This is a genomic window from Mycobacterium sp. (assembly GCF_032159775.1).
In the GTDB taxonomy this organism is placed as follows: Bacteria; Actinomycetota; Actinomycetes; order Mycobacteriales; family Mycobacteriaceae; genus Mycobacterium.
On sequence record NZ_JAVHWK010000087.1, the window covers coordinates 1 to 50,265 of the forward strand.

The window sequence follows — 50,265 nt, forward strand, 5'->3', positions numbered from 1 at the left end:
CCCATGGACACGTCGTCCTCGCGTACGTCGACGTACGGGTAGGTGTCGGACCGGCTGATCGAGTCGACGAGCAGCGCGTCGCAGCGCACCGTGGACGCCGAGTGGTGCGCGCCCTCCAGCACCTGGACGAGCCCGCGGTACGACGTCCGGCCGCCGCCGCGCGCCACCGACTTGCTGATGATGGACGACGAGGTGTGCGGCGCCGCGTGCACCATCTTGGCGCCGGCGTCCTGGTGCTGGCCCTCGCCGGAGAACGCGATCGACAGCGTCTCGCCCTTGGCGTGCTCGCCGAGCAGGAAGATCGCCGGGTACTTCATGGTGACCTTGGAGCCGATGTTGCCGTCGACCCACTCCATGGTGGCGCCCTCGGCGGCGGTGGCCCGCTTGGTGACCAGGTTGTACACGTTGTTCGACCAGTTCTGGATCGTCGTGTACCGCACGCGGGCGTTCTTCTTGACGACGATCTCGACGACCGCGCTGTGCAGCGAGTCGCTCTTGTAGATCGGCGCTGTGCAGCCCTCGACGTAGTGCACATAGGCGTCCTCGTCGACGATGATCAGCGTCCGCTCGAACTGGCCCATGTTCTCGGTGTTGATCCGGAAGTAGGCCTGCAGCGGAATGTCGACGTGAACGCCCTTGGGCACGTAGATGAACGAACCACCCGACCACACCGCGGTGTTCAGCGCGGAGAACTTGTTGTCACCGGCCGGGATGACCGTGCCGAAGTACTGCTTGAAGATCTCCGGGTGTTCCTTCAGCGCGGTATCGGTGTCGAGGAAGATGACGCCCAGCGCCTCTAGATCCTCTCGGATCGAGTGGTACACCACCTCAGACTCGTACTGCGCGGCGACACCCGACACCAGCCGCTGCTTTTCCGCCTCGGGGATGCCGAGCTTGTCGTAGGTGTTCTTGATGTCGGCGGGAAGGTCATCCCACGTCGCAGCCTGCTTCTCGCTCGAGCGCACGAAATACTTGATGTTGTCGAAATGGATGCCCTCGAGGTTGCTGCCCCAATTCGGCATCGGCTTCTTGTCGAAGACGCGCAGCGCCTTGAGCCGAACGTCGAGCATCCAGTCGGGCTCGCTCTTCTTGCTCGAGATGTCGCGCACCACCGCTTCAGACAGTCCGCGCTGCGCGCTGGCGCCCGCAACGTCGGAGTCGGCCCAGCCATAGCCGTAGCGACCCAGCGACTCGATGGTCTGTTCCTGGGTCAAGGCCTCGGGCGTGGTCGTCATGTCGACGCTCCTTGCTTGGTTTTGGTGGCTCCGGCGTGGGCTGTGTGCCGAAGGCCTGGTTGCTGTTGCTGTTCTTGGTTCAGTGGCACGTGCGTGGTGCAGGCGCAGTCTCCGTTGACGATCGTGGCCAACCGCTGCACATGAGTACCCAGCACCTCGGCGAACGCTTCCCGCTCCGTCTCGCACAACTCCGGGAACTCCTTGGCGACGTGCGACACCGGACAGTGGTGCTGGCAGAGTTCTATCCCGTGAAGGGGTCCGCTCACCTGGGTGGCGGTAGCGGCGTACCCGGCCTTGGTCAGTGCAGCTGCCACACGATCGACAGTGGATTCAACATCATCGGATCCCTCGGTTACTCCCGACAGGATCGTGTCGATGCGGCGCCGCGCGAAGGTGCGGACCGCGTCGTCGCCTCCGATTTCGCGGAGCTGGCGCATGGCCGCAGCCGCCAGGTCGTCGTAGGCGTGACCGAGCTTGGCGCGGCCCGCGGCGGTCAGGCGGTACCGCCGGGCTGGCCTGCCACGGCCGTGGTGCTGCCAGACAGCGGCAGCGCTGGACTGTGCTTCGCCGGCCTCCAGCAGCGCATCGAGGTGCCTGCGAACGCCTGCCGCAGAGATGCCGAGGTTCTCGCCGATCTCACCTGCGGTTATGGGTCCGGACTCCAATAGGAGCTGGATGATCTCGCCACGGGTGTGGCGGTCAACCTCCGGACGTATTTTCACAACACCATTGTGACGGAATTCCCGGTGGCGGTAAAGCAAGGCCACCCTTATGTGGGCAACGTCGCCCGATTATGTGGTCGACATTGCCCGAATCCTCGCGAGACGGAACCCACGGACGGTCCTACTCGCACTTTCGGTGCTGGAATTCCGTTTCGCGGGATATTGGCCGAATGGACGCGGCGAGCCAGCGATAGCGCCGCACCTACGATCACCGTATGAGCGAGCAGAACCGACGCCTAGTCCTGGCCCAACGCCCGTCCGGCCTGGTCGATGAGCACACGACACGGTTGGAAACCGAGACCGTGCCCGAGCTGCAGGACGGCGAGGCGCTGGTCAAGGTCCGTTTCCTGTCGATCGACCCGACGATTCGCACGTGGATGGACGACGTTCCCAGCTATCTACCGCCGATTCAGATCGGCGAGGTCGTCCGCAGCGGCGGCGTCGGCGAGGTGATCGAAAGCCGCACCGATGCTTATGCACCCGGCCAACTGTTGTTCGGCATGACCGGCTGGCAGGACTATGTGATCACCGATGCGGGTGAGCGGGCGATGCAGGTGCTGCCCGACGGCATCTCCCCCGGCATCGCCATCGGCATCCTCGGCGTCACCGGCATGACGGCCTACTTCGGCATCACCGACGTCGGGCAGATCGCCGCCGGCGACGTGGTCGTCATCTCTGGAGCGGCTGGCGCCACCGGTTCGGCCGCGGGCCAGGTCGCCAAGATCAAGGGCGCGAAGAAGGTCGTCGGCATCGCGGGCGGCGCCGAGAAGTGCGCGTACATCGTCGACGAACTCGGCTTCGACGAGGCGATCGACTACAAGAACGAGAACGTCGCCGCCCGGCTTCGTCAAACCTGTCCAGACGGCATCGATCTGTACTTCGACAACGTCGGCGGGTCGATCCTCAACGACTGCCTCGGGAATCTCGCGCTGCGCGGCCGTGTCGTGCTGTGCGGCGCGATCTCGACCTACAACAGCGACGGACCTCCGCCGGGTCCGAGCAACTACCTGAACCTGCTGGTGCGGCGCGGGCGCATGGAGGGCTTCATCATCATCGACTACCTCGACCGCTTCCCAGCCGCGCAGATGGAAATGGCCGGCTGGATCGCCGAGGGCAAAATCAAGGCTGCCGAGCACATCGTCGAGGGGCTGGAGGCAGCACCCGACGCGCTCAACCTGTTGTTCAGCGGCGGCAACACCGGCAAGGTGATCGTCGCGCTCTGACCGCTACGCTGCAGTGATGGCGTTGCGCCTATGGTCCCTTTCCACCTCGATTGCCGGCTGGCACGGTGATGAACGGACCGTCGGCTCGCCGCTCAACGATGCCGAGCTGATCGCGCTGCGCCGGACCCGGTTGTTCGGCGCGACCGGCACAGTGTTGATGGCCATCGGCGCTCTCGGCGTCGGCGCCCGTCCCGTCGTGCAGGATCCAACGTTCGGCGTCCGACTGCTCAACCTTCCATCGCGCATCCAGACCGTCTCGCTGACGATGACGACCACCGGTGCGGTGATGATGACGCTGGCGTGGTTGATGCTCGGCCGCTTCGCCCTCGGAGAGCGCCGGATGACCCGCAGCCAACTCGACCGCACGCTGCTGCTGTGGGTGCTCCCACTGCTCATCGCACCGCCGATGTACAGCAGGGACGTTTACTCGTATCTGGCGCAGAGTGAGATCGCGATCAACGGCCTCGACCCGTACAAGGTCGGGCCGGCGACCGGGTTGGGGCTCGACCACGTCTTCACGCTGTCGGTGCCGACGATGTGGCGCGAGACCCCGGCACCCTACGGCCCGTTGTTTTTATGGATAGGCCAAGGCATTTCGGCCGTGACGGGCGAGAACATCGTCTTCGCCGTGCTGTTTCACCGGCTTGTGGTGCTGTTGGGCGTCGGCCTCATCGTGTGGGCGGTGCCGCGGCTGGCGCGGCGCTGCGGCGTCGCCGAGGTCAGCGCGCTGTGGCTGGGGGCTGCCAACCCGCTGCTGATCATGCATCTGGTGGCGGGCATCCACAACGAGGCGCTGATGCTGGGGCTGATGCTGGCGGGCACCGAGTTCGCGCTGCGCGGTGTGTACGCCGACACCCCGTTGTTGCCCAAACCGTGGGCCTGGCCGCAGTCTCGCGACCAATGGGTTCGATGGCGACCGATGGCGATGCTGATCACCGGCGTCGTGCTGATCACGCTGTCGTCTCAGGTGAAGCTGCCGGGACTGCTGGCCGTCGGCTTCGTCGCGATGGCCTTGGCGTGTCGATGGGGCGGCACACTCAAGGCGTTCGTCATCTCGGGCGGATCGCTCACGGCGGTGACGGTTGCGGTGATGGCCGTGATCGGTTGGGCAAGCGGGCTGGGATTCGGTTGGCTCTTCACGCTCGGCACCGCCAACGTGGTTCGCAGTTGGATGTCGCTGCCGACGTTGTTGGCGCTCGGCACCGGACAGGTGGGCATCCTGCTCGGGTTGGGCGATCACACCACCGCGGTCCTCGGGCTGACCCGTGGCATCGGCGTGTTCATCATCGCGATCCTGGTGACCTGGCTGCTGTTGGCGGTGCTTCGAGGCCGCCTGCATCCCGTCGGCGGCCTCGGCGTCGCGCTCGGCATGACCGTCCTGCTCTTCCCCGTGGTGCAGCCCTGGTACGTGTTGTGGGCCGTCATCCCGCTTGCGGCTTGGGCGACGCGGCGCTCATTCCGCACCACCGCCATCGTCGTGACCCTGATGGTGGGAATCTTCGGCCCGACGGCCAACGGGGATCGCTTCACCGTCTTTCAGATCCTGCTGGCGACCGCTGCCAGCACCGTGATCGTGAGCCTGTTGATCATGGTGACCTACTACCGACTGCCGTGGCGGAAGCTGCCGGACCCCGGCCCGGAGCTCGACGTCGCGCCGGTTGCAGAGCCCGTGCCCGTCGAGCCTTCGTTACCGCGCCCGCAGGCGGCGAAGGCTGACGCCTACGCTGAATCTCCGTGACCTCCGGCTCCACTGCCGCTGACTCCTCGCGCAAGCGCTCGTCGGTCGCCCCCGTGCGCCTGCGCGGGGTGTGCAAACGCTACGGGTCAACGACCGCGGTGTCCGATCTCGACCTCGAAGTGCAATACGCCGAAGTGCTGGCGCTGCTCGGGCCCAACGGTGCGGGCAAGACGACCACTGTCGAGATGTGCGAGGGCTTCATCAAACCGGACGCGGGCAGCATCGAAATTCTCGGCCTCAATCCGGTCACCGACAACGCGAAAGTGCGTGAACGCATCGGCGTCATGCTTCAGGGCGGCGGCGCGTACCCGGCGGCGCAGGCCGGCGAGATGCTCAACCTTGTCGCGTCCTACAGCGCCGACCCACTGGATCCGCAATGGTTGATGGAGACGCTCGGCCTGACCGAAGCGACGAAGACGACATATCGCCGTCTGTCCGGCGGACAGCAGCAGCGGTTGGCGCTGGCGTGCGCGGTTGTCGGCCGCCCCGAGCTGGTGTTCCTCGACGAGCCGACCGCGGGCATGGACGCTCATGCGCGAATTGTGGTGTGGGAGTTGATCGATGCGTTGCGCCGCGACGGTGTGACGGTCGTGTTGACCACCCATCAGCTGACCGAAGCCGAGGAGCTGGCCGATCGGCTGGTGATCATCGACCGCGGTGTCGCGGTGGCGAGCGGCACTCCGGCCGAGCTGATGAACCGCGGCGCGGAGAACCAGCTGAGGTTCAGGGCCCCACGGATGCTGGACCTGTCTCTGCTGATCTCGGCGCTTCCCGAGGGATATAAGGCCTCCGAGCCCTCGCCGGGCGAATACCTAGTGGAAGGGCACATCGACCCGCAGGTGCTGGCGACGGTGACCGCGTGGTGCGCGAGGCTGGATGTGCTGGCCAACGACATGCGGGTGGAGCAGCGCAGCCTCGAGGATGTGTTCCTCGATTTGACGGGGCGGGAGTTGCGATCGTGACGAATCGCTTCGCGTCCGGGACGTTCACACCAGACCCGCGTCCGGCGACCGTGCCGAGGATGCTGGCCGCACAGTTCGCGCTCGAATTGAAGCTGCTGCTGCGCAACGGCGAACAACTCCTGCTCACTCTCTTCATTCCGATAACGCTGTTGGTCGGGTTGACGCTGCTCCCGCTCGGCTCGTTCGGACCGAACCGGGCGGCGACGTTCGTCCCGGCAATCATGTCGCTGGCGGTGATCTCGACGGCGTTCACGGGGCAAGCCATCGCCGTCGCGTTCGACCGCCGCTACGGTGCGCTCAAACGGATCGGCGCCACCGCACTTCCCGTGTGGGGCATCATTGCCGGCAAGTCGCTTGCCGTGGTCACCGTCGTCTTCCTGCAGTCAATCGTGTTGGGCAGCATCGGCTTTGCGCTGGGCTGGCGACCGCACATCGTGGGCCTGATTCTGGGGGCCGTCATCATCGCGCTCGGCACCGCGGGTTTTGCGGCAATGGGACTGCTGGTCGGCGGCACGCTGCGCGCCGAGATCGTGCTGGCCATCGCCAATCTGCTGTGGTTCGTCTTCGCCGGGCTCGGCGCGCTCACCCTCGAAGGCCAGGCCGTGCCTGAAGCAGGGCGGTGGGCGGCCCGCCTCACCCCTTCGGGCGCTCTGACCGAGGCGTTGACGCAGGCGATGTCGCTGTCGGTGGACTGGTTCGGCATCGCCGTGCTGGCCGCGTGGGGCGGTGTGTCCGCCCTGTGCGCTCTGCGCTGGTTCCGTTTCACCTGAGGAACACCCCGTCCTACTACGGTCTGTAGTTGCGATCCTCTACGATCAGGGCCGTGGCCATCGGACGACTTCTCATGCGCGCGGTGGACGTCCTACCGATGCCAAGCCTGCGCACGCAGCGACTCATCGCCGCAGCCGTCGTGCTGACCCAGGGCGGCATCGCCGTCACGGGTGCCATCGTGCGGGTCACCGCATCGGGACTGGGCTGCCCGACCTGGCCGCAATGCTTCCCCGGCAGTTTCACCCCTGTGCCACATGCCGAAGTGCCAGGAATCCATCAGGCCGTGGAGTTCGGCAACCGGATGATCACCTTCCTCGTCGTACTGACCGCCGTGGTGGCGGTACTGGCCGTCACGCGAGCCCGTCGTCGTCGTGAGGTCCTGGTGTACGCCTGGCTGATGCCGGCCTCGACGGTGATGCAGGCAGTCATCGGCGGAATCACCGTGCTCACCGGCCTTCTGTGGTGGACCGTCGCCATCCACCTTCTGGTATCAATGGCGATGGTGTGGCTTGCCGTGCAGCTCTACGTGAAAATCGGTGAGCCGGACGACGGTGTTCCTACGTCGCGCGCGCCAAAACCTTTGCGGCAGCTGACCATTGTCACCGCTGTCGTTTTGGCGGCGCAGCTGGTCTCCGGCACGCTGGTGACGGCGGCGGGTCCGCACGCCGGAGACAAAAGCATCGACGCCCCGGTTCCGCGGCTACAGGTCGAAATCGTCACGTTGGTGCAACTGCACGCGGTAGTGCTGATGGTCTATCTGGCACTGCTGCTGGTACTGGGCTTCGCGCTTCGCAGGGCAGGCGCTGGCCGCCGCGTCATCAGGCGGCTGGTCGTTCTACTGATCCTCGTTGCGGCGCAGGCGTTGGTGGGCCGTGTCCAGTATGCGATCGGTGTGCCCGCCGCGCTGGTGGCGATCCACGTGGCGGGAGCGGCCGCATGTACGGCGGCCACCTCGGCCCTATGGGCGTCGATGCGGGAGCGGACCAAGCCCGAGCCGGTCGAGCGCTGACTCGACGCCGACCGCGAACTTCCGTTGTTGAAGGTCCCGCGTGGCCCGGTCGAGCTGACGCCACCCCAGTGACGGCTCGACGAGCTCCAACTCCAGTAGCATTGGATTGTCCGGCCCGCCGATCACGTCGACGCGGGCGTACAGCAGGTCGGTGGCGCTGATTCTCAATCGCGCGGCCGCCGCATCCAGGGCGGCATGGCCGACATCCCACACTTCGAAGTCGGGATCGGCGGCGGTCAGCGACTCCTCGGCGTAGGTGCCGGACGGATCGAACAGCGGACGCTGCCCGGCGGGCGGCAGCATCGGCCCCTTGGTGAAGGCATGCGACTGTTCCCCGCCAAGGAAAACCAACGCCGTCTCGCCGCTTTCCACCCTGGGGTCATAGGGCTGGACGAGAACGGTACTGCCCGCATCGTGCAGGACGGCGGCATGCTGGCGAGCGGAGCGGGCGTCGGTAAAACGCTGTGCACCAACCGATCCCGCCCCGATGGCAGGCTTGACCACCACCTCGCCCTTCGGCACCCGCACCTTCTCGCCGGGTGCGAAGAAGCTGCTCGGCAAGGTCGGCACCCCGGCATCTATGAGGTCGCTCAGGTAACGCTTGTCGGTGTTCCATGCGACCACGTCCGGCGGGTTCAACAGGTTGGCGACGCGGGTGCTCCAGCGCAGGAAGTCGTCAAGGCGGTCGATGTAGTCCCAGGTCGCGCGGAGGATGACAAGGTCGGCGTTCAACGCCTGCGGGTCGTCCCAGGACAGCCAGCGGGCAGCCAGTCCGCGCCGACGCAGGACGTCGACGAGTTCGGCGTCGTCACCGTCGCCCTCCGGCAGCGCGGGGCAGCCGGCCAACACGATCCGGGGATGACGGATGTCGGGGCGAGCGAGTTTCATGACGTAGGCATGATAGACACCATGCAAGCCATTGAGATCACCGAAACCGGCGGACCCGAGGTCCTGCAGTACGTCGACAAGCCCACCCCCTCCCCCGGACCCGGCGAGGTGCTGATCAAAGCCGAGGCCATCGGCATCAACTTCATCGACACCTATTTCCGATCGGGCCTCTATAAGCGGGAGTTGCCGTTCATCGTCGGCGTCGAAGTCTGCGGGACGATCGAGGCCGTCGGTGAGGATGTGGCCGCGCTGGGGGTTGGCAATCGGGTGGTTACCGCGCAGGCCAACGGCTCCTACGCCGAATACTGCACGGCGCCAGCCGATTTCTGTGCATACGTACCCGACGGCGTGGCATCGGATGTGGCGGCGGCGTCGCTTCTGAAGGGGATGACGGCGCACTACCTGCTCAAGTCGGTCTATCCGGTGCAGCAGGGCGACAACGTCCTGGTGCACGCCGGTGCTGGCGGCGTCGGTCTCATCCTCACGCAGTGGGCCACCAGTCTGGCGGTTCGGGTCATCAGCACCGTGTCGACACCGGAGAAGGCTGAGTTGAGCAGGCAGGCGGGCGCGACGGAGGTGCTCGATTACCCCGAGGATCCCGCAGACTTCGGCGCCAAGGTCAAGGACCTGACCGACGGCGGGGTGGCAGCGGTGTACGACGGCGTCGGCGCGGCGACGTTCGAAGCGAGCCTCGCCAGCCTGGCGGTGCGTGGCACGCTCGCCCTCTTCGGAGCATCCAGCGGGCCGGTCCCGGCTTTCGACCCGCAGCGGCTCAATGCCGCAGGATCGCTGTTCCTGACCCGCCCGAGCTTGGCCCACTACACCCGCAGTGCTGATGAATTCTCCTGGCGTGCAGGAGAACTGCTCGACGCGATCGCCTCGGACACCATCAATGTAACGGTCAGCGAGCGCTATCGACTCGAAGATGCCGAGCGGGCTCACCGCGACCTTCAGAGCCGTAAGACCGTCGGCTCCATCGTGCTCGTCCCCTAGACCGGGTGGCCTCCGGGAATCGGCTCGCGCGCCTAAGTAGTGAACACCGACGGCGGAACGATATCGGTGATCGCGTTACTCACGCCCGCGTGAGCTACCGGCTGAACAGCGTCGGTAGGTCGAGCGCCGAGTCGACGGCCAGCGCGCAGAACACGACGGCCAGATAGTTGTTCGACTGCAGGAACAGTCGCAGCGGCTTGATCGCCTCGCCGCGGCGCACCCCGGCATACAACTGGTGGGCCATTGCCAGGAACCAGGTGCCCGCGACCAACGCCACGGAGGCGTAGAGCCAACCGGTTGCCAGCGAAAGTGACAACGTGGCCAGCACGGTCAGCCACGTGTAGATGAGTATCTGCTTGGTGACCTGTCGCTCGGTGGCGACCACGGGCAGCATCGGCACGCCTGCTGCTCGGTAGTCCTCCTTGTAGCGCATCGCCAGCGCCCAGGTGTGCGGCGGCGTCCAGAAGAAGATGATCGCGAACATCACCAGCGCAGGCCATTGAATCGTGCCCGTCACCGCCGACCAGCCGATCATCACCGGCATGCAGCCGGCCGCGCCGCCCCACACCACGTTCTGCGACGTGCGGCGCTTCAGCAGCAGCGTGTAGACGAGAACGTAGAACGCGATCGTCGCCCCGGCCAGGTGCGCGGACAGCATGTTCGTCGTCCACCACAGCCAGAAGAAGGAGGCCACCGACAACAGCAGACCGAAGATCAGCGCGTGGCTGCGTGGAACGCTGTCGCGGGCCAACGGGCGCCGCTCCGTGCGCTTCATCATCTTGTCGATGTCGGCGTCGGCCACGCAGTTCAGCGTGTTCGCTCCCGCCGCGGCCAGCAGTCCGCCCACCAGCGTGTTGAGGATCAGCAGCGGATCCACAGTGCCGCGGTTGGCCAGCAGCATCGCGGGGATGGTGGTGACCAGCAGCAGCTCGATCACCCGCGGCTTCGTCAGTGACAGGTAGCCGAGGAGGGTGGCGCGAACTCGGCTAGGCGATCCCTCAAGCAGGGGGCCTTCGCGAATATCCACGCAAATAACTCCTCAAAGGGCGCCAACCGCGCCGCGTCTACTACAGGCGATGGTAGACCGCGGGGGCGCCCGGAACCTAGCTGGGTCGAATGGGTGAATGAACAGCCAATGATGCGCGACGCGGCCTGCAACGATTGCGCCGGCGGCACTAGGGTATGTGGTGGACCAGGGTTGTCGATTTGAGGAGTCAACTGGTGACAACAGTCGAAGATATCTCGGCTCTTACTCGTCCGAACCATCCGGACGACTGGACCGACGTGGACTCGGAGGCCGTCGACACCGTCCGGGTGCTGGCGGCCGATGCGGTTCAGAAGGTCGGCAACGGTCACCCCGGCACGGCGATGAGCCTCGCGCCCCTCGCCTACTCGCTGTTTCAGCGCCAGATGCGCCACGACCCCAGCGATGTGCACTGGCTCGGACGTGACCGATTCGTGCTGTCTTGCGGACATTCAAGCCTGACCCTGTACATCCAGCTTTATCTGGGCGGCTTCGGTCTCGAACTCTCCGACATCGAGTCCCTGCGCACGTGGAAGAGCAAGACGCCGGGACATCCCGAGTTCCGGCACACCAAGGGTGTCGAGATCACCACCGGCCCGTTGGGCCAGGGACTGGCCTCAGCGGTCGGAATGGCGATGGCCTCGCGCTACGAGCGCGGCCTCTTCGACCCGGACGCGGCGCCCGGCGACAGCCCGTTCGACCACTTCATATATGTCATCGCCTCCGACGGCGACATGGAAGAGGGCATTACCAGCGAGGCCTCGTCGCTGGCGGGCACCCAGCAGCTCGGCAATCTCATCGTGTTCTACGACCACAACCAGATCTCCATCGAGCACGACACGAACATCGCGCTGTCGGAGGACGTGCCCGCTCGCTATCGCGCCTACGGGTGGCACGTTCAGGAAGTCGAGGGCGGTGAGAACGTCGTCGGCATCGAGGCCGCCATCGCCGAGGCGAAGAAGGTCACCGACAAGCCGTCGTTCATCTCGCTGAGAACGATCATCGGGTATCCCGCACCGACAAAGATGAACACCGGCGGCGTGCACGGCTCGGCGCTCGGTGACGAGGAAGTGGCCGCCACCAAGCGCGTCCTCGGCTTCGACCCCGACAAGACCTTCGAGGTGCGCGACGAGGTCATCGAGCACACCCGCAAGCTGGTCGACCGCGGCAAGGAAGCCCACGAGAAATGGCAGCCGCAATTCGACGCGTGGGCCGAACGCGAACCCGAGCGCAAGAAGCTGCTCGACCGGCTGGTAGCCGAGGAGCTGCCCGACGGGTGGGACGCCGACGTGACCTACTGGGAACCCGGCTCCAAGCCGCTGGCCACCCGGGCGGCCTTCGGTCAGGTTCTCAACGACGTCGCGCCGAAACTCCCCGAATTGTGGGGCGGCTCAGCCGATCTGGCCGGTAGCAACAACACGACGATCAAGGACGTCAAGTCGTTCGGACCGCCGTCGATCTCGACCGACGACTTCAAGGCCGACTGGTACGGCCGGGTCCTGCACTTCGGCATTCGAGAGCACGCGATGGGGTCGATTCTGTCCGGCATTGTGCTGCACGGTCCGACCCGCGCGTTCGGCGGAACGTTTCTGCAGTTCTCCGACTACATGCGGCCCGCGGTGCGATTGGCGTCGCTGATGGACATCGATACCATTTACATCTGGACCCACGATTCGATTGGGCTCGGCGAGGACGGTCCCACGCACCAGCCCATCGAGCACCTCGCGGCGCTTCGGGCGATTCCAAACCTATCGGTGGTTCGTCCGGGTGACCCGAACGAAACCGCCTATGCGTGGAAGAGCATTCTTGCGCGCGGCAATGGGAGCGGCCCGGTCGGGTTCATTCTCACGCGCCAAGGCGTTCCAGTGCTCGAGGGAACCGACAGCGACGGTGTGGCCAAGGGCGGCTACGTGCTCGGTGGGGCGCCTGACGAAAACCCCGATGTGGTGTTGATCGGCACGGGGTCTGAGCTCCAGCTCGCGGTCGAGGCGCAGAAGTTGTTGGCGGAGAAGGACATCACGGCCACTGTGGTGTCGATGCCGTGCGTCGAATGGTTCGAATCCCAGCCCAAGGAGTATCGCGACAAGGTGCTGCCGCCAGCGGTCTCGGCGCGGGTCGCGGTCGAGGCCGCGGTCGCGCAAAGTTGGTACAAGCTCGTCGGCGACACCGGCGAGATCGTGTCGATCGAGCACTACGGCGAATCCGCCGATGACAAGACGTTGTTCCGCGAGTTCGGATTCACCCCCGAAGCGGTCGTGGCCGCCGCGGAACGATCACTGGACAACTGATTAGAGAGAAGGACCAAGGATGGCTCAGAACTCCAACCTCGCCGCGCTGTCCGCTGCGGGCGTCTCCGTGTGGCTCGACGACCTGTCCCGCGACCGGCTGAAAAGCGGCAATCTGCAGGAACTGATCGACACCAAAAGTGTGGTCGGCGTGACCACCAACCCGAGCATCTTCCAGGCCGCACTCTCGAAGGGCGACGCCTACGACGACCAGGTGAAAGAACTGGCCGAACGGGGTGCTGACGTCGACGCCACCATCCGCACGGTCACCACCGACGACGTGCGGGACGCCTGCGACGTGTTGCGCCCGCAGTGGGAAGCCTCCGACGGTGTCGACGGCCGGGTGTCGATCGAGGTCGACCCGCGACTCGCCCGCGACGCCGACAAGACCATTCAACAGGCCATCGAGCTGTGGAAGATCGTCGACAGGCCGAACCTCTTCATCAAGATCCCCGCAATGGAAGAGGGCGTGCCCGCCATCACTTCCGTTCTCGCCGAGGGGATCTCGGTCAACGTGACGCTGATCTTCTCCGTCGAGCGCCACCGCGCGGTGATGGACGCTTACCTCGCCGGACTGGAGGCCGCCAAGAAGGCAGGCCACGATCTGTCCAAGATCCACTCGGTCGCATCGTTCTTCGTGTCCCGGGTCGACAGCGAGGTCGACAAGCGGCTGGAGAAGATCGGCAGCGACGAGGCGCTGGCGCTGCGTGGGCAGGCAGGTGTGGCCAACGCACGGCTGGCGTACGCGGCATACGAAGAAGTATTCGTGGGCGGTGACCGGTTCGAAGCTCTCAAGGCCGACGGTGCGCGCGTGCAGCGGCCGCTGTGGGCGTCGACGGGTGTGAAGAACCCCGACTACTCCGACACGCTTTACGTCACCGAGTTGGTTGCCCCCAACACCGTGAACACCATGCCGGAGAAGACGCTTGACGCCGTCGCCGACCACGGTGTCGTGCAGGGCGATACGGTCACCGGCACCGGCGATGCCGCCCAGGAGATCTTCGACAAGCTCGACGCCGTGGGTGTCGACCTGACCGACGTCTTCCTCACCCTCGAGAACGAGGGCGTGGAGAAGTTCGAAAAGTCCTGGCAGGAGCTTCTCGACGAGACGCAGACTCAGCTCGACAAGAAATGAGCAAGGAGTCGGCAGAGAAATCCGCCGCCCCGGCGGACTGGCGTAATCCGCTGCGGGACAAGCGCGACAAGCGCATGCCCCGCATTCCGGGCCCCTGCGGAGTGGTCATCTTCGGCGTCACCGGCGATCTCGCGACGAAGAAGTTGATGCCTGCCATCTACGACCTCGCCAACCGCGGCTTGCTGCCGGCCAATTTCGCATTGGTCGGCTTTGCCCGGCGGGACTGGGACCACGAGGACTTCGCCAAGCTCGTCTGCGATTCGGTGAGATCGCACGCTCGGACTCCGTACCGCCAGGAGGTCTGGGACCGGCTGGCCGAAGGAATCCGCTTCGTACAGGGCACCTTTGACGACGAGAAGGCGTTTCAGCGGTTGGCCGAGCAGCTGGAGAAGCTCGACGTCGAGCGCGGTACCGGCGGCAACCACGCCTTCTACCTGTCGATTCCGCCCAAGGCGTTTCAGACGGTGTGCGAGCAGCTGCAGAGCACCGGTCTGGCCCGGCCCCAGCAGGGGCGCTGGAGCCGCGTGGTGATCGAGAAGCCGTTCGGGCACGACCTGCAGAGCGCACAAGAGCTCAACAACGTCGTCAACAGTGTGTTCCCTGAGGAGGCGGTGTTCCGTATCGACCACTACCTCGGCAAGGAAACCGTCCAGAACATCCTCGCGTTGCGCTTCGCTAACGAGCTGTACGAGCCGATCTGGAACGCCAACTTCGTCGACAGCGTCCAGATCACGATGGCCGAAGATATCGGCCTCGGCGGCCGCGGCGGTTACTACGACGGGGTGGGCGCTGCCCGCGATGTCATTCAGAACCACCTGATTCAGTTGATGGCACTGACCGCGATGGAGGAGCCGGTCAACTTCAGCCCGCACGAGCTGCAGGCCGAGAAGATCAAGGTGCTGTCGGCGACCCGGCCGATGCAGCCGCTGGACCAGACCACCGCTCGCGGGCAGTACACCGCCGGCTGGCAGGGCAACGAGAAGGTGCCCGGTCTGCTCGAGGAGGAGGGTTTCTCCAAGGACTCGAAGACCGAGACGTTCGCGGCCATCACGTTGGAGATCGACACCCGCCGCTGGGCAGGCGTGCCGTTCTTCTTGCGAACCGGAAAGCGGTTGGGACGAAGGGTGACCGAGATCGCGCTGGTGTTCAAACGCGCTCCGCACCTGCCCTTCGACACCACGATGACCGAGGAACTGGGCAAGAACGCGTTGGTGATCCGGGTTCAGCCCGACGAGGGCATCACCACCCGCTTCGGCTCCAAGGTGCCCGGCAGCCAGATGGAAGTTCGCGACGTCAACATGGACTTCTCCTACGGGGCGGCGTTCGCCGAGGAATCCCCCGAGGCATACGAGCGGTTGATCCTCGACATGCTGCTCGGCGAGCCGTCGCTTTTTCCGCTCAACAGGGAAGTCGAGTACTCCTGGGAGATACTCGATCCTGTTCTCGACCTTTGGGCCGAACACGGCAAACCCGATCCATACGAGTCGGGTACATGGGGGCCGGAGTCGGCCTTCGAGATGATCCGCCGAATGGGTAGAGACTGGAGGCGGCCGTGATCGTCAATCTGCCCGACGCCAGCACCAACGACATCAACAAAAAGATCATCAGCCTCAGGGAAGAGGGCGGTGCGGTCACGATGGGCCGGGTGCTGACGCTCGTCATCGCTCCGGACTCCGAGGAGATTCTCGAAGACTCCGTCGAAGCGGCCAACTTCGCCAGCCGAGAGCATCCCTGCCGGGTGATCGCGGTGCTGCCGGGCGACCGCGAGGCCGCCGATCCACGACTCGACGCCGAAATCCGCGTCGGCGCCGACGCAGGCGCAGGCGAGGTTGTGGTCTTGCGTCTCGAAGGCGAACTGGCCGACCACGCCAGCAGCGTCGTGCTGCCGTTCCTGCTGCCGGACACGCCTGTGGTGGCCTGGTGGCCCGCGGGTTCGCCCGCCAATCCTGCAGAGGATCCATTGGGCCAGTTAGCGATTCGCCGGATCACCGATGCGACGAACAGCAGTGACCCGCTCGCGGCGATCAAGAGCAGGCGCAAGGGTTACACCGCGGGCGACACCGATCTGGCCTGGAGCCGCATCACCTACTGGCGGGCCCTGCTGGCGACGGCTCTGGACCAAGCCCCCTTCGAGCCGATCAAATCCGCGCTTGTGTCGGGACTCAAGTCCGAGCCCGCACTCGATGTTCTCGCCGGTTGGTTGGCGAGCCGTATCGACGCTCCGGTTCGGCGGGCGGTCGGTGACCTGAAAGTCGAGCTGGAGAGACCCAGCGAGACGGTGATATTGAGCCGACCGCAGACTGGCGTGACCGCCACGCTGTCCCGCACGGGCAGGCCGGAAGCGTTGATTCCGTTGGCCCGCAGGGACGCCAAGGAATGCCTGGCCGAGGATCTGCGCCGGCTCGACGCCGACGAAATCTACTTCGAGGCGCTCGCGGGCATCGACAAGGTGGAGTACCTGTGAGCACGGTCGAGAAGTATTCGGACAAGGCGGCACTCATCGCCGCCGTCGGAGACCGACTGATCGTTGCGATCACCGACGCCATCGCGACCAGGGACCGGGCGTTGATCGTGCTGACCGGCGGCGGCACGGGTATCGGCCTTCTCGAACACGTACGGGAAAACGGCGACGCGATCGATTGGTCGAAGGTCCGGTTATTCTGGGGGGACGAACGCTATGTCCCCGAAGACGACGATGACCGCAATGAGAAGCAGGCCCGCGAGGCGCTGCTCGACCACATCGACATCCCTGCGGCCAATGTGCATGCGATGCCTGCCAGCGACGGCGAGTTCGGCGACGACATCGACGCCGCGGCCTTGTCATACGAACAGGTGCTCGCAGCCATCGCCGAGGACGGCCAGCCGGCACCGGAATTCGACGTCCATCTGCTCGGCATGGGCGGCGAGGGTCACATCAACTCGTTGTTCCCGCACACCCCGGCGGTCCGCGAAACCGATCGGCAAGTGGTCGGCGTCACCGACTCCCCCAAGCCACCACCGAAGCGAATCACCTTGACGCTGCCCGCTGTTCAGCGGTCACGCGAAGTCTGGCTGGTGGTGGCGGGCGCCGACAAAGCCGACGCGGTTGCCGCTGCGGTCGGCGGTGCCGATCCCGACGATGTGCCCGCCGCCGGGGCCAGCGGACGCGAAGCGACCGTGTGGCTGCTCGACGAAGAAGCCGCAACCAAGCTCTAGTTGCCGCGGGATCGCGCAGCGATCGCTCTGTCAGACGACAAGTCGGTCACCACGGTTGCGGTCATGTGGTCAAATGACCGTCATGGCAGACAAGGGTGGCAGTCCCGGTGCCCGCACCGGCCGGGAGCGGATCCAGAAACTCGCTCAGGCGGCACTGAACGCCGACGTCACGGTCGATCAGGTCGACACCATCCTCGCCGGGCTCGCCGACACCCTGGATGACCTGAACAACTCGACCGGCAACCTCGACGCCACCCTGGAACGGTTCAACGACACCATCAGCCGCATCAACGAGTTGGCGCCGCGGCTCAACGCGGTGGTCGACAGACTCGAGGGGATCGTCGGCCGCGTCGAACGCATCGTCGGTATCGGCGAAGCTGCTATAGCCCCATTGGCGGCAACCGAATCCGCTGTCCGCGGTGCGATCAGCGCGGTGCGCCGAACGACCCGGCTCTAGTGCAGGCCCGTCTCCCGACACCGTTGCCTCCGGTCGCCGACGGCATCGGGCTGCCGTGGGACATCCCCGTCGACGACGCGGTCGCCACCATCGCGGCCGCCCGCGCCCGACTCGGCGACACGTTCGCCGTCGAAAGCGGCGGCGACCACTACCTGTTCACCTTCTCCCCCACCGGTGTCGAGTCGTTTTACGCGCTGCCCGAGGACGCGGCGAGCAAGGGCGTCGCCGACTTCTTGATGCTTACGCGCAAGCTTGCCGATGAGATCTTCGTGGGCAGGCGCGTTCTGCCGACGTCCCTGTTCCGCCGCGATGACGTTGCGTCGTACCTCGCCAACCTGCACTGGGCGCTGAATCAGACCGTGGCCGAAATGGGTTCGGGCGGGTCTGTGGGCTTTTTCGACCTCACCCGCAGGCTGGGCCATCGGATGGGACTGGCGTCGTGGGCGGGGCCTGGATCGGCATCCGGACGCGATGGCCGCCGTCGCCGCGTCGGGCAAGCGGGCGGAACGGTCGGCGCTGGACACGGTTGTCGGTGTGGTGGAACAGGCCGTGCACCGGTGGACGACCGGCCCGGACGCCGACACCGGGCTGTTCGGGCGGATCGTCGACGCCTGGTCGTCGAAGCCCCCGGCCGATTTGATTCGCGGAATCGGGCTTGACGTCGCCCTCATCCACATCGCGTCGATGTCCAATCTGATGGCGGCGCTCGGCTGGGCCATGGTCGACCTCCTCTCGCACCCTGCCGAGCTGGAGGCGGTGGTTGGCGGGGACGGCGACCTCGCTCAGCGGTGTGCCCTGCAGAGCACGCGGTTGGCGCAGCGTTCGATCATGTCGCGGGCAGTGCTGGTGCCTGTCGACCTGGACACCGGCGCCGCGACGTATCGGGTGCCTGCCGGTTGGACCATCGCGACGCTGCTGCCTCTGTTGAACACATCGGTTGCCCTCGCCGATGCTGGTTACCGCTTTTGGTCACGGTAGGCATACCTGTCCCGCACAGTCGTTCTCGCTGACGGCCATGACGTCGGCGATGACCCGTCTGCTCGGCCACTACCGAATGAGCGCGCGGTGGACCTCCTATCCTCGACCGGTTCCCGAACAGATCGGCGGGGTGGCGCGGTCGGCCGATCGGTGTCCGGTCGACTATGTCGAGCGGTGATGCCTCAGACGAAATCCGAACCGCCGTCGACGTTGACGGTCGCCCCGGTGACGTAGCCGTTGCGCTTCGACGCCAGATAGGCGGTGATCGAGGCGATCTCCTCGGGCATGCCTGCGCGTCCGAGGTCACAGGGCTGATGGAAGTTGTTGTCGATCCACGTCATGACGTCCTTGGGATCGGAGGCGTCCAAACCGTCGGCGGCGAAAATGTCTTTCAAATTCTCCGTGAAGCTCGCCGTGACAATGGTTCCCGGACAGACGCAGTTGACCAGGATGCCGTCCTTGGCAAGGCTTTTCGACAGGTTCTTCGTGACGCTGCTCAATGCCGCTTTTGATGCGGTATAGGCGACGATCCGCGGGTTCTGTCGCTGAATGGAATGGGCCGACAACGTGACGATCCGCGCCCACGGCGCCGCCCGCAGCATCGGCAGCGCGGCGCGGATCGATCGCACCCCGGACATGGCGCCCAGCGCGAACGTTTCATCCCACTGGTCGTCGGTCATCTCTTCGAAGTAGCCGTCGCCAGGTCCGATGGTGTGTACCAGGCTGTTGAGTTCACCCCATCGTCGCGCCACGGAATCAAAGCCGGCAGCGATCGATTCGGCGTCCGACATGTCGACACTGAGCCCGACGGCATCGGGTGCGCCTGCCGCACGCAGCGTATCCACCGCCGCATCGAGTGCGGGCGCGCCTCGAGCCATCACCGCGACGCGCGCGCCTTCGGCGGCAAGGGTTTCGGCTATCGCGAGCCCCATGCCCTTGCTTCCGCCGGTGACAACCGCTGCGGCGCCTGCCAAACCGAGATCCATCGCTCTACCCTTCGTCAGTCAACAGGACACCGAGTCCGCGCAGGCAGAACCGAACGACGTCGTCGCGTACGGCAGCCCGGTCAAACCCTGCGGTCGCCCACTGCCGTTCGACGCTCGCCCAGATCGCCCCGTGTATCGACAGCGCGTCAGCCGTTGGTTCGATGCCAGGAAAGACACCGGCACGCTTGCCGATCTCGAGCTGTTCGATGAGGGGTTTCAGGATTTCGCTGTAGGCGTCGGCGACCAACTCCGGCGCCGCGAACATCTGTGTCTGCGCCTCCAGCGACATCTGGCGCAGATCGGATCTGATCGACTCGTTGAACACCAGGTCCAAGCGGCCGTCGATCCAGGCCACCACGGCCGCCGACGGGTCGTCCGCCGCCGCCATCTTCCGCTTCAGTCGCCGTGTCTCCACCCGTGCCATATCCAGGAAGACGGCTGAAATCAAGGCGTCCTTGGAGTCGAAGTGCCGATAGAACGCCCGGGTGCTCAGCTGTGCGCGGTCGAGCACCTGCGCCACACTGAGACTTCGAACCCCATGCTCGCGAACGACTTTGGCTGCCGCATCCAGTAGTGCACTTCGTACGCCGGGATCGGGGGCCAGCTTCTTGCGCCGGCGCTTGACGTTCGATGTCGTCGGAGAGGTCACCGTCACCTCATGCGGTCGCGTCGTAAGCCGCGAGGTAGTCGGCGAACCGCTCGCGCACCTGCTCGGGGGCAAGGCCATAGTCGGCGAGGTCGTAGCTGTGCTCGCCGCGCGACCCTGGCCGGTGGTCGGATGACCACTCCTGGACTCGGGTGCGTCCCTCCGATGAGAGGGTCAGCCCGAGTTGGGCATAGCTGGTTTCCAGCGTTGCGATGGGGTCGGTCTGCAGATCGGCGAACGACACGTCGACGAATCGGTTGTCCCCGAAGCGCTTCCGGAAGTCCATCGCACGCCGGACAGCCTCTGCCCAACTCTGCAGTTGCTCGGCGCCAAGTTCTTCTGCGTCGTCGCGATCGCTGCTCCAACTGCGAACATAGGCGATCAGACTGCACACCGATGCCAGTACTTTTGCGGGATCACGATGGCTCCAGAGGAATTTCGCATTCGGATATGCCTCGACGAGTGCATCGAGTGAGAACATGTGCACCGGTGTCTTGAGATGCCACAGCGTCGGCGGGCAATGCCACTGAAGCAGCTTGAGCACCTGCCGGTGAAATGTATATGTCTCCCGCATATCGCACTGCATCAACCAGGATAGGTAGCCCGGAACCCGGACAACACCGTCGAAGTGGAAGGTGCGGAAGCTCATTCCCATCAAGTCCTGACACTCCGTGGGTGCATCCGGTTCGGAGTTCATCATGGTCTTCATTCGCGGAAACATGTTGTCCATCATCGCGATCCCCTCGGCCGCCTGCGCTATCCGCGGGTCGGTGTGCTGGGTGGCCGCCTCCGGCGGTGGCGTGCACGCCTGTGATTCCCACATCCTCAGAGACCGGAACTGTGGATCGCTGGCCACCAACTGGCTCAATGCGGTGGTACCGGTGCGCGGGAGCCCGATGACGAATACCGGACCGTCGATGACCTCGTCGTCGATCTCTGGGTGTTGCTTGTAGGTGTCGACGATCCGCAACCTCTGGATCAGCGCGTTGCTGATGGTCGCGTTCTGAATGACCTTGCCCAGGTCGTTCAGCCCCGCCTCGGTGTTCAATGCGTCGACGGTGCGTTCCAGCCCTTCGCGGTAGTAGGTCGAACCGAAGTCCTCCAGTCCGGTCGCGGCACGGGCGCCGTCTTCGAGCGCGCCGGTCGAGAAGCTCATGCGCTGAACCTTTCGTGCACGGCGCGGCGACGCGCCTCGATGATCTCGGCTCGCTCCGCTGCTGTGACCCATTTGGTTCCCGCGGGAAGCTCAGATCCGATATCGACGAACTTCACCACACGCGCCCTCGGCGTCGGCGCGGATTCTGTCCGCACACAGCGCAGAATCATCGCGCCGTTGCTATGACCGGCCGCATCAAGCCAATTCGCCACCCCTGGGTCGCGCGAGCTGATGACGACACGAAGAACGCCGTCGGAATCGATTTGGGCCTGGTGCGCGTTGAGGCTGGACTGGTGGCGACCGTAGTGGATCGTCTCCCACCACTGATTGCCGATCGAGTAACTCCAATAGACGCCCTTCGGCGGCTCGACCTCGAGGATCAGCGCCTCGTCCGGTTCGAGTTCGAAGCGACCGATGACCGGGCGGTTCTCCGCGGCGGCGCCGATCGCCGACCGATCGATTGGCGGCATGAATCCGTTGATCGGCGGCCCGGCGTTGAAGTCAAGGAAGAACTTCAGGTTGTCGTGGACGAAATCCCCCAGCGCATGCAGCTGCCGCGACACCATGACATCCAGAGCGACCGATCGCTCCGCCGGGTCGACCTGAGCGCCGACGCGTTCGATCTGCAACGACGACGCCTTCTCGGTTTCCCAGTCGTAAAAGAAGTGCCGCACGACGAGCGTCGGATGGTCGCCCTGGATCCGCAGCCAGTTGCCGTCGTGATCGTCGGCGGACAGTATCGCCTCGAAGTTGCCGTCGGCATCGACGTCCAGATCGTCGACCAGGCAATTGGCCGTCGACGCCATCCCGTCCATGGTCTGCAAACCCACGTAGCGGGCGGTCCCGCGGTTGCCGTACAACCGGTAGGTCTCACCATCGCGAAGGGTGGCCCGCAGGTATATGCAGTCGGGGCATTCCATACCCCAGGTCAGGATGTCGTCGGTGCTGGTGCGTTCCACCGAGAGCACCGGGTCGGGATCGGCCCGCAGCGCCTCGTCGACGCCGACCGCGAGCAGCACCATCAGATGGCGCATACCCGATGCATAGTCAACGCGGTTGCGGTTCGCCGGGTTTGATGCGACGAGTTCGCCTGCCGCCTCGAGTCGTTCCAACAGGTGGGCCCATGCCGTTGGCAGGTCGCCGTCGGCGCTCCCACCGTCGGACAGTGCAGCCTCGGCGATGGAATGCGGAAGCCACGCCATGGGATTCTCGTCCGTCATCGTGACCGCCTTCGCCGGTGTAGAGGCGCGTTAAACGAAAACCATGTTTTCATTTAAGCGCTCTGACTCTTACACCTCAATGCGAAAGTGTCAAGGATGGGGTCGGGTGCGACGCTACCCGCTGTTCCGCAGCGCGGTGGCAAGCCCGCTCATGGTCAGCAGGATGCCGCGCTGAACGAGTTCGTCGTCGTCGCCCGAGCGGTACCGCCGCAACAGCTCGACCTGGAGGTGGTTCAGCGGCTCCAGATATGGGAACCGGTTAAACACCGAGCGGGCCAGGGCCGGGTTGTCGGCGAGCAGGTCGTCATGTCCGGTGACCAACCCGTGTATCCGGATGGTGCGCTCGTGTTCGGCGGCGATCATGTCGAACACCCGTCGACGCAGCGCCTCGTCGTCGACCAACTCTGCGTACCGCGCCGCGAGACCCATGTCCGACTTGGCAAGCACCTGAGCCATATTCGACAGCACAGTGCGGAAGAATGGCCACCGGCGGTACAGATCCTGCAGCACCTCCAACCGACCGTCGCCGTCTGCGATCCATTCCTCGAACGCCGTTCCCGTGCCGTACCAGCCGGGCAACATGACACGCGACTGGCTCCAGGCCAACACCCACGGGATGGCTCGCAGGTCGGATATCGAACTGGTCGGCTTGCGCGATGTCGGCCTGCTGCCGATGTTGAGCGAGCCGATCTCGCCGACGGGGGTGGACGCCTTGAAGTAGTCGACGAAACCCGGTGTCTCGTGGACCAACTCGGCGTACGCGCGGTGCGCGCGAGCAGCCAGATCGTCGAGCACCTCGTAGGCGGGTTCCGCCTCGTCGCCGAGCCCCTCGACGTCGAGCAGCGATGCCTCGAGCGTGGCAGCCAGCAGGGTCTCCAGGTTGCGGTGCGCGATCCGTGGCTCGGCGTACTTCGCGGCGATCACCTCGCCCTGCTCGGTGAGCCGCAGCGACCCGTTCACCGCTCCCGGCGGCTGCGCCAGGATGGCCTCGTAGCTGGGACCACCACCGCGCCCCACGGTGCCGCCTCGACCGTGGAAGAGCCGTAACCGGATCCCGGTCTTGCGAGCAGACTCCACCAGGTCCAGTTCGGCACGATAGAGCGCCCAGTTGGCCGCGAGGTAGCCGCCGTCCTTGTTGGAGTCGGAATAGCCGAGCATGACCTCCTGGCTGCCACCGCGCGCATCCACCAGTGATCTGTAGAGCGGAAGGTCAAGGGCCGCTTCCAGAATCGACGATCCTCGCTGCAGGTCGTCGATCGTCTCGAACAGCGGCACGATGCCGACCGGACTGTAGGTTTCCCGAGCCGCACCGGCGGCGACATCGGAACCCGCCCCGGACGCATCGATCAGACCGGACTCCTTCAGCAGCAGCGCCGCCTCGAGCATGTCGGACACCGACTGACACATCGAGATGACGTAGTTGGGCACCGCGAGCGGGCCGAACACCTTCACGGCGCGGGCGGCGGCGATGCAGATGTCGAGTTCCTTGCGCGCCAGCTCGGAGAGTTCGGCGCCATCGCCGATCAGTGGTCGCCGGGTGCCGAGCTCCGCCACCAGAAGCTCGACGCGGTCAGGCTCGGTCAGTGACCGGTAGTCATGGTGCACACCGGCCCACGCCAAGAGCTCCGCGACGACCTCCTCGTGCACGTCGGAGTTCTGCCTTAGATCCAGGCCCGATAGGTGAAACCCGAAGGTGCGTACGGCTTCTCGCAGTCGCGCCAACCGATCGTCGGCCAGCACCGCGCTACCGTTGGCCCGCAGTGACCCGTCGACGACATCAAGGTCTGCCAATAGCTCCTCGGGGGTTCCGTAGGCCTCGAGCCCGAGATCCAGCTCGTGCTCCGGTTGGCGGTCGAGGATCTGTTGCGCGGTCGCGGTGAGCCTGCCGTGGATGACCCGCAGTGCGCGCCGGTACGGCTCGTCGGCACGCGCAGGCTCGTGACACGCGTCGGCCAGCGCCGCCAATTCGTCGGTGACCTTGACCAGCCGCGCCGACATCGACAGCTCTTCCTCCAGCGCTGTGATCTCGACGAAGTAGTGCGCCAGAGCGGTGTGCGCCGCTCGCGAGGTGGCCAACCGGACGACGTCCGCGGTGACGTTAGGGTTGCCGTCCCGGTCGCCACCGATCCACGAACCGGGCCGCAGGATCGGCTCGCCAAGGAGGTTCGCATCCGGCCATCGGGCTTTTAGCGCCGTGCGTACCTCGGCGTTGACCCTTGGAATGACATCGAGGAACGCCGCCGGGTAGTAACGCAGCCCGGTTTCGATCTCGTCTTGAATCTTCAGCCGCGACAACCGAATCAGCGCCGTCTGCCAGAGTGTCAAGATGTTGCGGCGTAGTTCGGTTTCGATGTCACGACCATCTGCGGAGTGCGTATGGGCCCCCGACCGCAGTCGCATCAACTCGGTGATGCGGTGCTGCGTATCGAACACCGTTCGGCGGCGAGTCTCGGTGGGATGCGCGGTGATCACCGGGGACACCAGTGCGCCGGTCAGCGTCTCGGCGACGGTCGCCGAGTCGAGCTCGGCTGTGTCGAGCTTGAGGTAGGTGGCAGCCAGGCTGCTGTCCTGTGGCGGCTCGCCCGCAGCGACGCGAATCGCGCGACGCCGCTCCCGATGGATGTCTTCTGCAACGTTGGCGAGCAGCGCGAAATGGGTGAAGGCACGGATGACCGGGATGGCCTGGTGGATGTCGATGCCGTCGAACATCCCGGCGAGCTCGGCGCGGTCGATCTCCGAGCGGCGCACCCGGAACGACTCGACGCGGGCCCGCTCGACGAGGTCGAAGACCTCTTCCCCGTTCTGCTCGCGGACGGTGTCGCCGAGGATGGTGCCCAGCAGCCGGATGTCCTCGCGCATGGGCTCGGTGGCTTCACGGCCGACCTTGGTGCGGCGCACGGAGCCGATCGGCGCCAGCGAGATGTCGGGTCCGTCAGCCATTACCCAAGTATCGGCGACCGGCAGGCGGCCCGCAGTGCGGGAACGGCGTCACTCAGATCACAGCCAGCACGACGGTGAACAGGATGAGCAGGAACACGATGACGAACGGAATCGCGACGATGGCGATCGTGATGCCAATCCCGTTGTACTTCTGCGGACCGACGCCGAGCGAGCCAGCGCTGAACGCCCACATCGGCGCCTTGTACTCCAGTTCGGCCACCTGACCCGGGCGCACATCGACCGTCGCGTCGGCAGGCCCCAGCTTCGGCGGCAGAAAGTACGGCACGTGAACATGCACGTGATGTTGACCGGGGCGGGCGGGCAGATGTGTACGACCCCAGGCCGGCGCCTGCATTTCCTGGCCGTCGACGGCGATCCTCGGCTTCACGAAGAACAGCACCCAGGCCAGCGGGAAGAACTGGGTGTTGATGACGATGCCGTCGCCGGACTGGCCGTACGGGCTCGGCTGCCGCCCTGGTTGCTGGGGTGCGGGCGGCTGTCCGTACTGCGGGGGCTGGAAACGCTGTTGCGGCGGCGGGGGCGGTTGACCGCGGTACTGCTGCGGTGGCGGGGGCGGCGCCGGTCGGTACGGGGCAGGAGGCTGCGGCGGCCGAGGTGGGTGGCGATGCGGCTGCGGCGGCTGGTTTTGCCGATACGGCTGCGGCCCCTGCGGAGTATTCATACGGCCTCTCGTGTGACGTGCCCGAGGCGGGCGATACGTAACTGAATCACACAAGATGGCGTGCCGCTTGATGTGCGGCGATTGAGAAAGTTGCTAGGCGCCGTACTTGATCTGGAGCGCCACGCCGACGATGCAGACGACCCAGATCCCGGTGACAAACAGCGTCAACCGGTCGAGGTTCTTCTCGACCACCGTCGACCCGGACAAGCTGGACTGGACGCCGCCGCCGAACAGGGTGGACAGGCCGCCACCCTTGGCGCGGTGCAGCAGCACGAGAATGATCACCAAGACACTGGTGACCACCAGCGTGATCTGCAGGCCCAATTCCATAGCCGCAAGATTACAGGCCGGGGCTGATCAGGCGCGAATCGCCTCGCCACCCTCTACGGAAGTGGCCCACCGGCGGCGATGGCCGAAAGCGTGGCGAACTGCTCGCCGTCGAGCGACGCGCCCCCGACCAGCGCGCCGTCGACGTCCTCCTGGGCCACGATCTCGCCCACGTTCTTGGCGTTCACCGATCCGCCGTACAGCACCCGCACACCTGCCGCCAGGTCGGGGCTGGCCAGCTTGCCGAGTTCGTCGCGGATCGCCTTGCAGACCTCCTGAGCGTCGGCCGCGCTGGCCACCCGGCCGGTGCCGATCGCCCACACCGGTTCGTAGGCGACGACGGCCTTGCCGATCTGCTCGGCGGACAGCCCTGCGAAAGAGCCGCGGAGCATCTCCACGCAGTGCTCGACGTGGTTGCCTGCCTCACGGACCTCCAGCTGCTCGCCGATGCAGATGATCGGCGTCAGGTCGTGCTTGAACGCCGCCGCGGCCTTGGCAGCCACAAGGGCGTCGTCCTCGGCGTGATAGGTGCGGCGCTCGGAGTGCCCGACGACGGCGTATGTGCAACCCAGCTTGGCGAGGAACGCACCACTGATGTCGCCGGTGTATGCGCCCGAATCGTGCTGGGACAAGTCCTGCGCGCCGTAGGTGAGCCGCAGTTTGTCGCCGTCGACCAGCGTCTGCACGCTGCGCAGATCGGTGAACGGAGGGATCACCGCGACGTCGACCTTGTCGAAATACTTGTCCGGAAGCGAGAAGGCGATCTTCTGCACCAGCGCGATCGCTTCGAAATGGTTGAGGTTCATCTTCCAGTTGCCTGCGATCAGCGGCTTGCGGCTCATAACTTCCCCTTCAGGAGGTTCAAGAGTTTCCCAGCACTTCGATGCCGGGCAGCGTCTTGCCCTCAAGGTATTCCAGTGAAGCCCCGCCCCCGGTGGAAATGTGGGAGAAGCCGTCGTCGGGAAGGCCGAGCTGACGCACTGCGGCCGCCGAGTCGCCGCCGCCGACGACGCTGAAGGCGCCCTTCTGCGTCGCTCCGACGATGGCCTCGGCGACACCCTTGGTGCCGTCGGCGAAGGCGGGGAACTCGAACACACCCATCGGGCCGTTCCAGAAGATGGTCTTGGCATTCGACAGCAGGTTGGTGAAGCGCTTCACCGAGCCCGGCCCGATGTCCAGGCCCATTTTCCCGTCGGGAATCTGATCGGCGGGGACACGTTCCGGCGCGGCGTCCGCTGCGAACTTCTCGGCCACCACGATGTCGACAGGCAGGTGGATGACGTCGCCGTAATCCTCGAGCAGCTTTCGACAGGTGTCGATCATGCCCTCTTCCAGAAGAGAGTTACCGACCGAAGCACCCTGTGAGGCAAGGAAAGTGAAGCACATCCCGCCGCCGATGACGAGGCTGTCGGCCTTCTCCGCGAGCGCCTCGATGACCGCAAGCTTGTCGGAGACCTTCGACCCGCCGAGCACCACCGCGTAGGGACGCTCGGTCGAGCTGGTCAGCTGCTCGAGCACCTTGATCTCGGCGGCCACCAGTGTTCCCGCGTAATGCGGCAGCAGGGTCGCGACGTCGTAAACCGAGGCCTGCTTGCGGTGCACCACACCGAAGCCGTCGGATACGAACGCGCCCGGCGATCCGTCCGCAGCGGCGACCAGTTCGGCCAGCTGCCTGGCAAGCGCAAGCCGCTCGTTGTCGTCCTTGCTCGTTTCACGCGGGTCGAAGCGGATGTTCTCGAGCAGAAGGATGTCGCCGTCGGTGAGCCCTTCGGCGCGCGCGAGCGCATCCGAGCCCACCACGTCGGTGGCGAGTTGGACGTGACGGCCCAGCTGTTCGCCCAGCGCCTTCGCGACGGGGCCGAGCGAGAACTTGGGGTCCGGGCCGTCCTTGGGCCTGCCGAGGTGAGCAGTGACAACGACCTTCGCGCCTGCATCCGACAGTGCCTTCAGCGTCGGCACCGACGCGATGATCCGGCCCGGGTCGGAGATGTTGCGGTCGTCGTCGAGCGGGACGTTTAGGTCGGACCGCACCAGCACGCCCCGGCCTGAAACACCTTCTGCGAGTAGATCTTCGAGCGTCTTGACGGGCATCGCTCTAGAGCGACTTGCCGACCAGCGCGACCAGGTCCACAAGCCGGTTCGAGTAGCCCCACTCGTTGTCGTACCAGGACACCGTCTTGGCCTGGTTGTCGATCACCTTGGTCAGGCCCGCGTCGAAGATCGAGCTGTGGGGGTCGGTGACGATGTCGCTCGACACGATCGGCGCGTCGTAGTACTTGAGGATGCCCTTGAGCGGACCGTCGGCGGCGGCCTTGAACGCCGCGTTGATCTCCTCTGCGGTGGCTGACTTGGACAGCTCGGCGGTCAGGTCGGTGCACGAACCGGTCGGGATCGGCACCCGCAGCGCGTAGCCGTCGAGCTTGCCCTTCAGCTCGGGCAGCACCAGACCGATCGCCTTGGCTGCGCCGGTCGAGGTCGGCACGATGTTCAGTGCGGCGGCGCGGGCACGGCGCAGATCCTTGTGCGGACCGTCCTGCAGGTTCTGGTCCTGCGTGTAGGCGTGGATGGTCGTCATCAGACCCCTGACGATGCCGAACTCGTCGTTCAGCACCTTGGCCAGCGGGCCGAGGCAGTTTGTTGTGCACGACGCGTTGGAGATGATGTTCTGGCTGCCGTCGTACTTGTCGTCGTTGACGCCCAGCACGATGGTGATGTCCTCGTCGGTGGCTGGCGCGGAGATGATGACCTTCTTGGCGCCCGCGTCGAGGTGGCCCTTGGCCTTGGCGGCGTTGGTGAAGATGCCGGTGGACTCGACGACGACGTCGACGCCGAGATCGCCCCACGGAAGGGCCGACGGGCCCTCCTTCACTTCGAGCGCCTTGATCTTGGTGCTGCCGATGACGATGGTGTCGTCGCCCTCGAGGCTGATGTCTTCGGGGTACCGGCCGAGGATTGAGTCGAATTTGAGCAGGTGCGCCAGCGTGGCGTTGTCGGTGAGGTCGTTGACCGCAATGACCTCGATGTCGGTGCTCTTGCCCTCGGACTTCTGCGCCGCCAGGGCCCGGAAGAAGTTGCGTCCGATGCGGCCGAAGCCGTTAACGCCTACCCGGATGGTCACTTGTCTCTCCCTCTTTTGCCTTGATGCTCACAAGCCAGCGTAGTGGTGTGAGAGCCGTCACGCGCAGGCTGGTCAGAGCATTCCGAGGCTCTGATCGGCGTACGGGTTACCCAGCCACTTCCTGCGGATTCGCTGCAGCGTGCCATCCTCTTCGAGCTCGGCCTGCGCGACGGTGAACCTGGCGAGGAGTTCCTGGTTGCCGCGGCCCACCGCGACCGCGATGTTCTCGATGGAAATCCCGCGCTGCACCACCTCGACGTCGGCGAACGGCTTGACGAGTTCCATGAGGACGGGAGCAAGCTTCATGAACGCGTCGCAGCCGCCGGTGGTGAGGTCATCGAGTGCGGTGCGGATGCTGCCGTAGTCGTAGACCCTGACCGTGGCGGCGACGCCGTCGGCGACGAGCTTCTCGGCGATCGGGCCGCTGGTGTTGCCCTGCTGCACGCCGATCGTCAGCCCTTCGAGATCGCCGACGGAACGCACGTTGGGCAGCCGGCGGGTGTCAACGGCCAGCGACTGACCCGAGATCAGGTACGGCGCGACGAAGTCCGCCTTCTTCTCGCGCTCGGGCGTGACCGTGGTCCCGGCGGCGACACAGTCGAAGTCTCCGGCGGCCAGCGCATCGAAGATGCCGTTGAAGTCCGCTCCGACATAGGGAACGAACTCGACGCGCGTGTTGAGTTTGTCGGCGACCGCGGTCATCAGGTCGATGTCGAGTCCACCGTGGTCCGGCATGCCGTTGAAAGGCGGATCGGGATAGGCGGCGCCGACCCTCAAAGTCTGCATTCATTCACGGTAGTTGCTCGAGCTCTTGCCGCACCCGGTCGATCTGTTCGTAGGCGAAAGCGACCGCACCCGCCATCGTCATCGCAGCGCCGTCGCGGGCGAGAGATTCGTAATCGTGCGAGCCGAGAATGTCGCCGAGATGGCTGATCGCGGCACCGAATTCCGGAACCGAAGGAGCGGCCGTCGGCAGCACGCCCGCGAAGCCGGCGACGGCAGCCGCCGGTTCAGCATCACCCCTGCGGTCGAGAAACGTCGCGAAGAGACCCAGCGCCGCACGCAGCTGAGTGATGTTGCCCGAGTCGTGATAGTTGGCGATGGCCGATGAGATGTAGTCGAGCAAAGACATGTGGTCGGATTCGTCGCCTTCGATCCGATTCAAGGTCAGGGCGAGCGCCATCTCGAGATACGACTCATTGGTTCGATTGCCCGTATCGTCGGCGATCGTCAAACCTCGTCGCAGCGCCTCAAGCGCCCGAAGAGGATCGTGGCCGCTGCACGCCATCCCGTAACTCATCAACGCATACGACGCGGTGAAGGCATTCGACGTGTTTTCGGCAAGATCCGGCAGCCCGGACGCAATCGAAAGCGCTTCCTCGGTTCGACCGCTCCACGTCAGCGCAATGGCAACGAACGCATCGCCAACTCCGTACCCTTCGCCACCTCGCTCTCGTTGCTGCTGAAAGAACGAAACGTAGCGATCAGACACCGGCAGGGCGGAATAGACGGCGCCTAGCCAAAAATGTTCGACGCCGCATTGCACTTGTGCCGAACCACCGTCCAACGCGATCTGGCCGATCCGGCTGTATTCGAGCGCATCATCGACGCGCCCGAACAGAAAGCACAACGACGCAGACCCGCATAACGACGCCAGCCTCGGATGGTCGACGGCGAGAGCCGGTGCAACGAGCTCTTCCGCCCACGCCACCGGCTCGTAACTCTCCACGAGACCACCCAAGAACCCGCCGACACTGGCAATGCAAGCAGCGGTGTCGAGATCGCCCACGTCAGCGGCCCACCGAAATCCAGTGCGTAGGTTGGGTAATTCAGTCTTGTACCACTCGTACGCCTCGGCCTGCCGAGGACCGTCCCATACGCTCATGATCATGGGTTCACGCGCTGCGAAGTGTCGGGCGTGGGCGTTTCGCGAATCGGACGCAGCACCACTGGCCACAAGCTGCTCCTCGGCGAACTGGCGGATCGTCTCCAGCATCGAGTACCGGGTACGCCCAGACGAGCGATCGGCGGTGACCAGTGATTTGCGTACCAATGCGTCGAGCAGGTCGAGGGTAGTGAAGTCGTCTGCTGAATTGCTGACCGCGCAAGCGCTTTCGAGATCAAAGCCCCCGGCGAACACCGAACATCGTTCCAGCAGTCTCTTCTCGGGATCGTCGAGCAGGTCGTAGGACCACTGCACGGCGTGCCGCAGGGTTTGGTGACGCTCGAGGCCGCGTCGTGAGCCGACCAGCAGCCGGAACCTGTGGTCGAGCCTGTCACGAACCTCGATCGCGGTCATCGACGCCATCCGCGACGCCGCCAACTCGACGGCCAACGGAATACCGTCAAGACGACGGCAGATCTCCGAGATCACATCCGTATCACCAGTTGAAAAGCCTTGCACGACGCTGCCCGCCCGCTCGACAAATAGGTCCACCGCTGTGTCCACATTCAGCGAACGCACTCTTCGCACCTGCTCGTCGGGGAGCCCAAGTCCTTCCCGGCTGGTAGCGAGGACACGGGCTGTCGCCGTATGCAAAAGCACGAGCTCGATGAGATCGGCCGCAGCGTCGAGAACATGTTCGCAGTTGTCGAATACCAGAAGCCGGATGCGGCCTTCGACGGCGGCGGCCACTGACTCCGCCATCGTCTTGCCCGGCTGTTGCGTGATGCCAAGCACCGCAGCGACCGCGTCGGGAATCGCCGCTGGATCCGTTACGGCCGCGAATTCGAAAAGCCAAACACCGTCGGGAAATTCGTCACTCATCTGTCTGGCGGCCTCCAAAGCCAGCCGGGTCTTCCCCACCCCGCCGACGCCGGTCAGAGTGACAAGCCGATGTGCGCGCACAGCGTCCTTGATCTCGGCAACATCCGATTCACGCCCGATGAGGCTGGTGGTCGCCGATCTCAAGTTGCCGGGGTTGGTATCGAGGGTCCGCAGCGGCGGGAAATCTTCGCGTAGTCCGGCTCCCCGCACTTGGAAAAGTCCAACCGGAGTCGTTAAGTCACGAAGCCGTCGCGGCCCCAGGTCGAGAAGATCGACGCCGCTGACCAACGAAGCGGTCGAGTCGGCGACGAGGGTCTGACCGCCGTGCCCGGCCGCCATCACGCGCGCCGCCCGATTCAACACTGCACCGAAGTAGTCGCCGTCCTGATGCGACGCGTCACCGGTTGCGATCCCCATCCGTACCGGCAACTCGAGCTTGCGCTGTCCCACGATCGCTGCATCGATGGCGGCCCGGGGCGACGCGAACGCGGCGATAACGCCGTCGCCGGTGTGCTTGAACAGGAAACCGCCGTGCGATTCAATCGCCGTGCGCAGCACCTCGTCATGCGCAGCGAGCGCCGAGCGCATGGCATCGGCGTCGGACTCCCACCGACGGGTCGAGCCCTCGATATCGGTGAAGAGAAACGTGACCACCCCGGATGGAGCCGACATTGGCAAAGGATCGCACGAAGATTGCGCCTATGGTCGTGCTCAGCGGGAAATAACGACCCTCAGTGCAATTTCCAGCGCGTGCTAGGCGTCGTCGAGCAGATCCGGGGTGACAGCCGACTCGGTGTCGGGGATGCCGTCGTGCTTGGCTTTACGGTCGGCCATCGACAGCAGCCGCCGGATTCGGCCCGCGACAGCGTCTTTCGTCATCACCGGATCGGCCAGCCTGCCGAGTTCCTCCAATGACGCCTGGCGATGTTCGACGCGCAGCTTGCCCGCAGCGGCCAGGTGATCCGGCACCGTGTCGCCCAGAATATCCAGCGCCCGTTCGACACGGGCGGCCGCAGCCACCGCGGCTCTCGCCGACCGCCGCAGGTTCGCGTCGTCGAAGTTGGCCAGCCGATTGGCTGTGGCCCGTACCTCGCGCCGCATCCGACGCTCTTCCCACGTCAGCCTGGTGTCCTGGGCGCCCATCCTGGTCAGCAACGCGCCGATGGCTTCCCCGTCGCGAACGACCACGCGATCGGCGCCACGGACCTCGCGGGCCTTGGCACTGACACCGAGCCGTCGCGCGGCGCCCACCAGTGCCAGCGCCGCCTCGGGGCCGGGACAGCTGACCTCGAGCGCGGACGACCGGCCGGGCTCAGTCAGCGAGCCGTGCGCCAGGAACGCGCCCCGCCAGGCGGCCTCAGCGTCGGCCACACTGCCGCCGACGACCTGTGCGGGCAGTCCACGCACCGGACGACCACGAAGGTCGAGCAGCCCGGTCTGGCGCGCCAGCGCCTCGCCGTCCTTGGCGACGCGCACCACGTACCGGGTGCTCTTGCGAATCCCGCTGGCGGACAACACGTGAACCACCGCGTTATATCCGTACAGATCGAAGATGTCCTTGCGGAGCCTGCGCGCGATGATGCCGAGATCCACTTCGGCTTCGACCACGACGCGGCCCGACACGATGTGCAGGCCGCCTGCGAACCGCAGCAACGAGGCCACCTCGGCACGGCGCGCACTGACCGAATTGACGACAAGCCGGCTCAACTCGTCCTTGACCTCGGCTGTCATCGCCACGGGTCGTCACCTCTCGGTCCGTCAACTGTCCGGGCGGGTGTGGGAACTGCGGGCTGCCGAGGGTTCCCGCCAGGTTCCAATCCACGCAAGCGAACCCCCTCCAACGCCGCGGCCAACCTCGCCGGGTCATGTAAAGGTGTACCAGGTCTGGACACCTCAGCAAACTGAACTCCAGCACCCAATATGGTCGCGGTCCGGCTCAGCTGCTCCCGTTCGCGCTCGCTGGGCACCCGAGCTGCGTCGACGATGATCTCGTCAACCATGAATCCCGGCGCATGCTGGGCCAACACATGGATGTGCCGCTCGACGGAGAACCCGGCGGTCTCCCCCGGCTCGGCGGCCAGGTTGAGCACCAGCGCGCGCCGCGCCGAGGTGGCCTTCAGCGCCGAGGCCAGCTCCGGCACCAGGACATGCGGGATGACACTGGTGAACCAGGAGCCGGGCCCGAGCACGATCAGATCGGCACTCATGATGGCGTCCACGGCCTGCCGGGTGGCGGGCGGATCGCTGGGCAGCAGCCGCACCCGTCGGACCTTGCCCGGCGTGGTCGCGATCGCCACCTGGCCGCGGATCACACGGCTCATCCTCGGATCCGACTCCAGACCGGCCACGTCCGCCTCGATCTGCAACGCGATCGGGCACATTGGCAGCACCCGGCCCTTGACGCCGAGGATCCGGGCCAGTTCATCAAGCGCCGCAACGGGATCCGCAAGAACCTCGTTGAGTCCGGCCAGTAGCAGGTTGCCGATGGGATGCCCGGCCAGCGCGCCACTTCCGCCGAACCTGTGCTGAAGGATGGTCGCCCACAGCCGGCCGTGCGGACTGTCGGATGCCAACGCCGCCAACGCCATTCGCAGATCGCCGGGCGGCACGACGTCAAGCTCGCTGCGCAGTCGGCCAGATGAGCCGCCGTCGTCGGCGACCGTGACTACGGCGGTGACGTGAGGGGTGAGTCTGCGCGCGGCCGATAGCGTGGCGTACAGCCCGTGGCCGCCGCCCAGCGCGACGATGCGTGAGCTCATTCGCGGCCCAGATCCCGGTGCAGCACCCGCACGCTGAGTTGGTCACCGCCCTGCAGTCGTCCCGCAAGTGCCTCGGCCATCGCAACGCTTCGATGCTTGCCGCCCGTGCAGCCGATGGCAACGGTCATGTAGCGCTTTCCCTCCCGTCGATATCCCTCGATCACGAGGTCCAGCAGTCGATGGTAGGTGTCGAGAAACTCTGCGGCCCCCGGCTGTCCAAGCACATACTCACGCACGGCGGGATGCTGACCGGTGTGCCGCCTCAGCTCGTCGACCCAGTGCGGGTTGGGCAGGAACCGGACGTCCATAACGGTGTCCGCGTCCATCGGCAGCCCATACTTGTACCCGAACGACTCCACGGTCACGCTGGTGTAGGCGACGGTCTCACCGCCGAATGCTCCCTCGATGGTTTCACGCAAAGCGGGAACGGACAGCGTCGAGGTGTCGATCATCAGGTCCGCAGTCGCCCGTACCGGCGCCAACATGGCGCGCTCGGCGGCGATACCCTCGGCGAGGGTCTGGTTGCCCTGCAGCGGGTGACTGCGACGGTTCTGTTCGTAGCGGCGCACCAGAATGTCGTCGGACGCCTCCAGAAACAACACCCTCGGTGTGATGCCGCGGGTAGCCAGATCCTTACGCACCCAATCCAAGTCGCCGGTGAAGCCACGCGACCGGACGTCCATCACCACGGCCAGCTGGGTGATTCGCGAGCCCGCGGCCAACCCGAGGTCGACCATGCGGGCGATGAGCTCGGGCGGCAGGTTGTCGGCCACGTACCAACCGAGGTCCTCGAGCACCTTGGCCGCCGTGCCGCGACCCGCCCCGGAGAGCCCGGTCACCAGGACGACGTCGATCCCCGATTCCGTGCCCGTGTCGCGGGAAGCGTCCTGCTCCCGCAACTCGTCGCCTGTGCTTTGATCCGTCATCCCGATGCCCTGCTCTGATCATCGCCGATAACCGGGGCGGGCGCTGACGAATCAGCGGCTACGCCGAGCGTTTCGAGCACCGCCTTCGCCGTCGTGGCACCGATACCGGGCACCGAGGTGATCTCCTCGACGCTGGCCTGCTTGAGCCTCGCCACCGACCCGAAGTGCGTGACCAGCGCCTTTCGCCGATGCTCTCCCAGCCCCGGCACCGAGTCCAGCGCCGAGGCGGTCATCCGTTTGGACCGCTTGCTGCGGTGATAGGTGATCGCGAACCGGTGCGCTTCGTCGCGCACCCGCTGCAGCAGGAAGAGTCCTTCGCTGTTGCGCGGCATGATCACCGGGTCGGGCTCCGACGGCACCCATACCTCTTCCAGCCGCTTGGCCAGGCCGATGACGGCCACATCGGAGACCCCGAGCTCGTCGAGGACCGCCGCCGCCGCGTTGACCTGTGGGGCGCCACCGTCGACCACATAAAGGTTCGGCGGATAGGCGAACCGGCGCGATTTTCCTTCCGCCGTAAACACACTGGCGTTCTGAAGGTCGGACACGTGCCTCGCGAACCGGCGCCGCGTCACCTCGGCGATGGAAGCCACGTCATCTGACCGGCCGCCGCCCGCCGCCTCCCGGATCGCGTAGTGGCGATAGTCGGACTTGCGCGGGAGACCGTCCTCGAACACCACGAGTGATGCCACCACATCGGTGCCCTGGACGTGGCTGATGTCGACGCATTCGATGCGCAACGGTGCGTCCGCCAGGCCGAGAGCGTCCTGAATGCTCTGCAGTGCAGCAGATCTCGCAGTGAAATCACCGGCGCGCTTCAGTTTGTGCTGTGTCAGCGCATCTTGCGCGTTGCGTTTGACCGTTTCGGCCAGCGCCCGCTTGTCACCGCGCATCGGCACCCTCAACGCCACCCGCGACCCGCGCAGACCGCACAGCCACGTTTCCAGCTCACCGGAGTTGGGCGGCAGAACCGGAACCAGGATCTGACGCGGCACCGGGTTGGTCGACTCGTCGGCAGCGCCGTCCAACTCGGCCTGGTCCCCGTAGAACTGAGTGAGGAACTGCTCCACCAGGTGACTCTGACCGGAATCCTGCGGATCACCGGTCTTCTCGACAATCCAGCCGCGCTGACCGCGCACCCGCCCGCCGCGCACATGGAACACCTGCACGGCCGCCTCGAGTTCGTCGTCGGCGAAGGCCACCACGTCTGCGTCGGTACCGTCACCGAACACCACGGTCTGCTTCTCCAGTGCGCGTTTGAGCGCGGAGATGTTGTCCCGCAGTCGGGCCGCGCGCTCGAAGTCGAGTTGCTGGGCAGCCGCGGTCATTTCGCGTTCCATGTCTCGCGCCAACCGGTCGGTCTTACCGGACAGGAAGTCGCAGAAATCGATGACGATCCTGCGGTGCTCTTCTGCAGACACCCGCCCTATGCATGGCGCCGAGCACTTGTCGATGTACCCCAACAGACATGGCCGGTCGATTTGCTTGTGCCGCTTGAAGACTCCCGCTGAACACGTTCGGGCGGGAAACACCCGGGTGAGCAGATCGAGCGTCTCACGGATTGCCCAGGCGTGCGAGTAGGGCCCGAAATAGCGAACTCCCTTGCGGCGTGGCCCCCGGTACACCATCAAGCGCGGATATTCCTCGTTGAGCGTGACCGCCAGCACCGGATAGGACTTGTCGTCGCGGTATCGGATGTTGAACCGCGGGTCGAACTCCTTGATCCAGTTGTACTCCAGCTGCAGCGCCTCGACCTCGGTGCTCACCACCGTCCACTCGACGCTGCCCGCGGCCATCACCATCTGGCGCGTGCGCGGAGCCAAACCGGAGATATCGGCGAAGTAGGAGTTCAGCCGGCTGCGCAGGCTCTTGGCCTTGCCCACATAGATGACGCGGCCGTGCGGATCGCGGAACCGGTAAACACCCGGCTCGATGGGGATCGACCCGGGCGCCGGTCGGTACGTCGCGGGATCGGGCACGGATTCCAGGTTACTGCCGGTGTCGGACTCATCCGATGATCTACCGTCGAGTGATGCGGACCCCGTCGTTTCGAAAGCTCACGGCCCCGCTGGCGGGGGTCATGTTGGTGCTGGCCGGATGTGGCGCGGAGGAAAGTCCGCCGCCTTCGGCGGCAGGCCCCTGCGCGATCGTCGAGAACGGCACGCCTGCGGCCGGGACCTCAGCGGCCGCCGGTTCACAACCCGAGGTCGCCACCGGGTACCGCAAGGACATGACGGCCGTGACCACGGCCCACTATGCGGTCGCGACGGCCAACCCGCTGGCCACACAGAAGGCGTGCGAGGTGCTCAAGGGCGGTGGGACGGCTGCCGACGCCCTGGTCACCGCGCAGGCGGTGCTGGGCCTGGTCGAGCCGCAGTCGTCCGGGATCGGCGGCGGTGGGTTCCTGCTCTACTACGACGCCGCGGCCAACTCCGTGCAGGCCTACGACGGCAGGGAGACCGCTCCTGCCGCGGCGAGCGAGAACTATCTGCGCTGGATCTCCGACACTGACCGCACCCAGCCCAAGCCCGACACGCGCGGGTCCGGGCGCTCGATCGGGGTGCCGGGCATCCTTCGGATGTTGATGGACGTCCACCAGCAGCACGGCAAGACCGCCTGGCGCGATCTCTTCGCTCCTGCCGTGACGCTCGCCGACGACGGCTTCGACATCAGCCCACGGCTGGCGTCTGCGATCGCCGACGCCGCGTCGAAGTTGAAGGCCGATCCGCAAGCCGCCGCATACTTTCTCAATTCCGACGGCAGTCCCAAGACCGCCGATACCAAACTCACCAACCCTGCGTACGCGAAGACGTTGGGTGTCGTCGCATCCGACCCGGAGTCGTTCTACACCGGCGATATCGCCAAGGCAATCGTCGCCGCCGCAGCCGATACCTCCGGCGGGCGCACGCCCAGCCTGATGACGACCGAAGACCTGGCCGGCTACGCCGCCAAGGTTCGCGAACCCATCTGTATGCCGTACCGCGGCAAGGAGATCTGCGGTATGCCGCCACCCTCGTCCGGCGGCATCGCCGTGGCTGCCACTCTGGGCATCCTCGAGCACTTCCCGATGAACGAGCACCAACCCACCGACATGGACCGCAACGGCGGGAAGCCCTCCGTGATGGGCGTGCACCTGATCTCGGAAGCCGAGCGGCTTGCATACGCCGACCGCGACAAGTACGTCGCCGACACGGATTTCGTGCCGCTGCCGGGTGGAACCCCGAACACGTTGTTGAACAGCGCCTACCTGGCGCAGCGGGCCGCACTCATCTCCGAGCAGCGCAGCATGGGCACCGCGAAGCCCGGTGAATTCGGGGCGTCCCCGTCAACACCGGCGCCCGTCCCCGAGCACGGCACCAGCCAGGTCAGCGTCGTCGACTCGCAGGGCAACGCAGCCGCACTGACCACCACCGTCGAGTCGCAGTTCGGCTCGTTCCACATGGTCGACGGCTTCATCCTGAACAACCAGCTGACCGATTTCTCCGCCGAGCCTGTCGGCCCCGACGGGATGCCGGTGCCCAACCGGGTCGAGCCGGGTAAGCGACCCCGGAGCACGATGGCGCCTACCCTGATCTTCGAGAAATCCGGAGCAGGCCGCGGGCCGTTGTTCGCGACGCTGGGCTCTCCAGGCGGAGCGGTGATCATCCAGTTCGTCGTGAAAACCGTTGTGGGAATCATCGATTGGGGTATGGACCCACAGCAGGCGGTGGGCATGGTGGATTTCGGCGCGGCCAACACGCCGAAGACGAATGCCGGCGGCGAACACCCCAACATCGACCCGACCGACAATGGCGACCACGATCCGCTGGTGCAGGGTCTGCGCAAGCTCGGCCACCAGGTCGATCTCGCCGACCAGTCCAGTGGTTTGTCGGCGATCGTGCGCGGCTCCCCGGGATGGACCGGCGGGGCGGACCCGCGCCGCGAGGGGCTGGTGATGGGCGACCCTCGGTGACCGCGCGGGTCACCAGACTGACGGAATCGGACTGGCGACTGTTCGCGACCGTCCGACTGCGCGCGCTGACGGACTCCCTGGGTGGCGACGACCCTCAGTACCGCCAGGAATCCACCTTCACGGCCGCCCAGTGGCGCAGGCGGTTACGCGACCACGCACAGTTCGCCGCTCTGCTGAACGAGCGTCCGGTCGGCCTGATCGGTGCGCAGCAGGAGAACGCCGAAACCGTGTACCTCTACTCGCTTTGGCTCGATCCGGCGGCCCGTGGACATGGGCTGGCCCGACCCCTCGTCGCCGCTGCGGTCGACTGGGCGCGCGATCGGCAGGCCCGCCTCGTCACCCTCAGGGTGGCGGTGGACAACACCGTCGCCAGAGCGGTGTACGAAAGCCTCGGCTTCACCCCGGTGCCGGGAAACGGCGCCAACGCCCGTAACGAAGTCCCGATGTCGCTCAGTGTGCGGTGAGGTCGGGCCGGTAGCGGGCGATGAGCCCGCGCACATTGTCCATCGCCTCGACGGCACGCTCCTTGTCGACGGCCTGGATCGCCATCACCGGAATGTACTCGTCGTCGGGCAGGTCGACGCGAGCCCACCTCGCGCCGGGCGGAAACGTCAGCCCGACGACCCCCGACCACGGAATCAGCCGGTCGCCGAACAGGTTTCGCACCTCGACCCCGGGGCCGCCGATGCGCAACCGCGGCCGGGCGAACAGCAGTACCGCGCAGGCGATGACGGCTCCGAGCAGCGCGATCGCCACCTGGTCAGCGGTCTGGAAGATGACGCCGGTTGACGAGATCTTCAGCAGTACACCAACGGTCACGTGAGCGGCCAGGATCACAGCAGCCGCGCCGTACGCGAAATACGGTGTCAGGTGCGGCCGTACCTCGAGGTCCCAGTCGCTACTCATGTCCGCTTGCGCAGATCGCGCAGCGTCAGCGCGGTGGACAACGCCGCGGCGGCGGCCTGCGCACCTTTGTCCTCAGTCGAGTCGGGCAGGCCCGCCCTTGCCAGCGCCTGCTCTTCCGTGTTGGTGGTCAGCACGCCGTTTGCTACCGGAGTCGACGAATCGAGCGACACCCGGGTCAGGCCCTGGGTCACCGCATCGCACACGTAATCGAAATGCGGTGTCTCGCCGCGGATCACCACACCGAGGGCGACGACGGCGTCGTGCCTGGCGGCCAGCGCCTGGGCCACAACCGGAATCTCGATCGCGCCAAGCACCCGCACCACCGTCGGCTCATCGATGCCCGCGTCGGCGGCCACCTTGCGAGCACCGTCGAGCAGCGCATCGCAGACGGTCTCGTGCCACGTGCTCGCCACGATCGCCAACGTCAGATCAGACGCATCGAGCTGTGGCAGCTCGGGAACTCCCGCGCCTCCGCTCAATTTCGCGCTCCGCTCCGGCTGCTCACAGTGCGCCGCCGAATTCGCCTGGCAACTCGTCGTAGTCCTCGAGTCCGCTCAGGTCGTGGCCCATACGGTCGCGCTTGGTCATCAGATAGCGGATGTTCTCGGCGTTGGCACGCACCGGCAGCGGAACACGCTCGATGATGTGAAGCCCATAGCCGTCCAGCCCGACCCGCTTGGCCGGGTTGTTCGTCAGCAGGCGCATCGACCGCACGCCCAGATCGACGAGGATCTGCGCGCCGATGCCGTAGTCGCGGGCATCGGCGGGCAGGCCGAGCTTGAGGTTGGCATCGACGGTGTCGTCGCCGGCGTCCTGCAACTGGTAAGCCTGCAGCTTGTGCATCAGCCCGATGCCGCGACCCTCGTGGCCCCGCATGTACAGCACCACGCCCCTGTCCTCCCTGGCCACCATCGCCAGGGCGGCGTCCAGTTGCGGGCCGCAGTCGCAGCGGCGGGATCCGAACACGTCACCGGTCAGGCACTCGGAGTGCACTCGGACCAGCACGTCATGGCCGTCGGCGTGCGGCCCGGCGATATCGCCCCTGACCAGGGCGACATGCTCGACGTCCTCGTAGATGCTGGTGTAGCCGACGGCGCGGAACTCGCCGTGCCGCGTCGGGATGCGCGCCTCGGCGACCCGTTCGATGTGCTTCTCGTGCTTGCGGCGCCACTCGATGAGGTCGGCGATCGAGATCATCGAGAGGTTGTGCTCGTCGGCGAAGACCCGAAGCTCGTCGGTCTGCGCCATCGCGCCCTCGTCCTTCTGGCTGACGATCTCGCAGATGGCGCCCGCTGGTTGCAGTCCGGCCATCCTGGCGAGATCGACGGCGGCCTCGGTGTGACCGGGCCGCCGGAGCACCCCGCCGTCCTTGGCCCGCAACGGAACGACGTGACCCGGTCGGGTGAATTGCTCGGCAACGCTGGTCGGGTCGGCCAGCAGCCGCATGGTGGTGGCGCGGTCGGATGCCGAGATTCCGGTGCCGACACCCTCTTTCGCGTCCACCGTGACGGTGTAGGCGGTGCCGTGTTTGTCCTGGTTCACCGCATACATCGGAAGCAGCCCGAGCTTGTCGCAGACGGCGCCGTCGAGAGGTACGCACAGATAACCTGAGGTATAGCGGACCATGAACGCGACGAGCTCGGGGGTGGCCTTCTCCGCGGCGAAGATGAGGTCGCCCTCATTCTCACGGTCCTCGTCGTCAACGACGACGACTGCTTTACCCGCCGCGATGTCGGCAACCGCCCGTTCGACGGAGTCCAACCTCGTCATTCTTGCCACCCTTGCCGGTTCCGGCCGGAACCATCGTCGCCCTGTTCAGTATGAACCACGACGAAGTGGCGATTATTGCTCGCCTGGGTCAGCAGGGATCGCCGGGCGGCGTGTAGTACGGCACACCCTCGACGGTGTAACAGGGCACCTCGCCCATAACGTACGGATTGTCGGCGGCCGCGATCGCCGCGCCGGTGGCCACATCACCGACGACATTCGTACAGCCGCCCACACCGACATGGCGTCCATGGGCGCCCGCGCAGATGTCGGCCTGCGCCACCGGGGCTATGGCGATCGGGGCAACCGCGGCCGCTCCGGCTACCAATAGTGCTGCTGCCAGCTTCTTCATCACATGGTTCCTTCTGGTCGACCCGGCCCGGCGCCATTATCGCGCCCGGGAATCCCGGGCGGCGGCGATTCGCCGATTAGGCTAAGCCGGCAATGACGGCCAACACAGCCAAAACGAGCACGATGAGGCCGACCATGACAAGAAATGACCCGAGCGCCGTCAACTTCTGCTCCCGGCCGGCCTCCTTGTCGGTCATCCCGCGAGTCGAGGTTCTCATGCGTGCGAACAACTCACTCCAGGAGATGCGCGTCAAGCCACGTCGGGCAGCCACCGGGTCGCGGCCCACGTCGTCGGGCACGGCGCCGACACCGTTTCCATAGAGAATCAGGCCGAGCACGATCATCACCACGGCCGATATCAGCAACACCACCGCTAGAGCAATCATCTGCCGCACTTTCCCCTGTGGACTCGACGCGCTTGGTGCGTGAGGTGTGCCCTCCTGGAGGAACGGCGAAACGACTTTGCGGATTCATTCACGACGCGCCGGAAAGTCGTGCGAAACCGCACAGTCGACCCGGAGGGAGCTGACCGATTCACTAACTGTCGCGCGACATCAACCGCTCGACATATTTGGCGATGACGTCGACCTCGAGATTGACGTCGGCGCCGACGGTCGCCCGGCCCAGGGTGGTCATCTGCAGCGTGGTGGGGATCAGCGACACCTCGAACCAGTCGTGGCCGAGGCGCGAAACGGTCAGCGAGACGCCGTCGACGGTGATCGAACCCTTCTCGACGACATAGCGCGATAGCGCGGTAGGCAGCGCAATTCGCACCACCTCCCAGTGCTCGGAAGGTGTGCGCGCAATCACATGTCCGGTGCCATCCACGTGGCCCTGCACGATGTGTCCGCCCAGCCGGCTGTTCAGCGCCGCGGCCCGTTCGAGGTTCACGTGGCTGCCGACGCCAACACCGCTGAGGCTGGACCGGTCCAGCGTCTCCTTCATCACATCGGCGGTGAATTGGCCGTCTGCCTGCACCTCCACCACCGTCAAGCAGACGCCGTTGACCGAGATGGAGTCGCCGTGCCCGGCGTCCGCGGTGACGACGGGTCCGCGGATGACGAACCGCGCCGCATCGGCGAGGTCTTGTTTGCCGACGACTTCGCCAAGCTCTTCGATGATTCCGGTGAACACGCAAATCAGGGTACGCAGCGCCACCCTCTACGATGCACTCATGCAGACGCGCCCAAAAAACGCAGTCCGATCTCTTTGGCCAATCCTCACCGCACTTTTCGCGGCTTTAGTACTTATTTCAGGTTGTTCGTCCTCGTCGGATAAGTCCTCCGATTCGCTGCCCGACGCCGCGACCCTGCTCAAGGACTCCAACACCGCAACGCGTGCGCTCAAGAGCGTTCACCTCGACCTGTCGGTGGAAGGCGAGATCAAGGACCTGCCCATCAAGACACTTACCGGCGACCTGACCAACGTCCCCGCCGTCGCCGCCGCGGGCAACGCGAAGCTGCTCTTCCAGGGCAGTGACGTGGACGCGAACTTCGTCGTCATCGAATCGACCCTTTATGTCGCACTCTCCGGTGACACCTACATCAACCTGGGCCCGGCCGCCGACGTCTACGACATCGCCGCCATCCTGAACCCGGACACCGGTCTGGCCAACGTCCTCGCCAGCTTCAGCGACCCGAAGTCCGAGAGCACAGAGACCATCAACGGCATCGAGACGGTGAAGGTGACCGGCAAGGTCAGCGCCGATGCGGTGAACAAGATCGCGCCGCCGATCGCCGCCACTGGGCCGGTCCCCGGCACGGCGTGGATCGAGAAGGACGGCGACCACAAGTTGGTGCAGGCCAAGTTGGAGCCCTCTTCGGGCAGCAGCGTTCAGATGACGCTCTCTGATTGGGACAAGCCAGTCACCGTGACCAAGCCTGCCGTTTGATGACCGCCGCAGCGCCGGTGGATTCGAGCCGGAGCCGCCGGATCGCGATCAGCGCGGGCGCACTCGCGGTGCTTCTCGGCGCCCTCGACACATACGTCGTGGTCACGATCATCCGCGACATCATGTCCGACGTCGGGATCGCGATCAATCAGATCCAACGCGTCACACCGATCGTCACGGGCTATCTGCTCGGCTACATCGCCGCGATGCCGCTGCTGGGTCGCGCGTCGGACCGGTTCGGCCGCAAGATGCTGCTCCAAGTCAGCCTCGCGGGCTTCGCGATCGGCTCGGTCGTGACCGCGCTGTCGACGGACCTGACGATCCTCGTCGTGGGACGAGTCATCCAGGGCGCGGCAAGCGGCGCCCTGCTTCCGGTGACGTTGGCGTTGGCGGCCGACCTGTGGGCGGCCCGCAACCGCGCCGGTGTGCTCGGCGGCATCGGCGCCGCACAGGAGCTGGGCAGCGTTCTCGGTCCGATGTACGGCATCGCGATGGTGTTTCTGTTTCACCACTGGCAGGCCGTGTTCTGGGTTAACGTGCCGCTGGCGGTGATCGCGATGGTGATGATCCATTTCAGCCTGCCGAATCGGATGCGCAGCGATCACCCGGAAAAGGTCGACCTCGCGGGCGGGCTGCTGCTGGCGGTCACGCTCGGGCTCATCGTGGTCGGCATGTACAACCCCGCGCCGGACGGCAAGCAGGTGCTGCCGTCCTACGGCCCGCCACTGCTGATCGGGGCACTGGTCGCAGCGGTGGCGTTCTTCGTCTGGGAACGCTTCGCCAAGACCCGGCTCATCGAACCCGCAGGCGTTCACTTCCGCCCGTTTCTTGCCGCCCTCGGCGCATCTCTGACCGCAGGCGCTGCGCTGATGGTGACCCTGGTGAACGTCGAGCTGTTCGGCCAGGGCGTGCTCGGCCAAGACCAGAACGAGGCGGCGTTCCTGCTGCTGCGCTTCCTGATCGCGCTGCCCATCGGCGCCCTTCTCGGCGGCTGGATCGCCACCAGGATCGGCGACCGCGCGGTGGCTTGTCTCGGTCTGCTGATCGCCGCAGGCGGCTACTACCTGATCGCACAGTGGCCCGTCGACCTGCTCGCTGCCCGCCACGACTTGGGATTCGTCTCGCTACCGGTGCTCGATACCGACCTGGCGATCGCCGGCCTCGGCCTCGGCCTGGTAATCGGCCCGCTGACGTCGGCGACCCTGCGGGTGGTGCCTGCCGTCCAGCACGGCATCGCATCGGCCGCAGTGGTGGTGGCACGGATGATCGGCATGCTGGTGGGCATCGCCGCCCTCAGCGCGTGGGGCCTGTACCGGTTCAACCAGATCCTGCAGTCACTGCCCGCCGAGAAGGCCGACAACCTGGTCGCCAAGCTCGCAGCGGAAGCCGCCAAGTACAAGACGGCGTTCGCGATGCAATACGGCGAGATGTTCGGCATCACCGCGATCGTCTGCATCGTCGGCGCGGTCCTGGCGCTGTTCATCAGCGGGCGCAACGAGCACGCCGACGAACCGGCCGAGACCGCCGACGTGGATGGTGACGACTCCCCGACCGTGATGATCGACGCGTCGCAGCCGCCATCTGGTGGCAGGCACCGACCGCCGCACTAACGCCTCAGCAGCGCTCGATGCCCGGCCGGATCAACACGTGCTCGGGGTCGATGTCGGAGGCGACGTCGTCGCTATCGCCGCGCAGCGCACAGATCACAGCCTTCACGTGATGTCTCGGGTCGAATGGGCGAATGTTGAGCCAGTCCTGCAATGCAGTCACGCTCGTTCCTTTGTTCGTGCTCACCAGCGCGCAGCTCGTCGGTGAAAGCGCGATGTGCCAGGCCTAATGCCCGGCGCAGGCTTGAGTCTACCGGCGCAGGCCGACAATTCGGGCGCCACGACAGTCGGCGGTTCACCGTAGTCTTCGTCACATTTCTCGGTTCGGGCAAACATCCGGACGGCTGCCAGCCGCTCGGTGCGGATTGACCCCCCTGTGCGCCGGGTACGCGGCCATTGGGCACAACGCGAAGGAGGTAATAATGCCAACGACATTGGCGGGCAAGCGCATCGCTTTCCTGGTGGCACCCGAAGGAGCCGAACAGGTCGAACTGACCGAACCGTGGAAGGCCGTGCAGGAGGCGGGTGGCACACCTGAACTGGTATCCACCGAAGTCGGCAAAATTCAGGCGTTCAACCACCTGACCCCTGCAGACACATTCGAGGCGGACAAGGCGGCCGACAGCGTCACCGCGTCCGAGTATGACGGGCTTGTTCTGCCGGGCGGCGTCGCGAATCCGGATTTCCTGCGCGGCAATGCCTCGGCGGTCCACTTCACCAGAAGCTTCTTCGACTCCGGCCGACCCGTTGCGGCGATCTGCCACGCCGCGTGGACGATGATCGACGCCGACGTGGTGCGCGGCAGGATGATCACCTCCTGGCCCACTTTGCGCACCGATCTGCTCAATGCCGGCGCCAACTGGGTCGACGAAGAAGTGGTGGTGTGCTCTCGTGGGCCCAACACCCTGGTGTCCAGCCGCAAGCCCGATGATCTTCCCGCGTTCTGCGAAACCATGGTGGGCGCGTTCGCGGCCGGTCGTTGAGCGCGCAGGGGCCGACGTACTCAAACCCCACCCGTAACCGACCGCCCGTCGGTAACGTCGGGTTCATGCTGCTGGCCGCGATGCGCGACATGCAGTGGCGAAAACGACGTTTCGTCATCGCGGTGCTGTCCACCGCCATCATCTTCGCGATGACGCTCGTGCTGACTGGTTTGGCCAACGGGTTTCGGGCCGAAGCGCTACGCACTGTCGATTCGCTCGGCGTCGACGTGTTTCTTGTCAAGGACGGTGCGTCCGGGCCGTTCGTCGGGGCGACGCCGTTCGCGCCGACCGATCTCGGCAGGATCGCGGGCTCCCCCGGCGTGCAGGCGGCTGCCCCGTTGGTGTACGCAGGCGGCACGGTCACACTCGGCGACGCGACACGCAACGCCGACCTGTTCGGTGCGCCGGAACGTGGCCCGGGCATGCCGGTTCTGTCGGAGGGCCGTCCACCGGTGACCCCCGACGAGGCGGCGGTGTCGAGCACGCTCGACCGCAACGAGGGTGAGGACATCCAGATCGCGTCGCGCAGGCTTCGCATCGTCGGAATCGTGGAGAACTCCACGGCACTTGCCAACCTGCCCAACATCTTCCTCACGACCCAGGGTGCGCAACAGCTGGTTTACGGCGGGCAACCGTTGGTCGCATCGATCGGGATCCGGGGCACGCTCGACCAGGTGCCGCCGGGTTACAAGGCCATCGACCGCGACGGTGCGGTCGCCGATCTGCTTCGGCCGCTGAAGGTGGCGGTCAACTCCATCACGATCGTGGCAATCCTGCTCTGGGTTGTCGCGGCCCTGATCGTGGGTTCGGTGATCTACCTGTCCGCGCTGGAACGCCTGCGAGACTTCGCGGTGTACAAGGCGATCGGTGTCCCGACGGGCTCCATTGCCGCGGGACTGGCACTGCAGGCGGTCGTGGTGGCGCTGTCGGCCGTCGTCGTCGGTGTCGTACTCTCCGCGCTGCTCGGACCGATCTTCCCCATGCAGGTCATCGTCCCCGGCTATGCCTATGTCATCCTGCCGGTGATCGCGGTCGTCTTCGGACTGATCGCCAGCGGTACCGGTCTGCACCGCGCGGTGTCCGTCGATCCGGCCATGGCCTTCGGAGGTCCGTGAGCATGGGCGATCTCAGCATTCAAGACCTGGTCGTCGAGTACTCGAGCGGCGGGTACGCGGTGCGTCCGCTCGACGGATTCAATCTCGACGTCGCCGCCGGATCACTGGTGATCCTGTTGGGCCCCAGCGGTTGTGGCAAGACCACGCTGCTGTCGTGTCTCGGCGGAATCCTGAAACCGACTTCTGGCGCCATCAAATTCGGCGATGTCGACGTCACATCGCTGGACGCCAAGGCGCTCTCGAAGTACCGTCGCGAAACCGTCGGCATCGTGTTCCAGGCGTTCAACCTGGTGCCCAGCCTCACCGCGCTGGAGAACGTGATGGTGCCCCTGCGGTCTGCGGGTATGTCCCGGCACGCGGCGCGCGAGAAGGCCGAACAGCTGCTCGCCCGTGTCGGGCTCGAGGACCGGACGACGCACCGGCCAAGCGATCTCAGCGGCGGTCAGCAACAGCGAGTAGCGGTGGCTCGGGCGATCGCGTTGGACCCTCCGTTGATCGTCGCCGACGAGCCGACCGCACATCTCGACTTCATTCAGGTCGAGGAAGTGCTGCGACTGATCCGCGAGCTCGCGACCGGGGACCGGATGGTCGTCGTCGCGACCCACGACAGCCGGATTCTCCCGCTGGCCGATCGCGTGGTGGAGCTCGTGCCGGACTTCGCTGAATCGGACCGGCCACCGGCGACGGCCCGGCTGGAGGCGGGCGAGGTGTTGTTCGAAGAGGGCACCATGGGCGACTGCATCTACGTTGTGTCCGAGGGTGAGGTCGAGATCATGCGCGAGTTGGCCGGGGGCGGTGAGGAGTTGCTCTGGGTGGCAGAGCCCGGCGACTACTTCGGCGAGCTCGGTCCGCTGTTCCACATGCCGCGTTCAGCGACGGCCCGCGCGCGCAGCGACGCGACGGTCATCGGCTACACCGTTGCCGCGTTCCGGGAACGCTTGGGCGCCGGTGGGATTCGTGACCTGATCCAGCACCGGCCACTCGACATGGGCGACAAGCCTGCTACTGCGGAACCAGACTGAGCAGGACATCCGGGCCGATGGGTTCGATCCCATCGAACCGCCAGCGTTGTGCATGGGCGATGGACAACACACCGACATCGTCGATCGCGGTTATCGGACCGCCCAACAGGATCGGCGCGACGTAGGCCAGAATTCGGTCGATCACCCCCGCCCTGAGAAACGCGCCGGCGAGCGTGGGTCCGCCCTCGATGAGAACGTCGGTGCGGTCCGACAGCGACTTGATCACCTCGTGCGGATCCCTGGTACGAATCACCATCGTGCGGGTGTCGTCATTCAGCACGTTGGCGTCGGGCGAGATCTCGCGCTCCCCCACCACGACGCGCAGCGGTTGCCGGTCGGCGAGGCTGCCGTCGGGAAGCCGCGCCGTCAGCTTCGGATCGTCGATGAACACGGTTCCGGTGCCCACGATGATCGCATCGCATGCCCCGCGACGCCGGTGCACGTCGGCGCGGGCGGCCGCACTGGTGATCCACTGACTGCTGCCGTCGGCCGCCGCGCTGCGACCGTCGACACTTGTGGCGAATTTCCA

At 65.8% G+C, this 50,265-nt stretch carries 50 protein-coding genes; 21 read left to right on the plus strand and 29 right to left on the minus strand.

What is annotated here, in order from left to right:
• On the minus strand, positions 1-1,235 hold a 1,235-nt coding region (gene sufB, locus QOJ24_RS09270), incomplete at its 3' end, for a Fe-S cluster assembly protein SufB (RefSeq protein ID WP_526260693.1).
• Positions 1,232-1,957, minus strand: a complete 726-nt coding sequence (locus QOJ24_RS09275; RefSeq protein ID WP_526260694.1) for a helix-turn-helix transcriptional regulator — start codon at positions 1,955-1,957, stop codon at positions 1,232-1,234. The genes QOJ24_RS09275 and sufB, both read right to left, overlap by 4 nt.
• A gap of 215 nt (positions 1,958-2,172) precedes the next feature.
• On the opposite strand from QOJ24_RS09275, the gene QOJ24_RS09280 reads away from it, so the two are divergent.
• From QOJ24_RS09280 to QOJ24_RS09300, 5 genes are read left to right on the plus strand one after another with little or no spacing between them, the layout of a single operon-like run.
• Positions 2,173-3,180: an NADP-dependent oxidoreductase gene (locus QOJ24_RS09280; RefSeq protein ID WP_526260695.1), complete on the plus strand. Its 1,008-nt coding sequence runs from the start codon at positions 2,173-2,175 to the stop codon at positions 3,178-3,180.
• A 16-nt stretch (positions 3,181-3,196) separates the two neighbouring features.
• Positions 3,197-4,918, plus strand: coding sequence for a polyprenol phosphomannose-dependent alpha 1,6 mannosyltransferase MptB (gene mptB / locus QOJ24_RS09285; protein WP_526260696.1), 1,722 nt, complete (start codon positions 3,197-3,199; stop codon positions 4,916-4,918).
• Positions 4,919-4,971: 53 nt separating this feature from the next.
• The gene (locus tag QOJ24_RS09290) at positions 4,972-5,880 is read left to right on the plus strand and encodes an ABC transporter ATP-binding protein (RefSeq protein ID WP_526260740.1); all 909 of its coding nucleotides are present in this window, start codon (positions 4,972-4,974) and stop codon (positions 5,878-5,880) included.
• Complete coding sequence (locus tag QOJ24_RS09295; protein ID WP_526260741.1) at positions 5,874-6,650, plus strand: ABC transporter permease; 777 nt, start codon at positions 5,874-5,876, stop codon at positions 6,648-6,650. Before QOJ24_RS09290 ends, QOJ24_RS09295 begins: the two co-directional genes overlap by 7 nt.
• A 53-nt stretch (positions 6,651-6,703) precedes the next feature.
• A complete protein-coding gene (locus tag QOJ24_RS09300; protein WP_526260697.1) occupies positions 6,704-7,660 on the plus strand; it encodes a COX15/CtaA family protein in 957 nt (318 codons plus the stop codon).
• Here the strand turns inward: QOJ24_RS09300 and QOJ24_RS09305 are convergent.
• The gene (locus QOJ24_RS09305) at positions 7,610-8,548 is read right to left on the minus strand and encodes an ATP-grasp domain-containing protein (protein ID WP_526260698.1); all 939 of its coding nucleotides are present in this window, start codon (positions 8,546-8,548) and stop codon (positions 7,610-7,612) included. The genes QOJ24_RS09300 and QOJ24_RS09305 overlap by 51 nt on opposite strands.
• 21 nt (positions 8,549-8,569) lie before the next feature.
• Between QOJ24_RS09305 and QOJ24_RS09310 the strand changes: the two genes are divergently transcribed.
• The gene (locus QOJ24_RS09310; RefSeq protein WP_526260699.1) at positions 8,570-9,541 is read left to right on the plus strand and encodes a quinone oxidoreductase family protein; all 972 of its coding nucleotides are present in this window, start codon (positions 8,570-8,572) and stop codon (positions 9,539-9,541) included.
• A 94-nt stretch (positions 9,542-9,635) separates the two neighbouring features.
• Here QOJ24_RS09310 and QOJ24_RS09315 read toward each other — a convergent pair whose 3' ends face one another.
• Positions 9,636-10,568: a heme o synthase gene (locus QOJ24_RS09315; protein ID WP_526260700.1), complete on the minus strand. Its 933-nt coding sequence runs from the start codon at positions 10,566-10,568 to the stop codon at positions 9,636-9,638.
• 194 nt (positions 10,569-10,762) lie between these two features.
• Here QOJ24_RS09315 and tkt point away from each other — a divergent pair, with 194 nt between their 5' ends.
• The 6 genes from tkt (at position 10,763) to QOJ24_RS09345 (ending at position 17,637) form a co-directional block, all read left to right on the plus strand.
• Positions 10,763-12,853, plus strand: a complete 2,091-nt coding sequence (gene tkt, locus QOJ24_RS09320) for a transketolase (RefSeq protein ID WP_526260701.1) — start codon at positions 10,763-10,765, stop codon at positions 12,851-12,853.
• Between the two features lie 19 nt (positions 12,854-12,872).
• Entirely contained in the window at positions 12,873-13,985 is a 1,113-nt protein-coding gene (gene tal / locus QOJ24_RS09325) for a transaldolase (protein ID WP_526260702.1), read from the plus strand.
• Positions 13,982-15,541 carry a glucose-6-phosphate dehydrogenase gene (zwf, locus tag QOJ24_RS09330; protein ID WP_526260703.1) on the plus strand — a complete coding sequence of 520 codons (1,560 nt, stop codon included), beginning with the start codon at positions 13,982-13,984 and terminating at the stop codon, positions 15,539-15,541. Before tal ends, zwf begins: the two co-directional genes overlap by 4 nt.
• A complete protein-coding gene (opcA, locus tag QOJ24_RS09335; RefSeq protein WP_526260704.1) occupies positions 15,538-16,449 on the plus strand; it encodes a glucose-6-phosphate dehydrogenase assembly protein OpcA in 912 nt (303 codons plus the stop codon). Before zwf ends, opcA begins: the two co-directional genes overlap by 4 nt.
• Entirely contained in the window at positions 16,446-17,180 is a 735-nt protein-coding gene (pgl, locus tag QOJ24_RS09340; protein ID WP_526260705.1) for a 6-phosphogluconolactonase, read from the plus strand. The genes opcA and pgl overlap by 4 nt, the downstream gene beginning before the upstream one ends.
• A gap of 82 nt (positions 17,181-17,262) precedes the next feature.
• Positions 17,263-17,637: an ATPase gene (locus QOJ24_RS09345; RefSeq protein ID WP_526260742.1), complete on the plus strand. Its 375-nt coding sequence runs from the start codon at positions 17,263-17,265 to the stop codon at positions 17,635-17,637.
• Here QOJ24_RS09345 and QOJ24_RS09350 read toward each other — a convergent pair.
• Positions 17,634-18,059: a hypothetical protein gene (locus QOJ24_RS09350; RefSeq protein ID WP_526260706.1), complete on the minus strand. Its 426-nt coding sequence runs from the start codon at positions 18,057-18,059 to the stop codon at positions 17,634-17,636. The genes QOJ24_RS09345 and QOJ24_RS09350 overlap by 4 nt on opposite strands.
• Positions 18,060-18,108: 49 nt before the next feature.
• Here QOJ24_RS09350 and QOJ24_RS09355 point away from each other — a divergent pair, with 49 nt between their 5' ends.
• Together QOJ24_RS09355 and QOJ24_RS09360 are read left to right on the plus strand one after the other, a co-directional pair.
• Positions 18,109-18,615, plus strand: coding sequence for a hypothetical protein (locus QOJ24_RS09355; RefSeq protein ID WP_526260707.1), 507 nt, complete (start codon positions 18,109-18,111; stop codon positions 18,613-18,615).
• Positions 18,616-18,652: 37 nt separating this feature from the next.
• Positions 18,653-18,793 (plus strand): hypothetical protein, encoded by a 141-nt coding sequence (locus tag QOJ24_RS09360; RefSeq protein WP_526260708.1) that lies wholly within the window; start codon positions 18,653-18,655, stop codon positions 18,791-18,793.
• Positions 18,794-18,797: 4 nt separating this feature from the next.
• On the opposite strand, the gene QOJ24_RS09365 is transcribed toward QOJ24_RS09360, so the two are convergent.
• The 16 genes from QOJ24_RS09365 to uvrC form a co-directional block, all read right to left on the minus strand.
• The gene (locus QOJ24_RS09365; RefSeq protein ID WP_526260709.1) at positions 18,798-19,601 is read right to left on the minus strand and encodes an SDR family NAD(P)-dependent oxidoreductase; all 804 of its coding nucleotides are present in this window, start codon (positions 19,599-19,601) and stop codon (positions 18,798-18,800) included.
• A gap of 4 nt (positions 19,602-19,605) precedes the next feature.
• A complete protein-coding gene (locus tag QOJ24_RS09370) occupies positions 19,606-20,250 on the minus strand; it encodes a TetR/AcrR family transcriptional regulator (RefSeq protein ID WP_526260710.1) in 645 nt (214 codons plus the stop codon).
• Between the two features lie 7 nt (positions 20,251-20,257).
• Positions 20,258-21,403, minus strand: a complete 1,146-nt coding sequence (locus QOJ24_RS09375; protein WP_526260711.1) for a sulfotransferase — start codon at positions 21,401-21,403, stop codon at positions 20,258-20,260.
• Positions 21,400-22,623 carry a DUF1214 domain-containing protein gene (locus QOJ24_RS09380; RefSeq protein ID WP_526260712.1) on the minus strand — a complete coding sequence of 408 codons (1,224 nt, stop codon included), beginning with the start codon at positions 22,621-22,623 and terminating at the stop codon, positions 21,400-21,402. Before QOJ24_RS09380 ends, QOJ24_RS09375 begins: the two co-directional genes overlap by 4 nt.
• Positions 22,624-22,737: 114 nt before the next feature.
• Positions 22,738-25,563: a phosphoenolpyruvate carboxylase gene (gene ppc / locus QOJ24_RS09385; RefSeq protein WP_526260713.1), complete on the minus strand. Its 2,826-nt coding sequence runs from the start codon at positions 25,561-25,563 to the stop codon at positions 22,738-22,740.
• 52 nt (positions 25,564-25,615) lie between these two features.
• Entirely contained in the window at positions 25,616-26,245 is a 630-nt protein-coding gene (locus tag QOJ24_RS09390; RefSeq protein WP_526260714.1) for a hypothetical protein, read from the minus strand.
• Between the two features lie 93 nt (positions 26,246-26,338).
• Entirely contained in the window at positions 26,339-26,575 is a 237-nt protein-coding gene (secG, locus tag QOJ24_RS09395) for a preprotein translocase subunit SecG (RefSeq protein ID WP_526260715.1), read from the minus strand.
• 53 nt (positions 26,576-26,628) lie between these two features.
• On the minus strand, positions 26,629-27,414 hold the full coding sequence (tpiA, locus tag QOJ24_RS09400) for a triose-phosphate isomerase (protein ID WP_526260716.1): 786 nt from the start codon (positions 27,412-27,414) through the stop codon (positions 26,629-26,631).
• Positions 27,415-27,433: 19 nt separating this feature from the next.
• Positions 27,434-28,663, minus strand: a complete 1,230-nt coding sequence (locus QOJ24_RS09405) for a phosphoglycerate kinase (protein ID WP_526260717.1) — start codon at positions 28,661-28,663, stop codon at positions 27,434-27,436.
• Between the two features lie 4 nt (positions 28,664-28,667).
• Complete coding sequence (gene gap / locus QOJ24_RS09410; RefSeq protein ID WP_526260718.1) at positions 28,668-29,690, minus strand: type I glyceraldehyde-3-phosphate dehydrogenase; 1,023 nt, start codon at positions 29,688-29,690, stop codon at positions 28,668-28,670.
• Between the two features lie 72 nt (positions 29,691-29,762).
• On the minus strand, positions 29,763-30,476 hold the full coding sequence (locus QOJ24_RS09415) for an ABC transporter substrate-binding protein (RefSeq protein WP_526260719.1): 714 nt from the start codon (positions 30,474-30,476) through the stop codon (positions 29,763-29,765).
• 4 nt (positions 30,477-30,480) lie between these two features.
• Positions 30,481-33,129, minus strand: coding sequence for an ATP-binding protein (locus QOJ24_RS09420; RefSeq protein WP_526260720.1), 2,649 nt, complete (start codon positions 33,127-33,129; stop codon positions 30,481-30,483).
• 81 nt (positions 33,130-33,210) lie between these two features.
• Entirely contained in the window at positions 33,211-34,194 is a 984-nt protein-coding gene (gene whiA / locus QOJ24_RS09425) for a DNA-binding protein WhiA (RefSeq protein ID WP_526260721.1), read from the minus strand.
• The gene (locus QOJ24_RS09430; RefSeq protein ID WP_526260722.1) at positions 34,185-35,216 is read right to left on the minus strand and encodes a gluconeogenesis factor YvcK family protein; all 1,032 of its coding nucleotides are present in this window, start codon (positions 35,214-35,216) and stop codon (positions 34,185-34,187) included. Before QOJ24_RS09430 ends, whiA begins: the two co-directional genes overlap by 10 nt.
• The gene (gene rapZ, locus QOJ24_RS09435; protein WP_526260723.1) at positions 35,213-36,142 is read right to left on the minus strand and encodes an RNase adapter RapZ; all 930 of its coding nucleotides are present in this window, start codon (positions 36,140-36,142) and stop codon (positions 35,213-35,215) included. Before rapZ ends, QOJ24_RS09430 begins: the two co-directional genes overlap by 4 nt.
• The gene (gene uvrC, locus QOJ24_RS09440; protein WP_526260724.1) at positions 36,139-38,121 is read right to left on the minus strand and encodes an excinuclease ABC subunit UvrC; all 1,983 of its coding nucleotides are present in this window, start codon (positions 38,119-38,121) and stop codon (positions 36,139-36,141) included. Before uvrC ends, rapZ begins: the two co-directional genes overlap by 4 nt.
• Positions 38,122-38,174: 53 nt before the next feature.
• Here uvrC and QOJ24_RS09445 point away from each other — a divergent pair, with 53 nt between their 5' ends.
• Positions 38,175-40,094: a gamma-glutamyltransferase family protein gene (locus QOJ24_RS09445; protein ID WP_526260725.1), complete on the plus strand. Its 1,920-nt coding sequence runs from the start codon at positions 38,175-38,177 to the stop codon at positions 40,092-40,094.
• Complete coding sequence (locus tag QOJ24_RS09450) at positions 40,091-40,558, plus strand: GNAT family N-acetyltransferase (RefSeq protein WP_526260726.1); 468 nt, start codon at positions 40,091-40,093, stop codon at positions 40,556-40,558. The genes QOJ24_RS09445 and QOJ24_RS09450 overlap by 4 nt, the downstream gene beginning before the upstream one ends.
• Here QOJ24_RS09450 and QOJ24_RS09455 read toward each other — a convergent pair.
• The 6 genes from QOJ24_RS09455 to QOJ24_RS09480 all read right to left on the minus strand — a co-directional run bounded on the left by QOJ24_RS09455 (position 40,545) and on the right by QOJ24_RS09480 (position 44,252).
• Entirely contained in the window at positions 40,545-41,000 is a 456-nt protein-coding gene (locus QOJ24_RS09455; protein WP_526260727.1) for a PH domain-containing protein, read from the minus strand. The two genes, QOJ24_RS09450 and QOJ24_RS09455, sit on opposite strands and share 14 nt — an antisense overlap.
• Complete coding sequence (gene ribH, locus QOJ24_RS09460) at positions 40,997-41,479, minus strand: 6,7-dimethyl-8-ribityllumazine synthase (protein ID WP_526260728.1); 483 nt, start codon at positions 41,477-41,479, stop codon at positions 40,997-40,999. Before ribH ends, QOJ24_RS09455 begins: the two co-directional genes overlap by 4 nt.
• 22 nt (positions 41,480-41,501) lie before the next feature.
• Entirely contained in the window at positions 41,502-42,770 is a 1,269-nt protein-coding gene (locus tag QOJ24_RS09465) for a bifunctional 3,4-dihydroxy-2-butanone-4-phosphate synthase/GTP cyclohydrolase II (protein ID WP_526260729.1), read from the minus strand.
• Between the two features lie 88 nt (positions 42,771-42,858).
• Positions 42,859-43,119 (minus strand): hypothetical protein, encoded by a 261-nt coding sequence (locus QOJ24_RS09470; RefSeq protein WP_526260730.1) that lies wholly within the window; start codon positions 43,117-43,119, stop codon positions 42,859-42,861.
• A gap of 76 nt (positions 43,120-43,195) precedes the next feature.
• Positions 43,196-43,504 carry a hypothetical protein gene (locus tag QOJ24_RS09475; RefSeq protein WP_526260731.1) on the minus strand — a complete coding sequence of 103 codons (309 nt, stop codon included), beginning with the start codon at positions 43,502-43,504 and terminating at the stop codon, positions 43,196-43,198.
• 151 nt (positions 43,505-43,655) lie between these two features.
• The gene (locus tag QOJ24_RS09480; RefSeq protein WP_526260732.1) at positions 43,656-44,252 is read right to left on the minus strand and encodes a riboflavin synthase; all 597 of its coding nucleotides are present in this window, start codon (positions 44,250-44,252) and stop codon (positions 43,656-43,658) included.
• A 40-nt stretch (positions 44,253-44,292) separates the two neighbouring features.
• Here QOJ24_RS09480 and QOJ24_RS09485 point away from each other — a divergent pair, with 40 nt between their 5' ends.
• Positions 44,293-45,009: an LppX_LprAFG lipoprotein gene (locus QOJ24_RS09485; protein ID WP_526260733.1), complete on the plus strand. Its 717-nt coding sequence runs from the start codon at positions 44,293-44,295 to the stop codon at positions 45,007-45,009.
• Positions 45,009-46,619 (plus strand): MFS transporter, encoded by a 1,611-nt coding sequence (locus tag QOJ24_RS09490; protein ID WP_526260734.1) that lies wholly within the window; start codon positions 45,009-45,011, stop codon positions 46,617-46,619. Before QOJ24_RS09485 ends, QOJ24_RS09490 begins: the two co-directional genes overlap by 1 nt.
• Before the next feature lie 4 nt (positions 46,620-46,623).
• On the opposite strand, the gene QOJ24_RS09495 is transcribed toward QOJ24_RS09490, so the two are convergent.
• Positions 46,624-46,779, minus strand: coding sequence for a hypothetical protein (locus QOJ24_RS09495; protein ID WP_526260735.1), 156 nt, complete (start codon positions 46,777-46,779; stop codon positions 46,624-46,626).
• Between the two features lie 259 nt (positions 46,780-47,038).
• Between QOJ24_RS09495 and QOJ24_RS09500 the strand changes: the two genes are divergently transcribed.
• The 3 genes from QOJ24_RS09500 (at position 47,039) to QOJ24_RS09510 (ending at position 49,736) form a co-directional block, all read left to right on the plus strand.
• Positions 47,039-47,599 carry a type 1 glutamine amidotransferase domain-containing protein gene (locus tag QOJ24_RS09500; protein WP_526260736.1) on the plus strand — a complete coding sequence of 187 codons (561 nt, stop codon included), beginning with the start codon at positions 47,039-47,041 and terminating at the stop codon, positions 47,597-47,599.
• A 65-nt stretch (positions 47,600-47,664) separates the two neighbouring features.
• Entirely contained in the window at positions 47,665-48,714 is a 1,050-nt protein-coding gene (locus QOJ24_RS09505; RefSeq protein ID WP_526260737.1) for an ABC transporter permease, read from the plus strand.
• 2 nt (positions 48,715-48,716) lie between these two features.
• Positions 48,717-49,736, plus strand: coding sequence for an ABC transporter ATP-binding protein (locus tag QOJ24_RS09510; RefSeq protein WP_526260738.1), 1,020 nt, complete (start codon positions 48,717-48,719; stop codon positions 49,734-49,736).
• Here the strand turns inward: QOJ24_RS09510 and QOJ24_RS09515 are convergent.
• A partial coding sequence (locus QOJ24_RS09515; RefSeq protein WP_526260739.1) for a RibD family protein occupies positions 49,717-50,265 on the minus strand: 549 nt, incomplete at its 5' end. The genes QOJ24_RS09510 and QOJ24_RS09515 overlap by 20 nt on opposite strands.

Coding starts and splice junctions, on each gene's coding strand:
- QOJ24_RS09280 (WP_526260695.1), top strand. CDS start 2,173: ATGAGCGAGCAGAACCGACGCCTAGTCCTGGCCCAACGCCCGTCCGGC.
- mptB (WP_526260696.1), top strand. CDS start 3,197: ATGGCGTTGCGCCTATGGTCCCTTTCCACCTCGATTGCCGGCTGGCAC.
- QOJ24_RS09305 (WP_526260698.1), bottom strand. CDS start 8,548: ATGAAACTCGCTCGCCCCGACATCCGTCATCCCCGGATCGTGTTGGCC.
- QOJ24_RS09310 (WP_526260699.1), top strand. CDS start 8,570: ATGCAAGCCATTGAGATCACCGAAACCGGCGGACCCGAGGTCCTGCAG.
- tal (WP_526260702.1), top strand. CDS start 12,873: ATGGCTCAGAACTCCAACCTCGCCGCGCTGTCCGCTGCGGGCGTCTCC.
- zwf (WP_526260703.1), top strand. CDS start 13,982: ATGAGCAAGGAGTCGGCAGAGAAATCCGCCGCCCCGGCGGACTGGCGT.
- QOJ24_RS09345 (WP_526260742.1), top strand. CDS start 17,263: ATGGCAGACAAGGGTGGCAGTCCCGGTGCCCGCACCGGCCGGGAGCGG.
- QOJ24_RS09350 (WP_526260706.1), bottom strand. CDS start 18,059: ATGGCCCAGCCTGCGGGTGAGGTCGAAAAAGCCCACAGACCCGCCCGA.
- QOJ24_RS09355 (WP_526260707.1), top strand. CDS start 18,109: ATGGCCGCCGTCGCCGCGTCGGGCAAGCGGGCGGAACGGTCGGCGCTG.
- QOJ24_RS09360 (WP_526260708.1), top strand. CDS start 18,653: ATGACGTCGGCGATGACCCGTCTGCTCGGCCACTACCGAATGAGCGCG.
- QOJ24_RS09365 (WP_526260709.1), bottom strand. CDS start 19,601: ATGGATCTCGGTTTGGCAGGCGCCGCAGCGGTTGTCACCGGCGGAAGC.
- QOJ24_RS09375 (WP_526260711.1), bottom strand. CDS start 21,403: ATGAGCTTCTCGACCGGCGCGCTCGAAGACGGCGCCCGTGCCGCGACC.
- QOJ24_RS09380 (WP_526260712.1), bottom strand. CDS start 22,623: ATGACGGACGAGAATCCCATGGCGTGGCTTCCGCATTCCATCGCCGAG.
- ppc (WP_526260713.1), bottom strand. CDS start 25,563: ATGGCTGACGGACCCGACATCTCGCTGGCGCCGATCGGCTCCGTGCGC.
- QOJ24_RS09390 (WP_526260714.1), bottom strand. CDS start 26,245: ATGAATACTCCGCAGGGGCCGCAGCCGTATCGGCAAAACCAGCCGCCG.
- secG (WP_526260715.1), bottom strand. CDS start 26,575: ATGGAATTGGGCCTGCAGATCACGCTGGTGGTCACCAGTGTCTTGGTG.
- tpiA (WP_526260716.1), bottom strand. CDS start 27,414: ATGAGCCGCAAGCCGCTGATCGCAGGCAACTGGAAGATGAACCTCAAC.
- QOJ24_RS09405 (WP_526260717.1), bottom strand. CDS start 28,663: ATGCCCGTCAAGACGCTCGAAGATCTACTCGCAGAAGGTGTTTCAGGC.
- QOJ24_RS09415 (WP_526260719.1), bottom strand. CDS start 30,476: ATGCAGACTTTGAGGGTCGGCGCCGCCTATCCCGATCCGCCTTTCAAC.
- QOJ24_RS09420 (WP_526260720.1), bottom strand. CDS start 33,129: ATGTCGGCTCCATCCGGGGTGGTCACGTTTCTCTTCACCGATATCGAG.
- QOJ24_RS09430 (WP_526260722.1), bottom strand. CDS start 35,216: ATGAGCTCACGCATCGTCGCGCTGGGCGGCGGCCACGGGCTGTACGCC.
- rapZ (WP_526260723.1), bottom strand. CDS start 36,142: ATGACGGATCAAAGCACAGGCGACGAGTTGCGGGAGCAGGACGCTTCC.
- QOJ24_RS09445 (WP_526260725.1), top strand. CDS start 38,175: ATGCGGACCCCGTCGTTTCGAAAGCTCACGGCCCCGCTGGCGGGGGTC.
- QOJ24_RS09455 (WP_526260727.1), bottom strand. CDS start 41,000: ATGAGTAGCGACTGGGACCTCGAGGTACGGCCGCACCTGACACCGTAT.
- QOJ24_RS09465 (WP_526260729.1), bottom strand. CDS start 42,770: ATGACGAGGTTGGACTCCGTCGAACGGGCGGTTGCCGACATCGCGGCG.
- QOJ24_RS09470 (WP_526260730.1), bottom strand. CDS start 43,119: ATGAAGAAGCTGGCAGCAGCACTATTGGTAGCCGGAGCGGCCGCGGTT.
- QOJ24_RS09475 (WP_526260731.1), bottom strand. CDS start 43,504: ATGATTGCTCTAGCGGTGGTGTTGCTGATATCGGCCGTGGTGATGATC.
- QOJ24_RS09485 (WP_526260733.1), top strand. CDS start 44,293: ATGCAGACGCGCCCAAAAAACGCAGTCCGATCTCTTTGGCCAATCCTC.
- QOJ24_RS09490 (WP_526260734.1), top strand. CDS start 45,009: ATGACCGCCGCAGCGCCGGTGGATTCGAGCCGGAGCCGCCGGATCGCG.
- QOJ24_RS09500 (WP_526260736.1), top strand. CDS start 47,039: ATGCCAACGACATTGGCGGGCAAGCGCATCGCTTTCCTGGTGGCACCC.
- QOJ24_RS09505 (WP_526260737.1), top strand. CDS start 47,665: ATGCTGCTGGCCGCGATGCGCGACATGCAGTGGCGAAAACGACGTTTC.
- QOJ24_RS09510 (WP_526260738.1), top strand. CDS start 48,717: ATGGGCGATCTCAGCATTCAAGACCTGGTCGTCGAGTACTCGAGCGGC.